Here is a 57,671-nt window from a genome sequence, read left to right as displayed (position 1 = left end):
GATCTCCACGATCACGTCCTTGGCGTCGTGCGGGTCGCGCGGGATCAGCAGCTCCGCCAGCCGTTCCTCCAGCGCCGGCAGGGTCGCCGCGATCGACTCGGCCTCGGTCGCGAACGCCGGGTCCTCGGCGGCCAGCTCGCGGGCGGCGACCAGGTCGGCGCGGGCCTGCTCCAGCTCGCCGGCCGCCTTGTGCAGCGGGACCAGCTCGGCGTAGCGGCGACCCACCCGCCGGGCGGTGCCCTGGTCGGCGTGGATGGCCGGGTCGGCGAGCCGCTTCTCCAGCTCGGCGTACTCGTCGAGGAGGGCGGCCAGGCGCTCACTGCTCATGCTGCGGATGCTCCTTCGACGACAACCGGGCGGGACGGGCGGAAAACCGGTGGAAACGGACGAACGCCCGCGTCCGGCACGGAGCCGGACACGGGCGTCCTCGGTGAAGCTACTTGGCCTTCTTGGCCTGAACCTTGGCGTACTTCTGCTGGAACTTCGCGACCCGGCCGGCGGTGTCGAGAACGCGCTGCTTACCGGTGTAGAACGGGTGGCAGGCGCTGCAGGTCTCGACGTGGATGGCGCCGCCCTTGGCGGTGCTGCGGGTCGTGAAGGTGTTACCGCAGGAGCAGCTGACCTCGGTGGTCACGTACTCCGGGTGGATGTTCTGCTTCATCTCGCCTCGGTCCTTTCGTGGGTGGTCGCCGGGTCGCCGTCGGTGCCCCGTCGTTCACGACGGGCTCGGGCGTGAACCGGAACCGGTGGCCGATTGACCAGTGTGCCACGGGCGTCGGCCGACCCGGCGAGCGGGCCGCACAGCTGGTCCGGCAGGGGTAACGCTCACCTCCCCGTACGCATTCCCGCCCCGCCCGTGGGCATTCGCCAGGTCGTACGGTGAGACCCGGCGCGGACCGGGACCGGACGAACCGGGGGTGGGTGGGATGTTCCGTCTGATCGCGACCCGGGGCCTGCCGGCCTCCGGCAAGACCACCTTCGCCCGCCGGCTCCAGCCCGGCGTGGTCCGGGTCAACCGGGACGACCTGCGCCGGATGATGCACGGCGAGCGGCTCTTCACCCAGTGGGCCGAGGGGCAGGTCACCAGGGCCCAGCGGGCCCAGGTGGAGGCGCTGCTGGCGGCCCGGGTGAGCGTCTGCGTGGACGACACCAACCTGCGCGCCCGGACCCTTCGGGACTGGGCGGAGCTGGCCGAGCGGTTCGACGCCGCGTTCGAGGTGCACGACTTCACCGACGTGCCGCTGGAGGAGTGCCTGCGCCGGGACGCCGCCCGGCCGGAGTCCGACCGGGTCGGCGAGGCGGCGATCCGCCGGCTGCACGAGCGTTACCTGGCCAACCGATCGTTACCGCTGCCGGTGCCGACGGCCCGCACGGGCCCGCCGGCCGCGGTCCACCCACCCCACCCCGAGCCGCCGGCGATCGTGCTGGTGGACATCGACGGCACGGTGGCGCTGAACCTCTCCCGCAGCCCGTACGACATGACCCGGGTGGGCGAGGACGCGCCGAACGAGGCGGTGATCGCGGCGGTGCGGGCGATGCACGCGGCCGGCCACGGAGTGGTCTTCTGCTCCGGCCGGGACGCCTCCGCCCGGGCCGACACAGAGGCCTGGCTGGCCCGACACGTCAAGGTCCCCTACCTGGCGCTGCACCTGCGGGCCGTCGGCGACCACCGCAAGGACGCGATCGTCAAGCGGGAGATCTACGAACGGGAGATCAGGGACCGCTACCGGGTGGTCGGCGTCTTCGACGACCGGATGCAGGTGGTCCGGATGTGGCGGTCGCTCGACCTCACCGTGTTCCAGGTCGCCGAGGGCGACTTCTGACCAGCCGGCTCCGGGGCGCGTGGCGGGTCCGCCGCGCCCCGGAGCCGACGGTCAGGCGGCGGGCGCCTCCCCAGGTGTCGCCGCCGTGAGGGTGACCGTCGCCTCGGCGCGGACGCCGTTGACGGTCACCGCGAGCAGCACCTGCCCCCCGGGCCGCAGCGCGGTCAGCCGCCCGGTGGCCGGGTCGAACCAGGCCACGTGCCAGGGCTTCACCCCGTCGGCCGGGCCGATGTGCAGGTTCGGCGAGCCCGACCAGTCAGCGCTGACCGGGGCGGCCACCGGGACGGTACGACCACCGGGCTGGGTCAGCGTCGCGGTGACGGCCGCCGGGTCGCCGACCGCCACGCTCGCCGGCGCGGCCAGCGCGAGCCGGTCGACGTGGGCGTGGAACTCCGCGTCGACCCAGCGCGGCCCCTCGGCGAGCGGGTCGCGTCGGGCCCGCTCGGCCTCCTGCGGTGTCACCGGGTCGACGCCGAACTCGGTCCACCCGGTGAAGCCGCCCAACTGCGGCGGGGTGGACGGGTTCTTGCCCGAGTTGCCGTTGATGACGTACGGCACCCCGTCCACCCGATCGGCGTGGAAGGTGCCCACGTGCCCGTTGACGACCAGGGCGCCCTTGCCGGTGCGGTGCTGGAAGTCGGCCAGCCACTGCTCCACCAGCGCCGCCTCCTTGCGGTCACCGAGCTGGCTCGCCTTCGCCGGGCTGGGATCGCGCGGCGGGTGGTGGAACAGCACCGCGACCGAGCCGACGGCCGGGTCGGCGGCGGCGGAGTCGAGCGTGTCGCGCAGCAGCCTCACCTGGTCGAACCCGCCGCCGCGCAGCGAGCCGGTGGAGGTGTTCAAGGTGACGAACCGGGTGCCGTCGTGGTCGAAGACCCGCGAGGTGTCGCCGAAGACGTTCCGGAAGTTCGTGATCGGCGCGCCCATGATCTCGTGGTTGCCGGGCACGTAGTACCAGGGCAGTTCGTCGCCCAGCTCCTCGTCGAGGATCCGCTTGGCGAGGGCGAAGTCCGCCGGGTAGGCGGTGTCCACGAAGTCCCCGTCGACGACCAGGAACTCCGGCTTCGCCGCCTTGACCTCGCGGAGCGTACGACGGGCCTGGGCGACCAGGTCGCTGTCCGGGTCGGCGGCGACGAACTGGGCGTCGGACATGACCGCGAAGCGCCAGGGCGCGCCGTCCACCGTCCCGTCGCGGAGCACCACCCGGTCGGTGCGCGGCTCCTCAGGCGGCGCCTGCACCGTCGGGGGCACCTTCGCCACCAGGTCGTCGATGACGACTTCGCTCTTGTACTGCGCGGCCGGGTCGGTCTCCGCCACGTAGAACCGGCGGACCCGGACCGGGTACTGCACGCCGGCCGGCACCGCGAACTCGACGTACTTCCAGCCGGTCCAGGTGACGTACGGGCCACGCAGCACGTGCTGGGTGTCCTGGGCGTCGTGCAGGTGCAGGCTGGGCCACTCCCCCCTGCCGTTGCCGTGGATCCACATGCCGAACGCCTGCGGCTGTCCGGGCACCTCGATCCAGGCCGGCGGGTCGGCATACGCGGCCCGGGTGCCGGTGGACTGGCTGAAGTCGTACGACAGCTTGAGCCCCGGGCCGGTGTGGCCCGGGGCCGGCGCGACGGAGCCGCTGGCCCGGGCCTGGCTGAACTTCCAGGAGGCGGCGTCGTCGAAGCCGGCGACCGGGACTTCGGTCAGCCCGACGGTGACCGGCAGCACGGTGGTGCGGTTGCCGACGTGGACGGTGACCAGGCCGGAGCCGCTGTCGCCGAGCGCCTTGACGGAGAGGTTGCCGTCGCCGGCGGCGGTGACGGCGAGCAGCTTCGGGTCGTACTCCAGCTTCAGGTCGGCCGGCTCGATCGGCGCGGTGTTCCCCTCTGCGTCGTAGCCGACCACCCCGAACAGCCCGGTGTCACCCTGCCGGTTCAGGCCGAGCCGGTCCATGGTGGAGTCGACCCGGTCCAGCGGCCCGAGCACGGTGAGGTCGAGGGTGCCGCTGGCCTCCGCCCGCCAGGCGGTGACGGTGCTGCGGCCGGGCGCGCCGGCCCGGAAGAGGCCCTCGTCGTCCACCTTTCCGTGGGCGGCCGGGTTCGCCCGCCACTCCGGCGTTCCCGCGGCCGGGCCGTATGTCTCGTCGTAGCCGGCGGCGGTGAGCCGGCGGGTCAGGCCGGGGAAGACCCGGTCCGGGCGGCCGCCGCGGATCGGGGTGACCCCGGGCGCGGCGGTCGGGTCGCTGGCGGTCTCCAGCCAGTACCCGGTGAGCCGACCGCTGCCCTTCGGCGCGTAGATGGCCAGGCCGTTGGGGACCGGGCGCTCGCTGCCGTCCGACGGGCTGTTCTCCACCTGCACCGCCGCCGCGCCCGGTTCCCGGGCGAGCAGGGTCGACGAGCCGCCGCCGTCGAGGTTCAGCGCGGTGTACGCGCCCAGCTCGACCATCATCCGGCCCATCTCGGTCTGGGTGACGCCGCGGCTGTCCACCTGCCGACCGTCCACGGTCAACATGATCATTTTGCGTCCGTCGGCGGAGAAGCCGACCGCGGTGCGCGGCGCGAGGGTCGGGTCGGCGATGTTCTGCACCACCCCGTCACGGACCAGCACGTTGCCGCCGCCCACCGCGGCGCGCAGACTGCTGCCGTCGGACGCCTTCGGCCGCCAGGCCACGTCCACCGGGTCGCCGGGGCGCAGCGCGGCGAGGGCGTCGGCACCGGCTTCCCGGCCGAGCAGCAGGGTGGTCCCGGCCGGGATCGACCCCTCGCCGGGCGCGGTGGTCACGGCCGCGACCCGGCCGCCGGTCACCGCGACCTCGACCACCCGGGCCGCGCCGGTCACCGCCCGCTGCCGGGCGTACGACCCCCAGAGCGGGGTGAACACGCCGATGCCGTTCGGCTGGACCATGTTGTTGAACTGGGTCAGCGGGACCGGTCCGGCCGGCAGCGTGGCGCTGCCCTCGAAGCCGACCTGGATGATCCGGCCCAGCCCCTCGGCGCTGATCGCGGCCGCGTTGGGGTGGCCGGCGGCCGGCGACTGGATCAGGTCTCCGGAGCGGATGCCGATGCCCTGGGCCGCGCCCGAGTTGTTGATGTCGAAGAAGTCGCCGTTGACGGCGGCGACCGCGCGGGAGCGGTCCACCGCGGCGCGCAGCGGCTCGTCCCGGGTCACCGCGCCGGAGTTGACGTAGTCGACGGTGACGCCGCCGGACAGGTCGGCGGTGAGCGCGTCGGCGCGCAGCCAGCCCTCGGCGTCGTACCGGTCGAAGGAGGTGAGGTCGAGCCCGGGGGCGACCGGGCGGGTGCTCTTCGCGGTCTCCAGGCCGCTGGCCGGCTCGACGCCGGCCTCGCCGGCCAGCGTCACCGCGGAGGCGGGATAGGAGGAGGCGGCGGGGGCGTCCTCGGCGGCGGTGTGGAGGTCGCCGGCGGGTGCCGCGAGGCCGGCCGGGGCCGGTCCGGGAAGGCTGAGCAGCGGCGTCAGCAGCAGGACGCCGACGAGACGGGCGGATCGTCTGCGGGTACGCATGGACGACAGTCAACCCGACGCTGCATAGAAGTTTCAATACCGGACGACTGAACCGAAGAAAAACTTCACGCCGGCCCCCGGGTACGACGAAGGGCACGGCCCTGGTGGCCGTGCCCTTCGTTCGGTGTCCTACCGGGGCGGTGTCACTCCCCCGGTGTCGACTTCGCGATCTGCATCAGGAACTCGATGTTGGTGCGGGACTGCTTGAGGCGGTCCAGCAGCAGGTCGAGCGCCGCCTGCGAGTCCAGCGAGTGCAGCACCTTGCGGAGCTTGTGGATGATCGCCAGCTCCTCCGGCGCGAGCAGGACCTCCTCCTTGCGGGTGCCGGAGGGGTTGATGTCGATCGCCGGGAAGACCCGCTTGTCGGCGATCTTCCGGTCCAGCTTCAGCTCCGCGTTACCGGTGCCCTTGAACTCCTCGAAGATGACCGTGTCCGCCATGGACCCGGTCTCCACCAGCGCGGTGGCGAGGATGGTCAGCGAGCCGCCGTTCTCGATGTTGCGAGCCGCACCGAGGAACCGCTTCGGCGGGTAGAGCGCGGTGGAGTCGATACCACCCGACATGATCCGGCCGCTGGCCGGCGCCGCCAGGTTGTACGACCGACCGAGCCGGGTCACCGAGTCGAGCAGCACGACGACGTCGTGCCCCAGCTCGACCAGGCGCTTCGCCCGCTCGATCGCCAGCTCCGCCACCGTGGTGTGGTCCTGCGGCGGACGGTCGAACGTGGCCGCGATGACCTCGCCCTTCACCGACCGCTGCATGTCGGTGACCTCTTCCGGCCGCTCGTCGACCAGCACCACCATCAGGTGGCACTCCGGGTTGTTGCGGGTGATCGCGTTCGCGATCGCCTGCAGCACCATCGTCTTACCCGCCTTCGGCGGGGAGACGATCAGCGCCCGCTGGCCCTTGCCGATCGGCATGACCAGGTCGATCACCCGGGTGGTCAGGATGTGCGGCTCGGTCTCCAACCGCAGCCGCTCCTGCGGGTACAGCGGGGTCAGCTTGTAGAACTCCGGCCGCCGCCGCGCCTCCTCCGGCTCCATCCCGTTGATGGTGTCCAGCCGGACCAGCGGGTTGTACTTGTCGCGGCGCTGCTCGCCGTCCCGCGCGGTCCGCACGGCGCCGGTGATGGCGTCACCGCGGCGCAGGCCGTACTTCTTGATCTGGGACATCGAGACGTAGACGTCGTTCGGGCCGGCCAGGTAGCCGGTGGTTCGGACGAAGGCGTAGTTGTCGAGCACGTCGATGATGCCGGCCACCGGGACGAGCACGTCGTCCTCGCTGACCTGCGGCTCGCGGCCGCCACCGTCGCCGCCCTCGGCCCGGTCGCCCCGGCCGCGCCGACGGTCGCGGAACCGGCTGCGCCGGCCACGCCGGCCGCCGCCCTCGCCGTCCTCGTCGGAGTCGTTGTCCCGCTCGGCACGCTGGCCACGGTCGTTGCGGTCGCCCCGCTCGCCCCGGTCGCCGCGCTCGTTGCGGTCGCCCCGATCGCCGCGCTCGCCCCGCTCGGCCCCGCGCTCGGTCCGGTCACCGCCCCGCTCGCCGCGCTCGGCACCGCGCTCGGTCCGCTCGGCACCGCGCTCAGGCCGCTCGGCACCGCGCTCGGCCCGCTCGGCACCGCGCTCAGGCCGCTCGGCACCGCGCTCAGGCCGCTCGGCACCGCGCTCAGGCCGCTCGGCCCGCTCGCGACCGCCTCGGCCTTCGCCGCGCTCGGCCCGCTCGCCGGTCTCGGCCGGAGCCTCCTCGGTGCGCGCCTCGGCGGTGGCAGCGGCCCGGCCACGACGGGTCCGGGTGCGACCCTCGGTCACCTCGGCGGCCGGGGCCGCCGGAGCCTGCTCGGCGGGGCGGCGCTCGGTGTCGGCCCGCTCCTGGAGCACCTCGGCGCGCACCTCTTCCCGGCCGGGAGCGGTCGCGGCCGCGACCTCGGCCCGCGGTCGAGGGGTCCCGGCGGCGGCGCCGCCTTGCCGCTCGGTGATCGCGCTGATCAGCTCGCCCTTACGCATGCGAGCCGTGCCGGAGATACCGAGCGACGCGGCCAGGCTCTGCAGCTCTGGCAGCAGCATCGCCGACAGGCCGGTACCGCTGCGCCGACGGCGTGTGGGGGCGGCGGTGGTGGCATCGCCAGCGACGTTGGAAACATCCGACGTCACGTCGGTGGTGTCGCTCAATGGATTCCTTCCCTCGATAGGCCGGGACTGCCCGGGTTCGAAAACCAGGTGGCCGGGCGGCCTCGGTGCACCCGCCTCGCATTGACGCGTCGCGGGAGTCTGTGACACAGCAGCCGGTCGGTTTCCCGACTCACCAACGTCGGTGAGCAGGTCTCGCCGTCTGCGGCGACCTGTGGAAACTGCGGTGCGGCGTGGGCCTTGGCAGGGGTGACGGGCTGACCGCCGAGAGCTTCGGGGGTGCGCCGACCCGCAGGAGATCGCATGCTTCGCGGCTGTGCTAAGTCTAGAGCGTAATCAACTCTTCCGACCTGCGGCAACAGGGTCCCGCTCGGCGTGTCTCAGTCTACCCCGGGCGACCCGGGCACCGCTGACGTCTATCGGCAACCGCCAGAGCTGCCAGTCTGTTCCCGCGTCGAAGCCCTCCGGCACCTCGGTCAGGGCCAGCACCGTCGGCCCCGCCCCACTCGCCACAGCCGCCACACCAGTCGCACGCAGCGCGCTGACCAGGACCGCCGTCCCCGGCATCCCCTCGGCGCGGTAGTCCTGGTGCAGCCGATCGACCGTCGCCGGCAACAGCAGCCCCGGCGCCACGGTCAGCGCGTGCACCAGCAGCGCCGCCCGGCCGGCGTTCAGCGCCGCGTCGGCGTGCGGCACGGTGGCCGGCAGCGCAGCCCGTGCGGCGGCCGTCAAGCCGCGTTCCGCGGGCACGAAGACGGTGGGCCGGACGCCGTCGGCGACGGCCAGCGACACCGCGCGCGCCCCGGACGGCTCGGTCCAGGCGATGGTGAAGCCGCCGCGCAGGCAGGGCGCCACGTTGTCGGGATGCCCCTCGATCTCGGCGGCCAGCCGCAGCACCGCCTCGTCGTCGAGCCGCTCGTCCCCGTCGGCGACCAGCGCGCGGGCCAACAGCACGCCCGCGACGATGGCCGCCGAGGACGAGCCCAGGCCGCGGGCCTGCGGGATCCGGTTGACGCACTCCAGTGCGAGGCCGGGCGGCTGCCCGCCCAGCACGTCGAAGGCGGCCCGCGCGGCCGTCGCGATCAGGTGCCGCTCGCCCTCGGGCAGCTCGCCGGCGCCCTCGCCCGCCACGGTCACGCGTACGCCGCCCGGGGTCACCTCGGCCGCCACGTCGTCGTACAGCCCGAGGGCCAGGCCGAGCGCGTCGAACCCCGGGCCCAGGTTCGCGCTGGTCGCGGGCACCCGGACCCGGACGGGACCGGAGGTGAAAGTCATCGGCACCGGCTCATGCTAGGCGTCGGGACCGACATCGCGGCGGTCCGCCCGACCCATGGGACTCGGGCGATCGCGTCAGCGGGACCGCGACCGGACGGCGGCGGGCCGGAGCGGTCAGGAGGCGGGGGTGGACGCCGGCTCGGTCGCCGGATCGGTGAGCGAGAGCCGCCGGGTGGCCAGCCGCCAGCCGACCGCGTACACCAGGGTGACCAGGCCGCAACCGGCCAGCACGGTGCGCTCGCTCACGGCGTCCACCACCAGGGCCACCACCAGTTGGCTGAGCGAGATGGCCAGCGTCGCCAGCATCATGTCGGTGGCGAAGACCCGGCCGCGCAGCCGGTCCGGCACCTCGCCCTGAAGGGCGTAGTTGGACAGCACCCAGTTGCTGCCGCCGCCGAAGTGGGCGAGGAAGACGAGCACCAGCACCAGCGGGAACCAGCTGACCGCCGAGGCGCCCAGGTAGGCCAGGCCGTACAGGGACATCGACAGGGCCAGCCCCGGCAGCAGCCAGGCCCGGTTGGTGAGCACCCGTCGCATCAGGATCGGCCCGACCAGGGCACCGGCGCCCCGGGAGGCGAAGAGCAGGCCGGTGCCGACCGCGCCGACCCCGTACACGCCGGCGAGCAGCGGGAACACGGTCAGCACCCCGTTGCCCAGCCCGACCGCCGACTTCACGGTGACCAGCGCCAGCACCCGGGGCCGGTGGCCGATGTAGCGCAATGCCTCGCGGATCGCCGGCCAGGTGCGCTGCACCGGGCCGCCCGGCTCGCGGGCGGACTGCAACGGCCGGCGGATCAGCGTGGCCAGGCCCGCCGCGAGCGCCAGGCCGGCCGCCGCCACCCAGAAGCAGGCGTACGGCCCGGCGGCGGCGCTCAGCATGCCGCCGAGCGAGGCGCCGACGACCGTCATGGTGCCCCAGGCGGAACCGGCGACGGCGTTGCCGGCGGCGAGATCGTCCGGGTCCAGCACGTTGGGCAGGGCGGCCTGGGCGGCGGGCGAGTAGAAGGCCTTCGCCACCGCGACGGCGCCGATCGCCACCATCGCCAGCCACGCCGTCCCGGCGCTGCGGACGCCGAGCAGCAGCAGGACGCCGATCAGGGCGGCGAGGTTGGCCACCATCATGATCTTCCGGCGGTCGAACCGGTCCGCGATGGTGCCGGTGTACGGCAGCATCAGCGCCACCGTGCCGGTGTCCACGGCGAGCACCAGCGCGCCCCACACCCCGCTGCCGGTCAGCTCGGGCAGGAGCACCAGCAGGGGCACCATCACGAACCAGTCCGCCCCGAAGACCACCAGCTCGGCGAGGAAGAGGTTGCGGAAGTCGCGGTTGCGGACGAGGACCGAGAGGGTGGGTGACACGCCGGAACCCTACCGGGCCGGTCAGACGGCCGTGGTGTGCCCGAGCAGCTGGGAGACCGTCACGAAGGTGTAGCCGCGGGCGCGCAGCCCGGTGATCATGTCGGGCAGGCCGCGGAGCGCGACCAACCGCCGCTCCGCACCGACGTCGTGGCCGAGCAGGATGGTGCCGGGCCGCACGTCGGCGACGATCCGCCGGGCGTGGCCGGCCGGGTCGCCCGGGAACTCGCCCTCGACCATCTGCAGCGTCCAGAGCACCAGCCGGTAGTTCAGCCGGGCGGCGGCGTGCAGCACCGCCCCGCCGAGGTGCCCCCACGGCGGGCGGACCAGCCGGGGCGCCACCCCGGCCGCCTCCGCGATCGCGTCGTGGCTGCGCCGCAGGTCGTCGTAGGCGGCGTGCGCGTCGAGCCGGGCCAGGTCGTGGTGGGCCCAGCTGTGGTTGCCCACCTCGTGCCGGCCGAGCCGCCCGCGCAGCAGCGCCGGGTGCTCCCGGGCCCGCGCGCCGACCAGGAAGAACGTGGCCGGTACGGCGTGCCGGTCCAACGTGTCCAGCACCATCGGCGTCCACTGTGGCAGCGGGCCGTCGTCGAAGGTGAGCGCGACCAGCCGGTCGCTGGTGCGTACCCCCCAGGTGACCTCGACGGCGCCGGTGCCGACCTGCTGGTGGCGGCTGCCGATGGCGGCGCTGGCCGGGCCGTCGGCGAGCGGGAGCCGCCGGTCGGCGATCCAGGCGGTCTGCGAGGTGGCGGTGGCGCCCAGCGCCGCGCCGCTGGCCAGCAGGGCGGCCCGGCCCAGCACGGCCCGCCTGCCCCACCGGCCAGCACCGTCCGCCATGGCTCCGCCCCCGCTCCGGGCGGTCGCCCCTCCCGGAGCGATCCGAAACTCATAGTATGCGACAACTCACTCACGGCACAGCGCAGGACATCCGACGCAGGCCGTCCCGCGGGTGGACATCGCCGGCCGCAACGAGCCGAGACGGCAACGCCCCCGGCAGGGCGGCCTGCCGGGGGCGTCTCCAGGTCACCTCACTCGGTGGGCGGCAACGGTGACCGCCGGCTCTTCGGCAGGCGCAGCACCTCGAACTGGTCGGTCCCGTCGATGAGCGCCGCCGACGGCGCCGGCCGGGCCGGTGGGTCCGCGACCGTCCGCTCGGCGGGAGCCACCCCGGCCTCCGCCCGCTGGTCGTCGGCGACGGCGCCGACGGTCGCCGGGACCCCGGGTTTCGCCCGCTGGTCGCCGGCCCGGCCCTTACGATGCGCCCGCCGCTCGCGCAGCGACTCCTTGGTGCGCTCCACCATGGTGTAGAGAGTCGGCACCAGGATCAGGGTCAGCAGCGTTGAGCTGAGCAGGCCACCGATCACCACCACGGCCAGGGGTTGCGAGATGAAGCCGCCCTCGCCGGTGAGCCCGAGGGCCATCGGCAGCAGCGCGAAGATGGTGGCGACCGCGGTCATCAGGATCGGGCGCAGCCGGCGCCGGCCGCCCTCGACCACCGCCTCGGTCACGCTCCTGCCCTGCGCCCGGTACTGGTTGATCAGGTCGAGCAGCACGATCGCGTTGGTGACCACGATGCCGACCAGCATCAGCACGCCGATCAGCGCCGGCACGCCCAACGGCGTCCCGGTGGCCAGCAGCAGCCCGATCGCGCCGGTGGCGGCGAACGGGATGGAGATCAGCAGGATCAGCGCCTGGGTCAGGCTGCGGAACGTGCCCACCATGATCAGGAAGACGATCGCGATCGCGGCCAGCACGGCCAGCCCCAGGTCGGCGAAGGCCTCCTTCTGGTCGGCGCTGACCCCACCCACGGTGAACGTGGCGCCGGGCACGTCCAGCGCGTCCAGCCGCTTCTGCAGCTCCTGAGTGGTCGCGCCCAGGTTGGAGCCGGTGGCCGTACCGGTGACGGAGACGCTGCGCTCACCGTCGATCCGGGTGACCTGCTGCGGCCCCTCGACCTGGTTCACGTCGGCGATGTCATCCAGCTTGACCGGCCCGACCGGCAGCGCCCGCAGCTCGGCCACGCTCACCGGCGGGCGGGCCCCGGTGCTCAGCACCACGTCCTGCTGCGCCCCGTCGAGGCCGACCTGGCCCAGCGGCGCGCCCCGGTACGCCTGGGCGACGAGCTGGCCCACCGCCGCCTCCGTCAGCCCGGCGCGGGCCGCGGCCACCCGGTCGACGGTGACGTCGATCCGGGGCACCCGCTCGGCCAGGCTGGTGGAGACGTCCTCGACCCCCGGCGTACCGGCCATCGCGTCGCGGGCGGCCTCGGCGGCCCGGGTCAGCGTATCGGGGGTGGCGGCCTGCACGACCACCTCCAGCTGGTTGGCGGAGGCGCTCTGCCCGGCGCCGAAGCTCAGCTCCCCGGCTTCGGAGCCGAGAGCGTCGAACTCCTTCCGCAGGGTCTGCTTGACCTCCGCCGCGTCGGTGCCCTCGTCCAGCGCCACGGAGTAGGTGGCGGTGTTGTTGCCACCGCCGCCCGCCCACGGCTGGTCGCTGCCGCCCGCGCTGACCTGGTACGTCTGCACGCCCTCGGTACGCGCCAGCACCGCCTCGACCTTCGCGGCCGCCTGGTCGGTGCCGGCCAGCCCGGTGCCGGCCGGCAGCTCCTGGGTGATGTTCAAGGTGTCCTGGCCGGAGTCGTCCAGGAAGTTGGTCTCCAGCTTCTGGGCGAGCCCGAAGGTGCCGAGGAGCACCAGCAGCCCCAGCCCGACGGTGATCCACCGGGTCCCCCGGGACCGGGTGGCGAACCCGATCGCCGGCAGGTACGCCCGCTGCAGCGGGCTGCGCAGCTCCTTCTCCTCGGCGGCGTGGCGGGCCGCCGCGTCGTCCGCGCCGGCGCGGCGCGGCTTCAGGAACCAGTACGCCAGCACCGGGATCACGGTCAGCGAGACCAGCAGGGAGGCGAGCAGGGCGACCGTCACGGTGATCGCGAACGGCGCGAAGAGCTGCCCGACGAAGCCGCCGACCAGCGCGATCGGCGCGAAGACGGCGACCGTGGTGAGCGTGGAGGCGGTCACCGCGCCGGCCACCTCGCGGACCGCGCCGAGGATGGCGTCCCGCTTCGGCTCGCCGTACTCCAGGTGCCGCTTGATGTTCTCCAGCACCACGATGGAGTCGTCGACCACCCGGCCGACGGCGATGGTCAGCGCGCCGAGGGTGAGCAGGTTGAGCGAGTAGTCGCCGGCCCAGAGCGCGATCAGCGCGACCAGCACCGACAGTGGGATGGAGACCGCGGTGACCAGCGTGGAGCGGAGGGAGAGCAGGAAGACCAGGATCACCACGACCGCCATCAGCAGGCCGAGCAGGCCCTCGGTGGTCAGGCTCTCGATGGACCGCTCGACGAACGGGGCCTGGTCGAAGACGACCGTCAGGTCCGCGCCGGAGGCCGCCTTCAGGCCGTCCAGCCGGTCCCGGATCTCGTGGGAGATCTGCACGGCGTTGCCGTCGGGGGTGGCGGTGACGGCGATGCCCAGGCTGGGCTTGCCGTTGGTCCGGGTGATCGCGGTGGCCGGGGCGAGCTGCTGCTCGACCTGGGCCACGTCGCCGAGCCGGACCGGGGCCGCTGGTGCGGTGGCCAGGACGATGCCGCGCAGGTCGTCGACGGTCCGGACCGGGGTGCCGACCTGAACGGGCAGCGACCGGCTGCCGTCGGCGACCGCGCCGGCCGGCACCGCGACGCCGTTGGTCTTCAGCGCCTGGGCGATCGCGGTGGGCGCGAGCCGGGCCGCGGCCAGCTTCGCCGGGTCGGGGGTGATCAGCACGACCTGGTCGCGGGTGCCGGTCACCGCGACCGTGCGGACCCCGTCCAGAGCTTCCAGCTCCGGTACGACGGTCTGGCGCAGCTTCTCCGCCAGCGCCCGCTCGTCGCCGCCGCCGGTCGCGGCGACCACCACGGCGGGCAGGTCGTCCGTGCTGCCGGCGATGACCTGCGGGTCCACCCCCGCGGGCAGTTGGGCGTCGATCCGGTTCAGCGCGGTCTGCATCTTGTTCACCACGTCGTCCAGGTCGGTGCCGAACTCGTACTGCACCTGGACGGTGGTGGCGCCCTCGCGGGAGGTGGAGGTGACCTTGTCCAGCCCCGGGATGCCCTGGAGGCTGTTCTCGATCGGTTCGGTGACCTGGGACTCGACGATCTCCGGCGCGGCGCCCGGGTACGCCGCCACGATGAACGCGGCGGGGAACTCCAGCGACGGCAGCAGCTGCTGCTTCAGCGACGGCACGGCGTACGCCCCGAACGCCGTGGTCACCAGCGCGATGAGGGCGACCAGCCCCCGGTTGGCGAGGCTGAATCTGGCGAGCAGCGACATCGGCGTGGCTCACTCCTGAGGAAGGGTCTGCGGGGTGGCCAAAGTCTGCCCGACCCGATCCACCCCACCCCCACCGCCCCGTCCACCCCGGTTGATCATGAAGTTGTTGCCACGCCACGCCGAGCCAGGCGACAACAAGCTCATGATCAACCCGGCGAGGCGGGAGGGAGGGGGTTAGGCGAGGTCCAGGGAGCGGGCGGCGGCGAGAGGGTCGTTGGCGATGGTGATGGGGGCCGGTGCCGTGGAGATGGCCCACTCGGGGTCCTTGAGGCCGTGGCCGGTGACCGTGCAGACGACGGTGGAGCCGGGCGGGACCTTGCCCGCGGCGGCCTGCTGGAGCAGGCCGGCCACGCTGGCCGCGCTGCCCAGCTCGACGAAGACACCGACCTCCCGTGCCAGCAGCCGGTACGCCGACAGGATCTCCCGGTCGGTGACCGCGGCGATCAGGCCGTCCGAGGCGTCCCGGGCGTCGATGGCCTTGGTCCAGCTCGCCGGGTTGCCGATCCGGATGGCGGTGGCGATGGTGGACGGCTCGGGGACCACCTGGCCGGTGACGATGGGCGCGGCGCCGGCGGCCTGGAAGCCGTACATCTTCGGGGCCTTCGTGGCGTTGCCGTCGCGCAGCTCCTCCGAGTAGCCCATCCAGTACGCCGAGACGTTGCCGGCGTTGCCCACCGGCAGGCAGTGGATGTCCGGCGCGTCGCCGAGCGCCTCGACGATCTCGAAGGCGGCGGTCTTCTGCCCGTGCAGCCGGTTGATGTTGACCGAGTTGACCAGGGCCACCGGATAGTCCTGGGCGAGCTTGCCGGCCAGCGCCAGGCAGTCGTCGAAGTTGCCCTGGACCTGGAGCAGCTTGGCGCCGTGCACCAGCGCCTGGGCCAGCTTGCCCAGCGCGATCTTGCCCTGCGGCACCAGCACCGCGCAGGTGATCCCGGCGCGGGCCGCGTACGCGGCGGCGGAGGCGCTGGTGTTGCCCGTGGAGGCGCAGATGATCGCCTTGTCACCGGCCTCGACCGCCTTGGAGACCGCGACGGTCATGCCCCGGTCCTTGAACGAGCCGGTGGGGTTTGCCCCCTCGACCTTGAGGTGCACGTCGCAGCCGAGCCGGGCGGCGAGCACCGGTGCCGGCAGCAGCGGGGTGTTCCCCTCGTGCAGGGTGACGACCGGGGTGGCGTCGGTGACCGGCATCCGGTCCCGGTACGTCTCGATCAGGCCCCGCCACATGTCGCTCTCCTCGCCTCTACCGGCCCTGTCGCACCTCAAGCCTGGACCAGCATCCCGGGCCACGGCCCGGCACACCCGCCCTTACCCACCTGGCGGGACACGGTCTACGCCCCGCCTTCGACCCGCAGCACGCTGGTCACCGAGCGGACGATCTCCAGCCCTCGCAGCGCGCGGACGGTGGCCGCGAGCGCGGCGTCCGGCGCGACGTGCGTGACGATGACCAGTTCGGCGTCCTCGCCCCGGCCGGCCGGGCCCCCACCCGCCGGACCCTGCCGCACCGTGGCGATGGAGACCTCGTGCCGGGCGAACACCCCGGCCACCGCCTCCAGCACGCCGGGACGGTCGGCCACGTCGAGGCTGATGTGGTAGCGGGTCAGCGCCTCGCCCATCGGCCGCACCGCCAGGTCGGCGTACGCCGACTCGCTGGCCGCGTGCACCCCGGCGAGCCGGTTACGGGCCACCGCCACCACGTCGCCGAGGACGGCGCTGGCGGTCGGCGCGCCGCCCGCGCCCCGGCCGTAGAACATCAGCTGCCCGGCCGCCTCGGCCTCGACGAAGACCGCGTTGAACGCGTCGCCGACGCTCGCGAGCGGATGGGTCAGCGGGATCATCGCCGGGTGCACCCGGACGCTGACCGACTCCCGGCCCGCCGGGTCGGTGTTGCGGGCGGCGATGCAGAGCAGCTTGATCGTGCAGCCCATCGCCTTGGCGCTGGCCACGTCGGCCGCGGTCACCTCGGTGATGCCCTCACGGTGCACGTCGGCCGCGGTGACCCGGGTGTGGAAGGCGAGCGAGGCGAGGATGGCGGCCTTGGCGGCGGCGTCGAAGCCCTCCACGTCCGCCGTCGGGTCCGCCTCGGCGTACCCCAGCTCGGTGGCCTCCTCCAGCGCCTCGGCGAAGCCGGCGCCGGTGGCGTCCATCGCGGAGAGGATGAAGTTGGTGGTGCCGTTGACGATGCCGGTGACCCGGTTGATCCGGTCGCCGTGCAGCGATTCGCGCAGCGGGCGCAGCAGCGGGATCGCCCCGGCGACGGAGGCCTCGTAGTAGAGGTCGGCGCCGCCCTCGGCGGCGGCGTCGTGCAGCGTCGCACCGTCCTCGGCGAGCAGCGCCTTGTTGGCGGTGACCACGCTCTTTCCGGCGCGCAGCGCCTCGACCAGCCAGCCGCGGGCCGGCTCGATGCCGCCGACGACCTCCACCACGATGTCCACGTCGTCCCGCTTGATCAGCCCGAGCGGGTCGGTGGTGAACAGGGCGGGGTCGACCGGCAGGTCGCCGCGGTCGCGGCCGACCCGGCGGACGGCGATCCCGGCGATCTCCAGCGGGGCGCCGATCCGGGCGGCGAGGTCGGCCGACTGCTCGTGCAGCAGCCGTACCACGTCGCTGCCGACGGTGCCGCAGCCGAGCAGCGCCACGCGGACAGGTGAGGTCATCCGACATCCAATGCGAGCAGGTCTTCTTCGGTCTCCCGCCGGACGATCAGACGCGCCCGACCCTCGCGGACGGCGACGACCGGGGGCCGCGGGACATGGTTGTAGTTGCTGGCCATGCTCCGGCAGTACGCCCCGGTGCCGGGCACCGCGACAAGATCTCCGGCCTGCACGTCGGCGGGCAGGAATTCATCCTTCACCACGATGTCCCCGGACTCACAGTGCTTTCCCACCACGCGGGCGAGCAGCGGCTCCGCCGCCGACGCCCGGTTGGCCAGCGTCGCCGAGTACGACGCGTCGTAAAGCGCGGTGCGGATGTTGTCGCTCATCCCGCCGTCCACGCTCACGTACGTCCGGATCCCGTCGACGTCCTTGACCGTGCCGACCTGGTAGAGGGTGAACACGGCGGGGCCGACGATGGCCCGGCCGGGCTCGATGGAGAGGTGCGGCACGGCCAGCTTCTCGGCCGCGCACTCCCCGTCCACGATCTTGCGGAGCCGCTTGGCCAGGTCGTGCGGCGCGGCCGGGTCGTCCTGCGTGGTGTAGGCGATGCCGAAGCCGCCGCCCAGGTCCAGCTCGGGCAGCTCCACCCCACGGGCGTCGCGGATCTGCGCCTGGAGGCCGAGCACCCGCCGCGCGGACACCTCGAAGCCGCTGGCGTCGAAGATCTGCGAGCCGATGTGTGAGTGCAGCCCGCGCAGGTCCAGCACGTCCTCGTCGATGACCTTGAAGGCCGCGGCGGCGGCCGCCCCGCCGGCGAGGGAGAAGCCGAACTTCTGGTCCTCGTGCGCGGTGGCGATGAACTCGTGGGTGTGCGCCTCCACGCCGACCGTCACCCGGATCAGCACCCCGGGGCGTACGCCGCGCTCGCGGGCCAGCGCGGTGAGCCGGTCGATCTCGATGAACGAGTCGAGGATGATCCGGCCCACCCCGGCGTCCAGGGCCCGGCTCAGCTCGGTCACGGACTTGTTGTTGCCGTGGAAGCCGATCCGCTCCGGCGGCATCCCGGCCGACAGCGCGGTGGCCAGCTCGCCGCCGGTGCAGACGTCGAGGAACATGCCCTCCTCGGCGATCATCCGGACCACCGCGCGACAGAGGAACGCCTTGCCGGCGTAGTAGACGTCCGCGTCCGGGAAGGCGGCCCGGAACTCCCGGCAGCGCGACCGCAGGTCGTCCTCGTCGAGGACGTACACCGGGGTGCCGTACTCGGCCGCGATCTCGCGGACGCCGAGCCCGCCGACGGCGAGCGCGCCGTCGGCGGCCCGGGTCACGTTCCGCGGCCAGAGCTGCGGCACCAGGGCGTTGACGTCGCCCGGCGGGCGCAGCCAGGGCGGCCGGCTGCCGATGTCACCGTGCAGGGCACCGGCTTCATGAGCACGCATCGGCGGACTACATCCTCTCCGGGGCGGAGACGCCGAGCAGGCGCAGGCCGTTGGCGATGACCACCCGGGTGGCGTCGTTCAGCCAGAGCCGGGCCCGGTGCAGGTCGGTGACCTCCTCGTCGCCCCGCGGCAGGATCCGGCAGTTGTCGTAGAACCGGTGGTACGCCCCGGCCAACCGCTCCAGATAGCGGGCGACCAGGTGCGGCCCGCGCAGCTCCGCCGCGGAGGCGACCACCGCGGGAAACTCGGCGAGCGCCTTGAGCAGCTCGTTCTCCTTCTCGTGGGAGAGCAGCTCGGCGTGGAAGTGGGCGGCGTCGCCCCGGGTCAGCCCCACTTCGGCGGCGTTGCGCCCCACGCTGGCGGTCCGGGCCGCGACGTACTGCACGTAGTAGACCGGGTTGTCGCGGGTGGCCCGGGTCCACAGCTCCACGTCGATGTCGATCGGCGAGTCGCTGGAGTAGCGGGCCAGCGCGTACCGGGCGGCGTCCACGCCGATCGCGTCGACCAGGTCCTCCAGGGTGACCACGGTGCCGGCCCGCTTGCTCATCCGCACCGGCGCGCCGTCGCGGACCAGGTTGACCAGCTGGCCGATGAGGATCTCCAGGTTGCGCTCCGGGTCGTCGCCGAAGCAGGCGGCCATCGCCTTCATCCGGCCGAGGTAGCCGTGGTGGTCGGCACCCAGCATGATCACCACGCGCTCGAAACCGCGCTCGCGCTTGTCCAGGTAGTACGCGCAGTCGGCGGCGAAGTACGTCCACTCGCCGTTGGACTTGCGCAGCACCCGGTCCTTGTCGTCGCCGAAGTCGGTGGTGCGCAGCCAGGTCGCGCCCTCGGCCTCGAAGACGTGCCCCTGCTCACGCAGCCGGGCCAGCGCCTGCTCCAGCTCGCCCCGGTCGTGCAGATCCTTCTCGTTGAAGTAGGTGTCGAACTCGACGCCGAAGTCGCGCAGCGAGGACTTGATCTCCTCGAACATCAGCGCGACGCCCTCCACCCGGAACACCTCCTGGGCGGCGGCGTCGTCCAGCTCCAGCACGTCCGGCCGGCGCTTGACCACCTCGACGGCGATCTCCGCGATGTACGCCCCGCCGTAGCCGTCCTCCGGGGCCGGCTCGCCCTTGGCGGCGGCGAGCAGCGACCGGGCGAACCGGTCGATCTGGGAGCCGGCGTCGTTGAAGTAGTACTCGGTGCCGACCTCCGCCCCGGTGGTGCGGAGCAGCCGGCTGAGCGCGTCGCCGACGGCCGCCCAGCGAACCCCGCCGATGTGCACCGGTCCGGTCGGGTTCGCCGAGACGAACTCCAGGTTGATCTTCTGACCGGCGAGGGTGTCGCTGCGGCCGTACTCCGGGCCGGCCTCGACGATCACCTTGGCGAGCTGCCCGGCGGCGGCCGCGTCGAGCCGGATGTTCAGGAAGCCCGGGCCGGCGATCTCCACCGACTTGATGCCGGGCGCCCGGCCGAGCCGCTCGGCCAGGGCGGCGGCCAGCTCCCGCGGGGGTACGCCCACCTTCTTGCTGAGCTGCAGCGCCAGCGTCGAGGCGTAGTCGCCGTGCTCGGGGTTGCGGGGTCGCTCGACGACGGTCTGCGCGGGCAGCGCGGACGGATCCAGCCCCCGGTCGATGAAGACGGCGTGGGCTGCGGAGAGGACGACCTCGGCGAGTTCTGCGGGAGTCACCGAACCATGTTATCGGGGGTAGACTCGGGCACCGCGGCGGCGACCCAGCATGTGAACCGGCCCGCCAACTCCCTGACCGACCGACCTGACGAGGCACGATGAGCATCAGCACCCCGGGCGGCCCGGAACGCCGCCCGACCGTGGTCAGCACCGGCAAGAAGCCGGCCGCCGGCCGGCCGGCCGCTGCCGACAAGCCGTCCGGTGGCAAGGCCGGGGCCGGCAAGGGCAGTCCGCGGCAGACCGCCGGCGGCAAGGGCCGCAAGCCGATCGCGCCGGTCAAGGTGAGCCAGGGCCGCGCGTGGGGTCCGATCGCGCTCTTCGTCGCCGTCGGCGTGCTGGCGGCCGGCATCATCGGGTACGGAGCCTTCGCGGCCTACCGCGGTTCGCAGCCGTGGCAGGAGCGGGCCGACGCCATCAAGGGCGTGGTCGACTACCGCAAGAAGGACAAGGCGCTGGTCGAGGGCGGCAAGCACCAGCAGGGCGCGATCAAGTACGACATCCTCCCGCCGGTCGCCGGTCCGCACAATGCGGTCTGGCAGAACTGCATGGGCGACGTCTACGACGCCCCGATCGCCAACGAGCACGCGGTGCACAGCCTGGAACACGGAGCCGTCTGGATCACCTACCGTCCGGATCTGCCCGCCGACCAGGTGGCCAAGCTCAAGAGCAAGGTGCAGGGCAAGGAAAAGACGATGCTCAGCCCGTTCGACGGACTGGACAAGCCGATCTCGCTGCAGGCCTGGGGCTTCCAGCTCAAGGTGGACAACGCCGACGACAGTCGGATCGACGAGTTCATCAAGACGCTGCGGGTCAACGCCTCCATCGAGGGCCCGGCCATCAGCTGCGCCCAGGGCGTCACCGCGACCGGCACCACGCCGCGTGACCTGGGCAACCAGGCGGACCAGCCGACCCAGTAAGGACTCCGATGACTGCTCCCGTCACGACGGGCACCGCGCCCGACGAGACCCCCGTCACCGCCGACGGCGGCCGGGGGGCCGCGCGCCGGTTCGGCGCGCTGGCGTTGGCCGCCGCCGTCGTGGTCGGGCTCCTGCTCGGGTACGCGGGCGGCCTGCTCACCCCGACGGTCACCCGTCCGGGTGAGAACTCGGTCGAGGCGGGCTTCGCCCGGGACATGACCACCCATCACGCCCAGGCGGTGCAGCTGGGGCTGATGGCCTTCCAGCAGGGCGAGGACGCCGAGGTACGGCAGATCGGCGGCGACATCGCCACCGGCCAGCAGGGCGAGATCGGCACCATGCAGACCTGGCTGCGGCTGTGGAAGCTGGACCCGACCGGCGACCAGCCGGCGATGGCCTGGATGCCGGACGGCGCCGGGCTGGTGAAGGACGGGCTGATGCCCGGCATGGCCACCCCGGCGGAGATCACGAAGCTGAGCGAGTCGCGGGGACACCAGTTCGACGTGCTCTTCCTCCAGCTGATGATCCGGCACCACCTCGGCGGGATCCACATGATCCAGGGCGTCCTCGACGAGGGCCACGACGACGAGGTGCTGAAGGTCGCGCAGACCATGAAGAACACCCAGCAGACGGACCTCACCAACCTCCAGGCGGCGCTCAAGCGCTTGGGCGGCTGATCCGTCGTACCGTCCCGCACCGAGGGGCCCGCGTCGTCCGCGACGCGGGCCCCTCGGCGTCTCCGGCGGCCACCTGTCCGTTATGCCGGTTGATAACGGTTTGGGGTATCCGACCGATTCCGTTGCTTGGAGACTTTTCTCCCCACATATCGTGACCAGTTGCGATTCGGGCTCGTTGCGCAGGACGTGGGGGTTGCACTGAGAGACGCAGGGCGCTCGGTCACCAGCTGGTGCCGACGCCACACCATCGGCGGTGACGGGGCGGTGGCAGCCGTCCGTCGCGGACAGCGGCAGGGCGAGTCGGGAACGCTCAGCCGCGAACAGGAACTCGAACTGATCGACGCGCTGCGGGGCGTCCACCCCGACGAGTTGGGCCTGGACGAGGAGCTCTGGACGCGACAGAGCCTGACCACCCTCATCCAGCGCCGGTTCGACCTGACGATGGACCCCGACACGGTCGGGGCGTACCTGCGGGCCTGGGGGTTGGGTCCGCGGGAGCCCCGGGAGCGCGCCTGCGGGCTCTGCGTCGGCGCGGTCGAGCGGTGGGTACGCGGCGAGTACCCGGCCATCACCCGGGCCGCCCAGGAGCACCTGGCCGAGGTCTACTGGATCGGCCGGGTACGGCTGCGCGGCACCATGCCGGCGGCGGACGTGGTCTCCGCGGTCTCCTCCCGGGGCCGGGTGCGTTTCCTGATCACCACGCCCACGGTCGACCCGCCGCTCCCCCGCGACTTCGTGCTGCGGCTCAGCGGCGCCGAGGAGCGGACGGTGCACCTGATCGTGGACGGCTCCTGGCCGAAGAACGAGTGGCCGCGCCGGCTGCCCCGCCGCATCGTCCTGCACCCGCTGCCCAGCTGCGGCCGCGCCCTGGTCGCCGCCTGACCCGCTCCGCCCGCCGGCGAGCCCAGGATCGGCTCCCGGAGGGCGGCGCGCCCATGATCGGCTCCGCCGCCCGCCGTCGGCGGAGCCCGGGGCGGCCCCGACCACCGGCGGCAGCGACACGTCGCGGGCCGCCCTATACCGATTGGGCGATCCCGGAGGGGGTTTGCTACTCTTCTCGGGTCGCTGAGCCCCCGTAGCTCAGGGGATAGAGCACCGCCCTCCGGAGGCGGGGGCGCAGGTTCGAATCCTGCCGGGGGCACAACAAAACGAACGAGAAACGCCCCGGCACACGCCGGGGCGTTTCTCGTGTGAAAGGGCCTCGCCGGCCCCGCTCGCATCCCGCCGGCAACGCCGTCGTCGGCCGCCGCAGCCGCCCCGAGCTCGACGACGAGGCCGCCCGGGTGCTGGAGTCCCGCCACGCAGGGATGCCCACGTCACAGCCGGCGACCCCGCGCGATCATGCCTTGCGGACGGGGCGTGGGATGCCGTAGTGGCTGCTGAGGGCAGCGTGACGGCATGGTGACGGAGAGCACGCGCATATTGCGGGATTGTTACCCGCACGGGCCTCCCAGCACTTGCGAATGGCCTTCAGATCGGAATACGTTGCCGACGGCAACAAAAACAGTGAAGGCCATCCCCCCGGAGGCATCCATGACGTTGGCGAGGTGGTACGAGCGATGAGCGACGTGCCCATCCTCCTGGAGATGCGTTCCATCACCAAGGAGTTCCCCGGAGTCAAGGCCCTCTCCGACGTCAACCTGGTGGTGCGCGCCGGCGAGATCCACGCCATCTGCGGTGAGAACGGTGCCGGCAAGTCCACGCTGATGAAGGTCCTCAGCGGGGTCTACCCGTACGGCACGTACGACGGTCAGATCATCTACCAGGGTGCGGAGACCCGCTTCTCCGACATCCGCTCCAGCGAGCACGCCGGGATCGTGATCATCCACCAGGAGCTCGCGCTCATCCCGGACATGTCGATCGCCGAGAACATCTTCCTCGGCAACGAACCCCGCAAGCGGGGGGCGATCGACTGGAAGGCCGCCAACCGGATGGCGCTGGACCTGATGGCCCGGGTCGGCCTGCAGGAGGACCCGGACACCCTGATCAAGGACATCGGGGTCGGCAAGCAGCAGCTGGTGGAGATCGCCAAGGCGTTCGCCAAGGACGTCAAGCTGCTCATCCTGGACGAGCCGACCGCGGCGCTGAACGAGGCCGACTCCCGGCACCTGCTGGACCTGCTGCGGGGCTTCCGGTCCCGCGGCATCACCTCGATCATGATCTCGCACAAGCTGAACGAGATCGAGGCGATCGCCGACCAGATCACCATCCTGCGGGACGGCCGGACGGTGGAGACGCTGGACGTCAAGGCCGACGGCGCCGACGAGGACCGGATCGTGCGGGGCATGGTCGGTCGCGAGCTGAGCAGCCGGTTCCCGGACCACACCCCGAAGATCGGCGAGGTCTTCTTCGAGGTCCGCGACTGGAACGTCCGGCACCCGATCTCCGCCGAGCGGCAGGTCTGCAAGAACGAGAGCTTCGTCGTCCGCCGCGGCGAGATCGTGGGCTTCGCCGGGCTGATGGGCGCGGGCCGCACCGAGCTGGCGATGAGCGTCTTCGGCCGCTCCTACGGCGTCTACGAGTCGGGCACGATCATCAAGGACGGCAAGGAGATCGTCCTGAAGTCGGTGGCCGACGCGATCGCCCACGGGCTCGCGTACGTCAGCGAGGACCGCAAGGCGATCGGCCTGAACCTGCTCGACGACATCAAGGCGTCCACGGTGGCCGCCAAGCTGTCAAAGATCTCGCATCACGGCGTCCTCGACGAGGTCGCGGAGTACAAGGCGGCCGAGGCCTACCGCAAGGAACTGCGGACCAAGACCCCGACGGTCGACGAGAGCGTCTCCAAGCTCTCGGGCGGCAACCAGCAGAAGGTCGTCCTGGCCAAGTGGATGTTCACGGACCCGGACCTGCTGATCCTCGACGAGCCGACCCGCGGCATCGACGTGGGCGCAAAGTACGAGATCTACGGCATCATCCAGCGGCTCGCCGACCAGGGGAAGGGCGTCGTCGTCATCTCCTCGGAGCTGCCTGAGCTGATCGGGCTCTGCGACCGCATCTACACCGTGTTCGAAGGCACCATCACCGGCGAGATCGACCGGCAGGACGCGGACCCGGAAACCCTCATGAAGCAGATGACCTCGACGAAGAAGATGCAGACACGATGAGCCGACTTAAGGACCTGCAGAAGAACCTCTTCGGAGGCACCACGTCCAACGCCCGCCAGTTCGGGATGATCTTCACCCTGGTGGCGATCGTCGTCCTGTTCCAGGTGCTGACGGACGGGCTGACCCTGCGATCGGACAACCTGATCGCGCTGTTCAACCAGAACTCGTACATCCTGATCCTGGCCATCGGCATGCTGATGGTGATCGTCGCCGGGCACATCGACCTCTCGGTCGGCTCGATCGCCGCCTTAACCGGCATCCTGGTGGCCAAGTCGATGGCGGAATGGTCGCTGCCCTGGCCCGTCGCCATCCTGTTCGGCCTGGCGATCGGCGCGATCATCGGCGCCTGGCAGGGCTTCTGGGTGGCCTACATCGGGGTGCCGGCGTTCATCGTCACCCTGGCGGGCATGCTGCTCTTCCGGGGCGGCAACCAGTTCATCGGCAACGCGAACACCATCCCGGTGCCCGAGGGCTTCCGGGTGATCGGCTCCGGGTTCCTGCCCGAGGTCGGGCCGGGCACCGGCTACAACAACCTGACCCTGCTGCTCGGCCTCGCCGCCTGCGTGGCCGTGGTGTGGCGGGAGTTCCAGGCGCGCAAGACGCGCCGGGAGATGGACGCCGCCCCCGCCCCGATGTGGATCTCGGTGCTCCGGATGGCCGTCATGGTCGGCGTGATCGTCTTCGCGGCGCTGCGCTTCGCCAGCGGCCGGGTCGGCACCAGCTTCCCGGTCTCCGGCATCATCCTGGTGGCGCTGGTGCTGGCCTACTCCTTCTACACCCGCAACACCGCCGGCGGCCGGCACATCTACGCGGTCGGCGGCAACTCCCGGGCCGCGGAGCTCTCCGGCGTGAAGCTCAAGCGGGTCAACTTCTTCGTCATGATGAACATGTCGGTCCTGGCCGCGCTGGCCGGCATGATCTTCGTGGCCCGTTCGGCGGCCTCCGGCCCGCAGGACGGCAACGGCTGGGAACTGGACGCGATCGCCGCCGTCTTCATCGGTGGCGCGGCCGTCTCCGGCGGTATCGGCACCATCAGCGGCTCGATCGTCGGTGGTCTGGTCATGGCCGTGCTCAACAACGGCCTCCAGCTCCTCGGCGTCGGGACCGACCGGGTCCAGATCATCAAGGGCCTCGTCCTGCTGCTGGCCGTCGCGCTCGACGTCTACAACAAGAGCCAGGGACGCTTCTCGGTCATCGGGAGCCTCACGCGCTCGTTCCGTCGTGACACACCCACCCCACCCACGTCATCGTCCGACGCGGAGCGCGAGCCCGCCCGGACGGCGGTGTCCGGCTGACGGTCACCGGACCACTCCCCCGTATCACCTCTCCAGAAGGGCTCTTCCCAGTCATGCGCAATCTCATTGGCAAGTCGGTGGCCATCGGCGCCATCGCGGCGCTGGCCCTGACCGCCACCGCCTGCGGCTCCGGCCGCGACGGTGACTCCGGCGGCTCGAAGGGTGACACCAAGGGCTTCGCCGCGGACTCCCTGATCGGCGTCGCCCTGCCGTCGAAGACCTCGGAGAACTGGGTCCTCGCCGGTGACCTGTTCACCAACGGCCTGAAGGAGGCCGGCTTCAAGAGCGACGTCCAGTACGCCGGCGCGTCCACCACGGTCGCCGACCAGCAGGCCCAGATCACCGCCATGGTGACCAAGGGCGCCAAGGTCATCGTCATCGGCGCGACCGACGCCGCGCAGCTGTCGACCCAGGTCGCCGCCGCGCACGCGGCCGGCGCGAAGGTCATCGCCTACGACCGCCTGATCACCAACACCCCGGACCTCGACTACTACGTCGCGTTCGACAACTTCAAGGTCGGCCAGCTCCAGGGCCAGGCCCTGCTGGACGGCATGAAGGCCAAGAAGCCGAACGGCCCGTACAACATCGAGCTCTTCTCCGGCTCGCCGGACGACAACAACGCCGGTGTCTTCTTCAACGGCGCCATGGACGTCCTCAAGCCGGAGATCGACAAGGGCAACGTGGTCGTCGCCTCCAAGCAGACCGACGTCAAGCAGACCGCCATCCAGGGCTGGAAGGCCGAGGGTGCGCAGGCCCGCATGGACCAGCTGCTGACCTCGACCTACGGCAACAAGGAGCTGGACGGCGTCCTCTCCCCGAACGACACGCTGGGCCGCGCGATCATCACCTCGATCAAGGGTGCCGGCAAGCAGGTCCCGGTCGTGACCGGCCAGGACTCCGAGGTCGAGTCGGTCAAGTCGATCATGGCTGGCGAGCAGTACATGACGATCAACAAGGACACCCGGAACCTGGTCAAGCAGACCATCGCCATGGTGAAGGCCCTGCAGGCCGGTAACACCCCCGAGGTGAACGACACCAAGTCCTACAACAACGGCAGCAAGGTCGTGGACACCTACCTGCTCCCGCCGGTGGCCGTCACCAAGGCCAACGCCGCCGAGGCGTACGCGAACGACCCGAAGCTCGCGCCGCTCACCAAGTAATAGGCACCACAGGCTAGTCAGCAACGATCGTCGGGTCCCGGAATCCTCCTTCCGGGACCCTTCGTCGTCATGGCGCCCGACAACCAGGAAGGAGGCCCGACCGTGGCGACACCCGTGCGTTCCGGTGTCCCCCGGCCGGGCCGCAACCCGGCGTTCCCCCTGCCGTCGTCGCCCGGCGCCAGCCAGGAGGAGATCCGCCGGCAGAACCTCGGCGCCGTGCTGCGCCACGTCCACGTGCACGGTCCGACCTCCCGGGCCGAGCTGACCACCCGGCTCGGCCTCAACCGCAGCACCATCGGCGCGCTCGCGGCCGACCTCGCCGCCACCGGTCTCGTCACCGAGGAGGCGCCGACCACCGCCCGCCGCGCCGGGCGTCCCTCGCTGGTCGTGAGCCCACGCTCCGACCGCGTCTACGCACACGCGCTGAGCATCGAGGCGGACCGGCTGCGCGCCGCCCGGATCGGCCTCGGCGGTCGCATCCTCGACCTGCGCGAGGCCGGCCGCCCCTGCGGCATGTCGGCCCTCGACGCCGTCGGCCCGCTGGCCGACCTGGTCCGGGACATGGAACGCTCCGTCGCCGCGGACGCGGTGTTCGTGGGCGGCGCGGTCGCCGTCGCCGACACCACCCGCGACCCTGACGGACGGATCCGCATCGGCGGCGCCGACGAGGCGCTCGGCGCCGCGCTCGGGGCCGAGCTCGCCGCCGGCCCGGGCTTCGTCGCCGCCGACATGGCCGACATCGCCGGCCTCGCCGAACACGTACGCGGCGTGGCGGCGGGCGTCGACGATTTCGTCTACCTGCACGGGGACCTCGGCGTCAGCGCCGGCATCATCATCGGCGGGCGGCTGGTCGTCGGCCACCGGGGGCACAGCGGCAAGGTCGGCCACATGGTGGTCAACCGGGACGGCCTGCCCTGCGGCTGCGGCTCGCGCGGCTGCTGGGAGACCGAGATCGGCGAGGCGGCGCTGCTGCGGCACGCCGGCCGGGATCCGGCGGAACGGGCGGCGGTCGCCGAGGTCCTGCGCGCGGCCGCCGACGCCGAGCCCACCGCCCGGGCGGCGGTCCAGCAGGTCGCCGACTGGCTCGGCTTCGGCGTGGCCAACCTGGTGAACGTGGTCAACCCGGACACCGTGGTGTTCGGCGGCTACCTGCGCGAGGTCTTCGCCGCCGGCGCGGACACGGTCCGCCGCCGCCTGGACGAGATGGCGCTGCCCGCCTCCCGCGAGCACGTGCGGTTGCAGGCGGCGGCGCTCGGCCGCGACGCGCCCCTGATCGGCGCCGCCGAACTGGCCTTCGACAAACTGCTGGCCGACCCGCTCAACGCCGGCGTAGCGGGTCAGCCGGGGACCGGTCAGGCCGACGCCCCGGCGTGACCCTCGGTGGCGCCCCGGCCGGCGCCGGCCGGGCTGGACCGGTTCGATCCGCGCGGGTGGGGAGATCGTCAGCCGCCCTCTCGGCGGGCCCGCGCCCGGCGCTTACCCTCGTGCATCGCCTGCACCCGGGCCACCGGGATGGTCCGCCCCTCGGCGACCAGGTCGGCGGGGAGCCGCTGCGGCGCGGGCATCGCCGCGGCCCACGGATCCCGCTCGGCGACCAGCGCCGGGACGGTCCGCACGGTGAAGTCCGCCGGGGTCACCGCCGGCAGGTCGTCCCAGGCCACCGGGAAGGAGACCGGCAGGCCGGGCCGGATCCGGGGACTGTACGTGGCCACCACGGTCGCCCCGCCGGCCCGGGTCGGGTCGATGAAGACCCGGCCGCCCCGGTCCTGGCGGATGAAGGCGGTGGTGGCAAGCGCCGGGTCGAGCCGCTCGGTGTGCATCGCGAGGGCCCGGGTGGCCGCGGCCGCCTCCTCCGCGGTGGTCTCCCCGACCACCGGTACGAAGACGTGCAGACCCTTCGCGCCGCTGGTCTTCACCGCCCCGGTCAGTCCGACCCCGGCGAGCGCCCGCCGGACCAGCTCGGCGGCCCGGACGACCGCGCCGAACGCGTCCCCCTCCGGCGGGTCGAGGTCGAGCACCAGATGGGTGGGACGGTCGGGGTGCGTCGCCGTGCCGAGCGTCGGGTGGTACTCGATCGCCCGCTGGTTGGCGAACCAGAGCAGGGTGCGCCGGTCGTCGCAGAGTGCGTACGACACCTGCCGGTGCGACGCCTCGGCCCACACCGAGGTGCGACGTACCCACTCCGGGGTGTACTTCGGCAGGTTCTTCTGCATGAACGGGTCCTGCCCGCGCAGCAGCCGGATCACCGAGAGCGGCCGGTCCCGCAGGCCGGGCAGGATCCGGTCGCGCACCGCGTCCAGGTAGTCGACCAGGTCCCGCTTGGTGACGTCCCCGCCGGCGAGCAGCGGTTGGTCCAGGTTGGTCAGCGACAGCCCGTCGCGGGTCTCGTCAGCGGCACCCATCCGCTCACCTTCCCGGGCCGGGGCGACCGGGGCAACCCGACACGGCGTCCGCGTGGCCGGCTCAGACCCAGAACGTGTCGTGCCGCAGGAAGAACTCGGTCCGCTCCTCCTCGCTCTTCCCGGCCAGGTCGAGCAGGCCCTCGAAGTACCCCTCCCGGGGCGCGCCGGGCGCGAAGTGCAACAGCATCGAGGCCGGCTCGCCGGACTCGTTGCGGAACGCGTGCACACCACCCTCCGGGACGTGCACGAAGTCGCCGGGCACGGTGTCGATCCACCGCCGGCCGTCGTAGATGCGCACCGTTCCCGCCAGGATGAAGAAGGACTCCGAGATGGACCGGTGGAAGTGCGGCTCCGGGCCGCTCGGCCGCGGCCCCATCTCCCAGCGGTAGAGCCCGAACTGCCCGTTGGTCGACGCGCCGCTGGCCAGGTAGTGCGCCGTACCGCCGGTGGGATGGACCAGCTCCGGTGGCTGGTCTGCCGGCCGGTAGGTGGCGGTCGGCTCACCCCGGTCCCCGAAATAGCGCGGCGGTGGGTAGGTCACCGTGCCTCCTCTCGGAACGCCTCGTCGCCCGCCCGGATCGAGGCGAGCATCTCGACGGTACGGGCGCGGGCCGCCGCGTACAGTCCCGAGCCGAAGCTGACCCGGGCCACCCCGAGCGCAGCCAGCTCGGCCGGGCCCGGCATGCCGGCCCGGGCCAGCACGTTCACCGGAGCGTCCACCTCGGCGACCAGCGCGCGGATCTGTTCGGGGTCGGCCAGCAGGATGGGATAGACGCAGTCCGCGCCGGCCGCACGGTAGCGCCGCGCCCGGCGTACCGCCTCGGCGAGCCGTCCCTCGGGCGGGCCGGCGGCACGCAGGTGGACGTCGACCCGGGCGTTGAGCACCAGGTCGACCCCGGCGTCCCGGGCCGCGGCCCGGATCCCGGCGAGCAGGTCCGCCTGCTCCCCGGCGTCGTACAGCTGGTGGGTACGGGGGTCGGAGTCCTCGATGTTGCAGCCGACCGCCCCGGTGGCCAGCAGCCGCTCGACCAGCTCGGCCGGGCGCAGTCCGTACCCGCGCTCCAGGTCGGCGGTGACCGGGACCGGGACGGACCGGACCACCCGGGCCACCGCGTCGAGCATCTCGGCGACCGGGGTGGCCTCGCCGTCGGCGTGGCCGAGCGACTCGGCGACGGCGGCGCTGCTGGTCGCGACCGCCGGGAAGCCGGCGGCGGCGACCGCCCGGGCCGACCCGGCGTCCCAGGCGTTCGGCAGGATCAGCGGGTCGCCGGGGCGGTGCAGGGCGCGCAGCGCGGCGGCGGGACGGGAGTCGGTCATGGCCCGATTGTCGACCGGCCGGCGGCCCGCCCCTAAGCTCCAATCCCGTGCCGATGGACTGGGCCGATTTCGGCGTCGACCTGCACCTGGAGCTGGACGCGACCGGCGGCCGGCGGGCCGGGCTGGAGCGGGCGTTGCGCGCCGCGATCCGCGACGGCCGGCTGCCGCCGTCGACCCGGCTCCCGGCGACCCGGGCGCTCGCCGCCGAGCTGGGCGTCGCCCGGGGCACGGTCAGCGCCGCCTACGACCAACTGGTCGCCGAGGGCTGGCTGGTGGCCCGGGTCGGCGCGGGCACCGAGGTGAGCCCGCAGCGGCCGGCCGTCCCACCAGGTCCCGCCCCGGCGCCGGCCACCGCCCCACCCCGGTACGACCTGCGGCCGGGCAGCCCCGACGTGGGTGCCTTCCCCGTCGCCGCCTGGTTGCGGTCCACCCGCCGGGCGCTGGCCACCGCCCCGGCGACCGCGTACGGCTACGGCGACCCGCGGGGCCGGCCGGAGCTGCGCGCGGCGCTCGCCGGCTACCTGGGCCGGGCCCGGGGCGTGCTGGCCGACCCGGAGCGGATCGTGGTCACCACCGGGTACGTCCAGGCCCTCGTCCTGCTCACCACCGTGCTTCGGGACGCCGGCCAGCCGGTGCTGGCGATGGAGGACCCGGGGCTGCCGTTCCACCGGGAGGTGGTGCGCCGCCAGGGCGGTCGGGTGGTGCCGCTGCCGGTGGACGACCGGGGCGCCCGCACCGAGCTGCTCGGCGCGGGCGAGCTGGCCGACGTCGCGGCGGCGGTGGTGACCCCGGCCCATCAGTACCCGAGCGGGGTGACCCTGCACCCGGCCCGCCGGCATGCGCTGACCGGCTGGGCCCGGGACGCCGGCGCCCTGGTGGTCGAGGACGACTACGACGGCGAGTTCCGCTACGACCGGCAGCCGGTGGGCGCGGTCCAGGGCACCGCGCCGGAGCAGGTCGCCTACGTGGGCACCGCCGCGAAGACCCTGGGGCCGGCACTGCGGCTGGCCTGGCTGGTGCTGCCCGCCCGGCTGGTGGAGCCGGTGGTGGAGGCCAAGCGCCACCTGGATGTGCAGACCGAGGTGGTCGGGCAGCTCGCGCTCGCCGACCTGATCGACAGCCATGGGTACGACCGGCAGGTGCGTACGGTCCGCCGCCATTACCGGCAGCGCCGGGACCTGCTGCTGGACCGGCTGGGCGGGCGGCTGGCCGGCGGGGTCTCCGCCGGGCTGCACGCCGTGGTCCCGCTGCCGCGGGGCGGGCCGACCGAGGCGGAGGTGCTGGCCCGGGCGGCTGCGCGGGGGCTGGCCCTGGCGGGGCTGGACCCGCACGGCCACCACCCCGGCGGCCACCCGCCGGGCCTGGTCGTCGGGTACGCCACTCCGCCCTCGTACGCCTACCCGGCGGCGCTGGAGGCGCTGACCGAGGTGCTGCGTACCGCCTCGGCTCCGGCCTGACCGCGCCGCCGGGTCCGGGCTGAGTCCCGCGCCGGCCGGGGAGCGCCGGCTCCGGCCGGCGCTCCCGGTCGGTCACCGGGCCCAGGTGGCGGTGCCGCTCAGCGCGCCGGGACGGGCACCGGCGCGGGTGTCCGGCGCAGGGTGGCGACGGCGACCAGCAGCGCGGTCGCGACCAGGGCGGCGGCCACGCCGAACGCGGTCCGGTACCCGCCGGCCAGGGCCTCCACCTCGGACCAGCCGGCGCCGCGCAGCCCGCCGGCTCGGTGGGCGGCGAGGGTGGCCAGCGCGGCCAGCCCGAGCGCGCCGCCGACCTGCTGGGTGGTGTTGGCCAGCCCCGAGGCGAGCCCGGCGTCGGCCGGGTCCGCGCCGGCCATGGCGAGCGTGGTGACCGCCGGCAGGGTCAGGCCACCGGCCACGCCGAAGACCAGCGTCGCGGGGAGCACCTCGGTCGGATAGTGCCCGTCGGCCGGCAGCCGGGCCAGCAGCAGGAAGCCGACGACGGCGAGCCCCAGTCCGGTGACCAGCACCGCCCGCCCGCCGAAGCGGGCGATCAGCCGGCCGGCCAGGCCGAGCGCGACCACCGCGATCAGCACCGGGGTGGGCAGGAAGGCCAGGCCGGTGGCGGCGGGGTCGAGGCCGAGCACCAGTTGCAGGTCGAGGGCGAGCAGGAACTGGAAGCCGAAGAACGCGGCGACGGTCAGGAGCTGCACCAGGTTGGCGGCGACCAGGTCGGGCGTCCGCAGGATCCGGGGCGGTAGCAGCGGTACGGCGGCGACCGTCTGCCGGAACGCGAACGCCGCGAGCAGGGCGGCGGCCAGTCCGGCGGCGCCGAGGGTCCGGGGCGAGATCCAGCCGTGCTCGCCGGTGCCGACGACGGTGACCACCGCGGCCATCAGGCCGGCGGTGACCAGCACCGTGCCGACCAGGTCCAGCCCCGCCGCCAGCCCGACGCCCCGGTCCGCGGGCACCCGCAGCAGCGCCCCGGCGACGATCAGCAGCCCGATCGGCAGGTTGATCAGGAAGATCGACCGCCAGCCGGCCAGTTCGGTGAGGAACCCGCCGGCCAGCAGGCCGAGCGAGGCGCCGGCCGCACCGGTGAAGCTGAACACCGCGATGGCCCGGGCCCGTTCGGCCGGGGCGGGGAAGAGCGCGACGACCATGCCGAGCCCGACCGCGGTGGCGAGCGCCCCGCCGGCGCCCTGGAGGAAGCGGGCGACGACGAGCGTCGCCGGGCCGGCCGCCAGCGCGCAGGCCAGCGAGGCGAGGGTGAAGAGGGCGACCCCGGCGAGGAAGACCCGGCGCCGGCCGGCCAGGTCGCCGAGCCGCCCACCGAGCAGCAGCAGGCCGCCGAAGGCGACGAGGTAGGCGTTCACCACCCAGGCCAGGCCCGAGGTGGAGAAGCCGAGGTCGCGCTGGATCGCCGGCAGCGCCACCGCGACGATGCTGCCGTCCAGGATGATCATCAGGCTGCCGGCGCAGAGCACCAGCAGCGCCGACCAACGATGGGTCCCCGTCATGGAAGGTCCTCCTTGGTGCACGGTTTGTTACCGAGGCCATCGTCTGTGACCATGAGCCGGAGCGGAAGGAGGCACTTTGGTGTCCCAGGGGAACAGTTGTGTGTCCGTCACGGCGGTGCAGGCCCGGGCCTGCACCGTCCGCGAGGCGCTGGACCGGGTGGGCGGGAAGTGGAGCATCGGCATCCTGGTCGCCGCCAGCGAGGGGCCGGTCCGCTTCACCGAGCTGGAGCGACAGGTCGAGGGGATCAGCCGGCGGATGCTCACGCTGACCCTGCGCAACCTGGAACGCGACGGCCTGCTGCACCGGAAGGTCTACCCGACCGTGCCGCCGAAGGTGGAGTACACCGCCACCCCGATGGCGCTGGAGCTCTACGAGTCGCTGGTCGCGCTGACCGGCTGGGCGGAACGGCACCGCACGGCGATCAGCGAGGCCCGGGCCGCGTACGACCAGGAGCACGGCGCGCCGACCGGCTGAGTCACTCCTTCACCGGCGCGTCCCAGTCGATGTGGTGGTCGTAGAGCCAGGCCAGTGACCTGCCGTCGTCCCGGGCCACCTGCCAGGCGATGAGCGGCAGCGCGAGGTCGCGCACCACCCGGCCGACCGGCCCGGCCACCTTGGTCGTGCTGGTCCGCTTCCCCTGCGCGACCACCCGCTCCACCCGGCGCCGGCGCAGCCGCTCGTACGCCTCGAACGCCGCCGGGACGTCCGGCCGGTCGCGCAGGCAGCGGGCGAGCTGGACGGCGTCCTCGAACGCCATCGCCGCGCCCTGCCCCGAGGAGGGCGCCGCGGTGTGCGCCGCATCGCCGATGATGATCATCCGGTCCCGGCGCCAGACCGGCACCGACGGCAGGTCGTACGTGGGCCAGCCGTACTCGATCCGCTCGGTCCGGTCGATGACCGCCAGGGCCGGGCCGGTGTCGCCGGCGAGCAGCTCGCGCAACCGGGACCGGGCCTGCTCCGGGCGGATCGCGGCGAGCTGTTCGCGGGTCAGCTCGGTGGGCTGCGGCGGGTTGGCGAACCACCACACCTCGTCCTCGCCCACCGCCATCCAGCAGAAGAAGCACCGCCGGCCGAAGACCATGTGCATCACCCCGCGCTCGCCGGGCAGCCGCAGCCCCCGGGCGAACCCGCCGGCGTTCAGCAGCGGCACGTAGCGGGGGGCGGGCGCCGCCGGGTCGATGATCGTCCGGGTCCGCGAGCGCAGCCCGTCCGCGCCGATCAGCAGGTCCCCCTCGGCGACCCGGCCGTCGGCGAAGCGGGCCCGCACTCCCGAGCCGGTCGGCTCGGCGTCCACCAGCCGGGCGCCGTGCACGATCTCGACGCCTCGGCGCAGCGCCTCGTCCCGCAGCGCGCGGTAGAGGTCGGAGCGGCCGATGGTGCTGCTGCCGAAGCCGCGGGTCCGGGTGCCGCTGGTGCCGAACTCGCCGAGCCGCCGTCCACGGTGGTTGTGGAGCGCCATCCGGGGCGTCGGGTGGCCCAGTCCGGCCACCAGGCCGTCGAGTCCGATCGCGCGCAGCGCGTCGACCCCGTTGACCGAGAGGGTGAGGAACGCGCCGACGCCGACCGCGTCCCGCCCGTACGCCTCGTGCACCACCGCGTCGATCCCGGCGCGGCGCAGGGCCATGGCGGCGACCGGGCCGGCCAGGCCGGCGCCGATGATGAGAGCCTTAGTCATAAGATGACTATACATAGAATGACCATTGATCGGTACCCCGTCACCTAAGGTGATGACATGGCCGCCCGCGCGCACCGTCGCTCCCCACTGGCGATGATGGTGCTGGCGCTCCTGGTCGAGGAGCCGATGCACGCGTACCGGATGCAGCAGCTGATCCGGGAGCGCGACAAGCAGGACGTGGTCAACGTCGCGCAGCGCAACAGCATCTACCAGACCATCGACCGGCTACGCCGGGACGAGCTGATCCGGGTGGCCCACACCGCCCGCGACGAGCGCCGGCCGGAGCGCACGGTCTACGAGCTCACCGACACCGGGCGGCGCACCCTCGACGAGTGGCTCGCCGACGCGCTCGCCACCCCCGCGCGGGAGTTCCCGGAGTTCCCCGCGGCGTTGTCGTTCCTGCCGATCCTGCCGCCGGCCGAGGCGACCCGGCAGCTCGAACGGCGGGCCGAGACGCTCGCCGCCCGGCTGCGCGAGCGGGAGGCGGTGCTGGCCACGGTGGAGCTGCCCCGCCTGTTCCTGATCGAGGACGAGTACCGGCTGGCGCTGCTGCGTACCGAGCTGGACTGGGTCCGGCGGCTGGCGGCCGAACTGCGCGCCGGCACGCTGACCTGGTCGGGCGAGTGGCTGGCCGACTGGACCGGCGCCCCGGGCGACTGAGCCCTGTGGCGCACGCCACGCAATCCTTCTGACCAATCGGTCAGGTGCTGACCGATCGGTCAGGCATGCTGGTGGACATGGCACGCGCGACACCCGAGACCCATGGCGAGATCCTCGCCGCGGCGGCGCGGCGGTTCGCCGTCACCGGCTACAAGGGCACCTCGTTGCAGGACATCGCCCGCGAGGTGGGCTGTTCCAAGGCCGCGGTGCTCTACCACTTCGCCAACAAGGAAGCCCTGCTCCGTGAGCTGACGGCCCCGGCCATCGCGGTGCTCGAGGCGCTCGACACGCGGATCGCCGGGCACACCGGCGCCGACGCCCAGCGGGTCGCCGCCGAGGGCTTCGTCGACCTCGCCGTCCGCTTCCGACGAGAGATCGCGCTGCTCCGCGGCGAATTCCCCGACCTGCTCCAGCAGCCCGCCTTCGCCCACGTCCAGCAGATCTCCGAGCGGCTGATCGACGCTCTTGCCGGCCACTCCGACCGGCCCGCCGCACGGATCGCGGCGCTGGTGGTCCTCGCCGGGATCGCGGAGGCGTGCGCGGAGTTCGCCGACATCCCCGACGAGGACCTGCGGCCGGCGCTGCTGGCCGTGGCCCACCGCGCTGTCGAACCCACCACCTGATCCAGTTCCACCACGACCGAGGACAAGGAACCCTTCATGGCGACCCTGCTGTACCGGCTCGGCCGGGCCTCGTTGCGCCGCCGGCGGCTCGTCGCCGTCGCCTGGCTCGTCGTACTCGTCGGGTTCGGCGTCGCCGCGGCGACCCTCAATGGCCCGACGGCGAGCAACTTCACCATGCCCGGCACCGAATCGCAGCGCGCGATCGACCTGCTCGCCGACCGGTTCCCGGCGGCCAGCGGGGCCACCGGCACCATCGCGGTCAAGGCGCCGCAGGCCGGCCAACTGCTGAGCCCCGAGGGGCAGGGGATCGTCAAGCAGGTCACCCAGGAGGCGGCCACCCTGCCCGGGGTGGTCGGCGCGGTCGACCCGTACCAGGTCAAGTCGCTCTCCCCGGACGGCCGGTACGCGCTGATCCAGGTGCAGTTCCAAGGTCGCGCGGACGAGGTGACCGACGAGCAGCGCGCCGCGTACGAGAAGGTCGGCGCACAGGCCGAGGCGCAGGGGTGGCAGATCGCCCCCGGCGGCGAGGTGCTGAACGCGGAGCCGGAGGTCGGCTCCACCGAGGCGCTCGGCGTGCTGGTCGCCGCGATCGTCCTGGTCGTCACCTTCGGCTCGCTGGTCGCGGCCGGGATGACCATGCTGAACGCGCTGATCGGCGTGGGCGTCGGCATGGCCGGCCTGTTCGCGCTCAGTGGCGTCGTCGAGCTGACCAGCACCGCGCCGATCCTGGCCCTGATGCTCGGCCTCGCGGTAGGCATCGACTACTCGCTCTTCATCACCTCCCGGCACCGGCAGAACCTGCTCGACGGGCTGTCCCCGGAGGAGGCCGTCGGCCGCGCGGTGGGCACCGCCGGCTCCGCCGTGGTGTTCGCCGGCGCCACCGTGGTCATCGCGCTCGCCGGCCTGGCCGTGGTGGGCATCCCGTTCCTGACCGTGATGGGTCTGGCCGCCGCCGGCACGGTGACCGTCGCCGTGCTGGTCGCGATCACCCTGGCGCCGGCCCTGCTCGGCTTCGCCGGCCGCCGGGTGCTCCCCCGCCGGCTGCGCGTCCGCGAGGCGGTCGGGTCCGCCGCCACCGGCTCGGAGGACCGCTCCGGCCTCGGGTTCCGCTGGGCCCACTGGGTGACCAGGCTGCGGATCCCGGTCATCCTGGTCGGCCTGCTCGGCCTCGGGCTGCTCGCGCTGCCCGCCCAGGACATGCGGCTCGCGCTGCCGGACGCCGGCGCCGCGCCGGAGGGCACCGCCTCCCGGGTCAGCAACGACCTGATCCGGGAGGGCTTCGGCCCCGGCTTCACCGGCCGGCTCGCGGTGGTCGTCACCGCCGACTCCCCGCAGGCCACCCAGGCCGCCGTCCCGCAGGTCACCGCGCTGATCCAGAAGACCGACGGGGTGCTGGCGGTGGCCCCGCCGCAGCTCGATCCGACCGGGCGGACCGCGCTGCTCGGGGTGATCCCGAAGACCGGCCCGACCGACGAGGCCACCGAGACGCTGGTGCACGACGTCCGCCGCCAGGTCTCCGGCATCGACGACGCCGACGTGCTGCTCACCGGCGTCACCGCGATCGGCATCGACGTATCCGAGAAGCTCTCCGACGCGCTCCCGGTCTACCTGCTGCTGGTGGTCGGGCTCTCCATCCTGCTGCTGATGCTGGTGTTCCGCTCGATCCTCGTCCCGGTCAAGGCGGCGCTGGGCTTCCTGCTCACCGTGGCGGCGACGTTCGGCATCACCGTGGCGGTGTTCCAGCAGGGACACCTGGCCGACCTGGTCGGCCTGGACACCCCGGGGCCGCTGATCAGCTTCCTGCCGATCCTGCTCATCGGCATCCTGTTCGGCCTGGCCATGGACTACGAGGTCTTCCTGGTCTCCCGGATGCGGGAGGACTTCGTGCACGGCGACACCGCCCGGCAGGCCACCATCAACGGGATGGGCCACGGCGCCCGGGTGGTCACCGCCGCCGCGCTGATCATGATCTCGGTCTTCGGCGGCTTCGTCTTCCTCGACGACCCGGTGATCAAGTCGATGGGCTTCGCGCTCGCCATCGGCGTCGCCATCGACGCGTTCGTGGTCCGGATGACCATCGTCCCCGCGGTGATGTCGCTGCTGAACAACGCCGCCTGGTGGCTCCCCCGCTGGCTCGGCCGGCTCCTGCCCAACGTCGACGTGGAGGGTGAGGGCCTGCGCGCACACCTCGCCGACAAGGAGCCCGCCGGCGTTTGACGGGCACCCACGACGGCGGTCCCACCGGTCGGTGGGACCGCCGTCGGCGTTCCCGGCCGGCCGCCGGTCAGACGCCGGCCGGGTAGGTCTCCATCTCGCCCGGGGTGGTCAGGGCGGGCAGCGGGTGGAGGGCGGTGGCCTCGTCGCACCAGATGAAGGCGTCGTAGCGCTCGGCCAGCCGGGTCGGCACGTAGTTGCCCCAGGACTCGAAGGTGGGGTCGTACACCACCCCGATGGCCCGGTGGTCGGCCGCACCGGTGACCCACTCGGGCTCGTCGGGGCCGCCGAAGACCAGCACCGCCCGCTCCGGCATCAGCTCGTGCAGCCGCCGCTCGACCGAGCCGTCCCGGGCCGGCGGCACCACCATCACCTCGGCCGGCGAGCCCCAGCGCGGCGCCGCGACCACGTTCCCCCGGTAGCTGCCGAAGCCGACCAGCGCCACCGCGTCCCGGCCCTGCCGTTCCCGGGCGAGCTGACCGATGTTGAGCATTCCGTCCGCGGCCATCTCGGTGGCCCGGGCGTCACCGACATGGGTGTTGTGCGCCCAGACGATGCCCCGGGCGTCCGGGCCGTACCGGTCCAGCAGCCGGTCCAGCGTGTCCGCCATGTGGGTGTCCCGGACGTTCCACGACTCCGGGCCGCCGCCGATCATCGCCCGGTAGTAGCGCTCCGCGCCGGCCACCACCTCCGCGTTCTGCCAGGCCGAGAAGCGGTCCGGGCCGTCCGCGGTGGCCTGTTCCCGGGTACGCGCCAGCAGCCGCACCACCTCCTCCTCGCAGCGCGCGGAGACGAACCGGCTGGCCGTGCCGTACTCCTCGACCCGCTTGCCGTACGGCTCGAAGCAGCGGTACGCCTCCTGCGCCGCCTCCAGCGAGGCCGGGTCCTCCTCGCCCAGATAGTCGAAGATCGCCTGCATCGACTCCCAGAGGCTGTACACGTCCAGCCCGTGGAAGCCGGCCCGTTCGCCCTCCGGCCGCTCCAGGTTCCAGGCCCGCAGCCAGCGGCAGAAGCGGGCCACCTCGGCGTTGGCCCACATCCAGGTGGGCCAGCGTTCGAAGCGCTCCAGGGCGGTCTGCGGGTCGGCCAGCCCGCCCGCGGCGCCGACCACCGAGCAGTTCACCCGGTCGCAGTCCGGCCAGTCCCCCTCCACCGCGACGAAGTCGAAGCCCTGCTCGGCGATGAGCCGCCGGGTCAACTGTTCCCGCAGCCGGTAGTAGTCGTAACTGCCGTGCGTCGCCTCGCCGATCATCACGATCCGGGCGTCCCGGACACGCTCCAGCAACGGGTCGAAGTCGCTCGGCGCGCCGAGCCGCTGTACCAGCATGCCCGCGGCTACCCGGGTCCCGCGCGGGCAAACCGGCACCCCGGTCCCGCGCGGCGGGCACGGCGTCGGCGGCATGGCGGCGGGCGGAGCGGGTAGCCGGCCGGCATGACCGTCACCGGGGTGCAGTTGCAGGAGTACCTGGCCGGGCTCGACTACCCGGTCTCCCGCGAGGACCTGGTCCGCTGGGGCCAGGAGAACGGGGCCAGCACCGAGACGTTGCAGATGCTGAGAGCGCTGCCCGCGGAGCAGTTCGACTCCGCCGCCGAGCTCGGCGAAGCGCTGAACACCCTCCCCTGAGCCGGCCGGCCAGCCCCCGGACCTCACAGACCAGGGTGTCGGTGGTGAGCCGGAGCTCAGGTCACGCCGGCCCCGGCCTGCCGGGGTCGCACGCGAACGGCCAGCGCCGGGGGCGGCACGAGGCGATCGGCGCGGCGGGTCAGAGTTCGACCGTGCGCCCCTCGGCGCGGGCCGTCTCGGCGGCCTCCAGCACCGCGACCACCTCGCGGCCGAAGCGGACGTCGCAGCGGTGGTCCCGGGTGCCCGCGTCGATCTCCTCCAGCAACTGGTCGATCGCCGTGCCGAACGCGGAAAGCACGCTGCCGTCGCCGGGCGGCACGGTCTCCGTGCCGTTCTCGCCGAAGAAGACGAAGTCGCGGGTCACCGCCTCCGGCGGGGCGTCCAGGGTCAGCGACAGCGTGCTGGTCGCCCCACCGTCGTGGGTGAGCAGCAGGTGCACCAGCCCGCTCGGGCCGTCCATCGCGGCCACCCGGCTGACCCGGCCGAGCACCGGCAGGATGAGGGAGAGCGCGTGCGGGCCGATGTCCCAGAGCGCGCCCCGGTCCAGCCGCCACTGCGAGTTCCCGTACGGATTCCCGGGCTGGTAGATGGAGGCGAACATGGTGGCCCGGGCGTGCTGCCAGCCGCCCGCCGCGGCGGTGGAGGCGAGGAAGCCGGTGACGTTCGGGTGGTACCGCTGGGTGAAGAAGACCACCGAGGCCACCCCGGACGCCTCGGCCGCGGCGACCACCCGGTCCGCGTCGGCGAGGCTGAGCGCCAGCGGCTTGTCCAGCAGCAGGTGCCGGCCGGCGGAGGCGGCCCGGACGGCGATGTCGGCCTGCACGTCCGGCGGCAGCGCCACGGCGATCGCGTCGCACGCCTCGAGCAGCGCGTCGACGTCCTCGAAGACCGGTACGCCGTGCCGGCCGGCCAGCGTGGCGGCCTTGTCCCGGTCCCGACCCCAGACTCCGGCGAGCTCGGCGCGGGGGTGCGCGTCGATGGCCGCGGCGTGCGTCTCCGCCGCCCAGTGACCGGTGCCGAACAAGCCGAACCGCAGCACGAGGTACTCCCGCTTCCGTCGTCCACCACGGCGACTCCGTGGCCGTGATCCACGCTAGTCGGTCCGGTGTGCGGCACGCATGCGACCCGACGGAGAGCCGGTCGGTGGGCAGTACTACGCGGGTTAGTAGGCTGTGCCGGTGAACGGGACTCCGACGGGATGCCGTCGATGACCAGCGCGGCCACGGCCGGCTCGCCGGTGGACGGGCTCCTCGCGACGGCGACGATCGTGCTGTCGCTCGTACTAGCGGTCTGGGCGCTGGTGGCCGCGGTGCGCCACCGGCCGCCGGACCGGGTGCAGTTCGTGGGCCTGGCCGTGCTGGAGGTCGCGCTGCTGGCGCTGGCCGTGGTGGCGCTGGTCGCGCTCGGCGGCGGGGAACGGCCGGGCGAGCCCGGCGCGTTCTTCGGCTACCTGGTGACGGTGGTCTGCCTGCCCCCGCTGGCCTGGGTGCTGGCGCGGATGGAGCCGACCCGCTGGGGCTCGGCGATCGTCTGCGCGATCTGCCTGGTGACGCCGGTCGTGGTGGTCCGGCTCGGACAGACGTGGGAGGTGCTCGGTGGTTGAGCCGGTCGAGGTGCGCCCGGACGGGGCCGGCGGCCAGACACCGGCGCCGGAACGAGCCACCAACAAGGGACCGGGACGGCTGCTGATCGCCGTCTACATCCTGTTCGCCATCGCCGCGACCTCCCGCGCCGGGCTGCAGATCGCCACCAAGTTCGACGAGGCGCCGGTGGCGTACCTGCTCTCCGCGGTGGCCGCGCTGATCTACATCGTGGCCGCGGTCGGGCTGGCCCGGGCCGGGCACGCCGGCCGCCGGGTCGCGCTGGCCTGCTGCTCGGTGGAGCTGGTCGGGGTCGTCGCGGTGGGCATCCTCAGCCTGGCCGACCGGGCGCTCTTCCCCGACGAGACGGTCTGGTCCGGGTTCGGCAGCGGCTACGGCTACATCCCGCTGGTCCTGCCGATCCTCGGCCTCTTCTGGCTCTGGCGCACCCGCAACGACCTCCGCTGAACCCCGGCGGGTCACCACCCGCCGGGGTCCCGCCCAGGTCAGTCCTTGGGGCCGCCGGCCACGTAGATGATCTGGCCGGAGACGAAGGACGCGCCTTCGCTGGTCAGGAACGAGATGGTGTGCGCGACGTCCTCCGGCCGGCCGGGCCGGCGGACCGGGATCTCGGCGGCCGCATGCTGCTGCAGCGCCTCGAAGTCGACCTTCATCCGGGCGGCGGTGGCGGCGGTCATGTCGGTGACGATGAAGCCCGGCGCGACCGCGTTCACGGTGACCCCGAACGGGCCCAGCTCGACGGCGAGGGTCTTGGTGAAGCCCTGCAGGCCGGCCTTGGCGGCCGAGTAGTTCGCCTGGCCCCGGTTGCCCAGCGCCGAGGTGCTGGAGAGGTTGACGATCCGGCCCCACTTCCGCTCGACCATGTGCTTCTGAGCGGCCTGGCTGAACAGGAACGCGCCGCGCAGGTGCACGCCCATGACCGTGTCCCAGTCCGCGTCGCTCATCTTGAACAGCAGGTTGTCGCGGAGCACGCCGGCGTTGTTGACCAGCACGGTCGGCGCGCCCAGCTCCGCGGCGACCCGCTCGACGGCCGCCTCCACCTGGGCCCGGTCCGACACGTCGGCGCCCACGCCGAGCGCCCGGCCGCCCGCAGCGACGATCGCGTCGACCGTCTCCTTAATGGTCGACTCCTCGATGTCGACGACGGCGACGGCCATGCCGTCGGCGGCCAGCCGGCGGGCGGTGGCCGCGCCGATGCCGCGCGCGGCTCCCGTCACGATGGCGACTCGGGGCTCCTCCGACATGATTACCTCCCGGTAACTTGTGGCTCGATCGAAGGAGCTTAACCCGCTTCGCGTCCGACCTCAGACGGCCTGCCCCCGGCAGAGCCGGATCCAGCGGTAGCCGTAGCCGGACACCTTCAGCCGCTCCAGCTTGCCCACCTCGCCGTAGCCGCGGTCGGAGAGCACGTCGATCGGCTGGTCCGCCTCGGGCGCGAGGCTGCTCAGGTCCACCTCGGCGTCCTCGGTCCCCAGGTTGTGCAGGAAGACCATCGTCCCGGTCGGGCCGTCGGCGCGGTGCGCGAGCACCCCGGGCGGCATCGGCACGTCGATGTGGGTGGTCGAGCCGGAGCCGACCTCCGGGGCCTCCCGCAGCGTACGGATCATCCGCTCGAACCAGGCCAGCAGCGAGCGCGGGTCGCTGCGCTGCGCGGTCACGTTGACCTGCTGGTAGCCGAAGTCGCCCTTGTCGACCACCGGGCGGACCAGCTTCTCCGGCTCCGCCGTGGAGAAGCCGGCATTCTCCTTGTACGACCACTGCATCGGGGTACGGATCGCCTCCCGGCCGGGCAGCGACAGGTCCTCGCCCATGCCGATCTCCTCGCCGTAGCGCAGCACCGGCGTGCCGCGCAGCGAGAACTGCAGCGCGTACGCCAGCTCGAGGCGCCGCCGGTCGTTGCCGAGCATCGGGGCGAGCCGGCGACGGATGCCCCGGCCGTAGAGGCGCATGTCCTCGTCCGGGCCGAACTGCTCGTACACCTGGTTGCGCTGCTCGGTGGTCAACCGGGACAGGTCGATCTCGTCGTGGTTGCGCAGGAAGGTGGCCCACTGCCCGCCCTCGGGCAGCTTCGGGGTGTCCCGCAGCGCCTCGATCACCGACTCCGGGTCCTGCCGGGCCAGGGCGAGCATCAGCCGCCCGTTGAGCATGAAGTCGAAGAGCATGTGCAGCCGGTTGGCCGAGCCGCCGCTGTCGCCGAAGTAGACCGGAAGCTGGTCGGGCTCGACGTTGGCCTCGGCGAGCAGGATGGCGTCGCTCCGGCGCCACTGGACGTGCTGGCGCAGCTCGGTGAGGAACTCCATGTCCTTCGGGGAGTCCGCGTTGCCCGGCTCGGTCAGCTCGATGATGAACGGCACCGCGTCCATCCGGAAGCCGGCGACGCCGAGCTGGAGCCAGAACGCCATGATCTTCTTGACCTCGGCGCGGACCTTCGGGTTGGCCATGTTGAGGTCGGGCTGGAACTTGTAGAACCGGTGGTAGTACCAGGCCTTGGCGGTCCGGTCGTAGCTCCACGTCTCGTTCTGCTCGCCGGGGAAGACCATGCCCTGGTGCCGGTCCGGCGGTGCCTCCTCCGACCAGACGTACCAGTCCCGGTACGGCGAGTCCGGGGAGGAGCGGGCCGACTGGTACCACGGGTGCTCGTCCGAGGTGTGGTTGACCACCAGGTCGATGATCACGCGGATGCCCCGGTTCTGGGCCTCGTGCAGCAGCTCGGCGAAGTCGCCGAGGGTGCCGAACCGCGGGTCGACGTTGTAGAAGTCGGTGGTGTCGTACCCGTCGTCCTTGTTCGGGGACGGGTGGATCGGGTGCAGCCAGAGGCAGGTCACGCCGAGGCGGGCGAGGTAGTCCAGCCGGCCGATGAGGCCGCGGATGTCACCCACCCCGTCGCCGTCGGAGTCCGCGTACGTGTCGATGTCGAGGCAGTAGACGACCGCCTCCTGGTACCACCTGTCACCCATGCCCGGTTAACTTCTCCGATCGGCCGTCCCGGCAAACCCGGGCCGGTCTCCCCGGACCGCACCCGGAGGACAGATCGGGTGATCAGTGGAGTGGGTCACCGGCAGGTGTGACCGGTGACGGTCGGGGTACCACTGTTCGATCCCCGGCCGGAAGGACGCCCATGGCTCTCGCCCAGAACGTCGACCCGAACCAGTTCAGCGGGCTGACCGGGTGGGTTGCGACCGTCATCGACTCGCTCGGCGCGCTGGGCGTGGCCTTCCTGGTGGCGCTGGAGAGCATCATCCCGCCGATCCCGAGCGAGATCGTGCTGGCGATGGCCGGCTACCTCTCGGCCGAGGGCCGGTTCAACGTGGTGCTGATCGTGCTTGCCGCCACGGCCGGCTCGCTGCTCGGCGCGCTGGTGCTCTACTGGCTCGGCGCCGCGCTCGGCGAGGAGCGGCTGAAGCGCTGGCTGGACCACATCCCCCTGGTCGACCGGGAGGACCTGGAGCGGGCCGACCGCTGGTTCGAGCGGCACGGGAAGTGGGCGGTGCTGATCGGCCGGGTGGTGCCGGTGGTCCGCAGCCTGGTCTCGGTGCCGGCCGGGGCCAACCGGATGCCGCTGGGCCAGTTCGTCCTGCTCACCACGCTCGGCAGCGGGGTGTGGAACGCGCTGCTCGTCGGGCTCGGCTTCGCCCTCGGCTCCCGCTGGCAGCAGGTGGACCGCTACAGCAGCTGGTTCAACTACGCCATCTTCGCGGTCTTCGGCGTCATGATCGTCAGCTGGTCGACGAAGAAGCTCCGGAAGCGCCGCGCGCGGCGCGACCGGCAGTCGGTGACCGCCGGCCGCTGACCGCGACGACGCGTTCAGTACTGAGCGGTGACCGCGCTGATCAGTACTGCGCGGTGACCGCGCTGATCAGTACTGCGCGGTGATCGAGGTGAACTCCCAGGTGTTCTGGGCGATGCCGGAGCAGTTGGAGACCACGCCCCCGCCCGGGCAGGGCCGGTCGCGGTTGACCGACCAGAAGGTGAACCGGGACAGTCCCCGGGCCCTGGCCCAGTCGCGGATCTGCGTCCAGGTGGCCGGGGAGGTCAGCTCCTGCTGGTCGGAGAGGCCGTTCATGCCGGAGATGCCCATGTGCGCGTACGCGGTGGCGTCGGACCAGCCGAACGCCGTCTTCAGCGCGTTCTTCAGCCCCTCGGCGGCGTTCACCGTGTTCTGGTACATGTTCGCCCCGCCGCCGAAGTCGAACGGCATGATGGTGAAGGTGTCGATGTTGGCACCGAGCGCGGCGGCCTGGTTGATCAGCCGGGTGCCCCACCAGGACGGGCCGGTGGTCGACGTGCCGAAGGTGACGATCGTCTTGATCCCCGGGTTGTTCTGCTTGACGATCTTCAACGCGCCGAGGATCCGGTCCTGCACCACCTCGTTCTCGAACTCGTCGCTGTTCTCGATGTCGATGTCGATGGCCTTCAGCCCGTACGCGTTGATCACCTGCTGGTACGCCCCCGCGAGGGCGCTCGCGGAGGAGCAGTTCGGGCCCAGCTTGTTGCCGCTCCACCCGCCGAAGGACGGGATCACGTCGCCGCCGGCCGCCCGGATCGCGGCGATGGTGCTGGCGTGCGCGCCGCCGGTGAGCGGGCCGCTGCCGTCCCAGGCCGGGGCGCAGCCGCCGCCGGAGAGGACGAACGCGATGGTGAACCACTTGATCCCGGTCGCGCTCATCACGGTCGACGGCGCGGGCGGGTCGCCCCAGCCCGGGTAGAGGTAGGGCGCGGCGGCCATCGGGCCGCTTCCGCCGCCGGTGCAGCCGGTGGTGCTGGCCGACACCGCCGCCGACTTCGCCGACTCGCCGCTGGCGTTGTACGCGGCCACCGTGTAGCTGTGCGCCGTGCAGGCGGCCAGGCCGGACGCGGTGGCCGACGTGCCGGTGACGGTGGCCCGCACGGTGCTGCCCTCGTACACCCGGTAGCCGGAGACCGTGCCGGAGACCGCGTTCCAGGCCAGCGAGACCGAGGAGTTGGTGGTGCCGGTGACCCGCAGGCCGCCCGGGGTGGCCGGCGCGGACGGGTTGCCCCCTCCCCCACCGGTGCAGGAGCCGCCGTTGACCGTGCAGTTCGTCGGGTCGCCGGTGCCGCTGACGATGAAGCCGAAGGTGGTGCTGGCGCCCGGGGCGAGGGCGCCGTTCCAGGACTGGTTGACCGCGGTGACGTGCTGGCCGGAGGTGGTGAGCAGGGCGTCCCAGAACGAGCCGACGGCGCTGCCGGCGGGCAGGTCGAACTGGACGTTCCACGAGGAGATGCTCGCCGAACTGTTGTTGGTGACGGTGAACTTGGCCTCGTACCCGCTGCCCCAGCTGGAGGTGCGGACGAAGGCGGCGGTGGCGGCGGAGGCCGGTGGCGCGGCCACGACGGTGGCCGCGACCAGGGCGGCGGCGACCGCGGCGGCGAACGTCGCCACGCGGGTGGGGTGGAGTTTCACGGTGTCCTCCCGGGACCTGATGTGGTGGGGGGTGCCGGTTCGGCCGGTGGGGTGGGCCGACGGTGCAGGGGCGGCCCGCCGGGTCGCGGCGGGCCGACGCCGTCAGGGCACGAAGCTGGCGGTCGGGCCGGCGGCGTACGCGGGCAGCGCCACCGCCGCCGCGCCGAGGGTCGCCGTCAGCACGGCCATCAGCGACACGACAAGGGATCTGGACCGTTTCATGCGACCCTCCACACCCGAACGGGAATCCATGGACGTCAACGTCAGCGCTATTATTAAGACTGTTAACTGTTTCTGTCCAGAGGGTGTGGGAAAGGGGCCCCCTCCCGGACCCGGAAGCGGGAGGGGACCCCGGCCGACGCCTCAGCGGCGGAAGGTGAACCAGTTGACGTTGACGAAGTCGGCCGGCTGGCCGCTGGTGAAGGTGAGGTAGACGCTGTGCCGCCCGGTCACCGCCGAGACGTTGCCCGGCACCGAGGTCCAGCTCTGCCAGCCGCCGGTGTTGCCGACGGCGAAGCTGCCGATCGGCGCGGCGGTCGGGCTGTCCAGCCGGACCTCCACCAGGCCGCTCACCCCGCCCGGCGCGCCGGAGGCCACCCGGGCCAGGAAGTCACGCGGCGGGCTGGCCCCGAAGTCCACGTTGTCGTACCGGGCCCAGTCGCCGTTGCGCAGGTAGCCGAGGTTCTGCCCGCCCTCGGCACACGCCTCGACGACCACCCCGTTCTGGCCGCTGAACGTCTCCGCCTGGATGGTGGCGTACGGGTTCACCGTCCCGCCGGGCGGCGGCGTGGTCGGGCTCGGCGACGGGCCGGTGCCGCCCCGGCGGTAGACCGCCACGTAGTCGACCAGCATCGGCCGGCCGGGAACCGTCGCGGCGGTCGGCGTACCCGTGCCGGCGACGCCGTTCGGGAAGGAACCGCCCACGGCGACGTTGAGCAGCAGGAAATAGCCGGCGTGGTTGGTCATCTGCCCCCAGTACGGCTCGCCGACCTGGGTCTGGCTCACCGTGTGGAAGAGCTGGCCGTCGACGTACCAGCGGAGCTGCTGGGGGCTGACCGAGGCGTCCCACTCGAAGCGGTAGGTGTGGAACGCGGACTGGCAGCTGCTGCCCGGGCAGGCCCGGATGTTGCCCAGGCCGTTGAACTCGTTGCACGGGCCGCCCGGGGCGACACCGCAGTGCAACGTGCCCCAGACCTGGTTCAACCCGTTGACGTTCTCCATCACGTCCAGCTCGCCGATGCCGGGCCAGTTCTGATAGTTGCCCCGGTACGGCGAGCCGAGCGCCCAGAAGGCGGGCCAGTAGCCGGCCGCCTGGGCACCGGTGACGTTCGGCATCTGGATCCGCCCCTCCAAGGCGAGCACGCCCCCGGCCGGCGGCTTGAAGTCGGTGCGGACCGTCTCGATCCGGGCCGACGTCCACCGGCCGGCGGCGTCCCGCAGCGGAGTGATCCGCAGGTTGCCGCCGCCGTCCTGGCTGAGGTTGGCGGTGCTGGTGGTGTAGGTCTGGATCTCGCCGGTGCCCCAGTTGGCCGGGCCGCCCGGGTAGCTGGTGCCGGTGTCGATGATCCAGTTGGCGGAGGACGGCAGGGCGCCGGCCGCGCCGGTGAAGTCGTCGCTCCAGACCAGACTCCAGCCGGCCGCGGGCGGCGGTACGGCGGCGTGGGCGGTCATCGAGACGGCGGCCAGTGCGGTGGCGGTGGCGAGCACGGCCGCGGCCAGCGACAGTCGGCGGCGTGATCGGCGCAGGGTGGACGGGGCGGCGGACGCCGCCGGGACAGGACTCATCGGGGTGCCTCTCTGCGGGGACGGGATTCAGAGAGCGCTCTCTGACGCGTTTTCTACGCGCCCGCCGGGCAGTTGTCAACGTCCGTCGATGTCTGCCCGCTGCGGCCGGCGCAGCACCACCTGCTCCAGCGCGGTCCACCCGGTCGTGACGACCAGGTAGAGCACCGCCGCCAGCGGCACCACCAACGCCACCAGCACCGTGGTGTACGGAAGCAGCGGCAGCAGCCGGCCCAGCGTCGCCGCGCCCGGACCCTCGGTGGGCGTACCGGCGACGGTGCCGGTGGCCGCGGCCGCCCGACGGGCTCGCCGCGAGGAGTACCAGGCCAGCACGAGCAGCGCCACCAGCAGCACCCCGAAGACCGCGACCACCGGTCCGGTGAGCCCGTCGCCGAGGTGCCAGCCCAGCGGCACCCCGGCCAGCCGCTCGTCCAGCAGGCCGGGGCTGGCGTCGCCGGTGGCGAAGAGGCGGTACATGACCAGGAAGAACGGCGCCTGGAGCAGCGCCGGGAGGCAGCCGGCGACCGGGCTGGCGCCGGCCCGCCGGTACAGCGCGAACAACTCGCTCTGCAGCCTGGCGGGATCGTCGGCGTACCGGCGCTGGAGGTCGCGGACCTCGGGGGCGAGCGCCGCACGGCGCCGCTCCCCGCGGACCTGCGCCAGGGTGAGCGGCGAGATAAGCAGGCGGACCCCGATGGTGAACAGGACGATCGCGGCGGCCGTGGCCGCGCCGCCGGTCAGCGGTTCGAGCGTGCCGGCGAGCCAGGTGACGACGGTAGCGGCGGCGGACGCCGCGGCGTGCAGTGGTGCGAAGGCGAGCAATTGAACCCCTCGGTCCGATTCCGGAGGTCCCGGCGGGGCCGACACGTCCCGGCGGGACGGATGACGACGGAACCGGCCGCGCGGCGGCGCAGCGCTACGCGGCCGAGGGGCGCAGGCCGGGGGCGCGCGGCCGCGGCCGACCGGCCGCGGCCGGGTCGACCTGCCGGGGGACCCGACGACCGCGGGCCCGGGCCCGCAGCGCGGTGGCGAGCCGGCCGGACCGGGGCGCGCCCGGCAGGGCCCGCGACCGGAGGGCAAGCAGCGTGGCCAGCAGCAACGCGGCGGCGACCGCCGCCCCGGCGAGCAGCCCGACCGGCCGGTCCGCCAGCACGGTGAGCTGGGCGAGGGCTTACGCCCACGTCCCCGCCACCGCCATCAGCAACCCTGGCACGCCGACCAGCCTAGGACCCGGTGTCACGCCCGACGCCGGATCCACTCAGGGTCGGCGGTATGGGGGCGTCCGGGGACGGGACCCGCCCGGTCGGCGACCCGGCGTCGACCATTCAGCTCGCCCGGCCGGGACGCGCGTCACGGGTCGGGGCGGGTCGCGACGACTCCCGCGTAGACCAGCCAGCCGGACAGGCCGAGCAGTTGGACCCGCTGCCAGGCGCCCAGCGCCAGGTCCGGATGGGCCACTTCGACCAGGGTCGCCGCCGTGCCGACCAGCAGCACCGCCGCCACCGCGAGCCCCCAGCGGAGCGACGCGCCGCGGCCGCGCCGGGCCATCAGCAGCGCGAGCAGCGAGGCGATCCCGCCGGCGATCGCCACCGACGAGCTGACCGAGTGCCCCTGGTGCCGCCAGGACAGCTCACCCAGCTCCGCCAGCCGGGCGCAGCGCCCGTCCGCGGTCGGGGCGCAGTCCATCGAACTCACCGTGCCGTCCAGGGCGGTGGCCACGCCGAAGGCGACCAGCCCCCACCAGGCCCACCGCGGCCAGCCCCGGGCCTGCCGGGCCAGCGCCACCCCGGTCGCCGACGCCAGCGCGCCGACGACCAGGTCACCCAGGCCGAACACCAGGTGGTACGGCTGGTCGCGGGCGGCCAGCTCGCTGGCGTACCCGTCGAGGAGGCCGAACGCCGGGTTCAGCAGCGGCCCGATCAGCCACGAGGCGTAGATGACCCCGGCCAGCCCGAGCGCCAGCCCCGGCAGCGCCCGGGCCGGGCCGACCCGGCTCACGAGGACTCGCGGACCAGCGGGAAGGGCAGCGTCTCCCGGATCGACCGGCCGGTCAGCAGCATCACCAGCCGGTCGACGCCCAGGCCCAGACCCCCGGTGGGCGGCATGGCGTACTCCAGCGCGGTGAGGAAGTCCTCGTCCAGCTCCATCGCCTCCGGATCGCCGCCGGCCGCCTTCAGCGACTGCTCGGTGAGCCGGCGCCGCTGCTCGGTCGGGTCGACCAGCTCCGAGTACGCGGTGCCCAGCTCTATCCCGAACGCCACCAGGTCCCACCGCTCCGCCAGCCGCGGGTCGTCCCGGTGCTGCCGGGTCAGCGGCGAGACGTCGGTCGGGAAGTCCAGGTAGAACGTCGGCGCCCCGGTCCGCGCCTCGACCAGCCGCTCGTACAGCTCCAGCAGCACCGCGCCGCGCTCCCAGCGCGGGTCGTACGGGACCCCGGCGGCGTCGCAGAACTTGCGCAGCGCGGCCACGTCGGTGTCGGCGGTGACCTCCTCGCCGAGCGCCGTGGAGACCGCCTCGTTGACCGTACGCACCGGCCACTCGCCGCCGATGTCCACGGTCTCGCCCGGGCCGGGGCGGCGCACCACCGGTGACCCGTTGACCGCGACCGCCGCGGCCACGATCAGCTGCCGGGCCAGCCCGCGCATCACGTGGTAGTCGGCGTACGCCTGGTACGCCTCCAGCACCGTGAACTCCGGGTTGTGGCTGTGGTCGACGCCCTCGTTGCGGAACGCCCGGCCCAGCTCGTACACCCGCTCCACCCCGCCCACGGCCAGCCGCTTCAGGTACAGCTCGGGGGCGATCCGCAGGCTCAGCCGCAGGTCGTACGCGTTGCTGTGGGTGAGGAACGGGCGGGCGTTCGCGCCGCCGTGCACCCGCTGCAGGATCGGCGTCTCCACCTCGAGGAAGTCCCGGTCGGCCAGCGACTGCCGGAGGCTGTGCAGGGCGGCGCCGCGGGCCCGCAGCAGGTCCCGCGCCGCCGGGTTGATGGCGAGGTCGAGGTAGCGCTGCCGGACCCGGGCCTCCGGGTCGGCCAGCCCGTGGTGCTTGTCCGGCAGCGGGCGCAGGCACTTGGCGGTCAACGTCCAGTCGGCCACCCGCACCGACACCTCGCCGTGCCGGGTCGCGTACACCTCGCCGGTGGCGCCCACGTGGTCGCCGATGTCGACGGTGGCCCGCCAGCGGTCCAGGTCCTGCTCCAGCATCAGTTGCAGATCGCCGCTGCCGTCCCGGATCGTCGCGAAGCAGAGGTGCCCGTGGTCCCGGACCAGCATCACCCGGCCCGCCACCGCGACGGTCTCCCCGGCGCCGGTGTCCGGCGCCAGCCCGGCGTGCCGCGCCCGCACCGCCGCGCAGCCGTCGGTACGCGGGAAGCCCACCGGGTACGGGTCGACGCCCTCGGCGCGCAGCCGGTCCAGCTTCGCCAGGCGTACCCGGATCTGCTCCGGAAGGTGCACCGCGGCCGGCTCCGACGGCACGGCCCGGACCGTCGCGGCGGCCGGCGGCACGTAGCCCACCCCGCCGCCGGTCGGCGGCACCCCGCGCAGCGGGGTGGGCCGCCCGCCCGGCAGGGCGACGAAGCCCTCGGCGACTGCCGCCGCGAGACCCACCCGGGCCAACTCCCGGCGCTCGGCGAAGCAGAGGTAGCGCGGCGTCCAGTGCGGCTGGTATTTGGCGTTGGAGAGGTACAGCGACTCCAGCTGCCACCAGCGCGAGAAGAAGAGCAGGGTGTGCCGCCAGAGCCGGATGACCGGGCCGGCGCCGATCCGGGCGCCCTGCTCGAAGACCGACCGGAACACCGCGAAGTTCAGCGACACCCGCTCGACGCCGAGCCGGGGCGCCGCGCCCATCAGCGCCGCGACCAGGAACTCCGTGACTCCGTTCTCGGCGGACCGGTCCCGGCGCATCAGGTCCAGCGAGAGCCCGTCGGTGCCCCACGGGCTCAGCGACAGCAGCGCCCGCACCCGGCCGGCCGCATCCCGCGCCTCGACCAGCACGCAGTCGCCGTCGGCCGGGTCGCCGAGCCGGCCCAGCGCCATCGAGAAGCCTCGCTCGTGTTCGGTGTCCCGCCAGGCGGTGGCCAGCCTGGCCAGCCCGGACAGCTCCGCCGGCGGGATCTCCGCGTGCCGGCGCACCCGGGCCGTGTAGCCGGCCCGCTCCACCCGGTGCACGGCCTGGCGGACCGGGCGCATGTCCCGCCCGTCCAGGTCGAACTCGCGGGCCAGCAGGATCGCCTCGTCCCCCAGGTGCAGCACCTTCAGCCCGTGCCGGTGGTACGCCTTGGCGCCCGCCTCGCTGGTGCCCATCACCGCCGGGGTCCAGGCGTACGCGCGGGCCTGGTCGAGCCACGCCTCGATGGCCGGCCCCCACGCCTCCGGATCCCCCACCGGGTCCCCGCTGGCCAGGCTGACCCCGTTGACCACCCGGTAGGTGATCGCCGCCTTGCCGCTGGCCGAGAAGATCGCCGCCTTGTCCCGGCGGGTGGCGAAGTAGCCGAGCGAGTCCCGCCCGCCGTGCCGGGCGAGCAGTTCCCGGATCCGCTCCTCCTCGTCGGCGTGCAGCACGGCGGCGGCCCGCTGCGACCGGAGCAGGGTGAACAGGCCGGCGACGAAGGCGAGCGCGCCGAAGCCACCGAGCAGCAGGTTCACCCAGCCGGGCGCGTGCCCCTGCCGGGTGACGTCCAGGGTGATCGCGCCGCCGAACACCTTCTCGATGGCGTAGCCGAGCCGGTCCACCCAGGTCCGCAGGCTGCCCGGCTCGACGAGGAGCAGCAGGTAGCCGAGCCCGACCGAGACCGCCGCCAGCCCGAGGAAGACCCCCAGGGCCCGCCGGGTGCTGCCGCTGCGCACCCGGGCGTAGAACTCGCGGCGGGCGGCCAGCAGCAGGGCCAACGCCCCGCCGGCGAAGGCGATGCCGACCCACACCCCGACCGTCTCCAGCGAGTTGAACAGCCGGTCCCCGGCGTCGTCGGTGAGCTCGTTGCTGCCGACCACCAGCAGCAGCACGCCGGCCAGCACACCGACGGCCAGGCTGAGGGTGAAGTAGACGACCAGCACCCAGTACGCCAGCCGCTTGCGGCGCAGCACCGCCGAGGCGAGGGTGCCGAGGAAGACCGCGTACGCCAGGTTCGCCGGCGCGGGCAGCAGCAGGGCGTCGATCGCGGTGCGGACCGGCTGGATGTCGGAGCGGACGGCGCTGCTCAGCGCGGCCAGGGCGCAGACCACCGCGATCACCCAGAGCAGCGTGGCGAAGGCCCGGGGCACCTGGCGGCGCCAGTCCCGGTCGGCGCGCCGGGCGTCGGTCACCGTCCGCGACGCGGTGCTCGGGGTCAACGTGGCCTCCCTCGTGCCGGTGACGCCCGGCGTCGACCGGCCTCATCGTAGCCACGCCTGCCGGTGCGCCCGGTGCGGAAGGACCGCGTCGCGACCGACACGCCGGGCCGCGTTTCCGCGCGCCGACACGGTGGGTAATGGCCCGTCGACGACGCGGCACGGCGTCGCGGCCGGCACGGAACGGACGGTGAGGGCGATGAGCGGGTCAGTGGCGGAGCGGGAACGGAACACCGCCGCGGGCGGCACCGACCTGTTCACCGTCGGCGTCGAGGAGGAGTTCCTGCTCGTCGACCCGCACACCGGCGCCGCCGTACCGGCCGTCGACCTGGTCATGGAACAGGTGCCGGCCGAGCTGCGCGGCCAGGTCGAGCGGGAGTTCCAGACCAGCCAGATCGAGATCGGCAGCCCGCCCGGGCTGGAACTCTCGTCCATCCGGCATTCGCTGGGGGTGCTGCGCGCCGCGCTGGCCGACGCCGCCGAGCGGGCCGGCGTACGGGTGCTCGCCATCGGCACCGGCCCGGTGGACGGCCCGGTGCCGCCGGTCGTCGACAAGCCCCGCTTCGACCAGATGATCGAGCGGTTCCGGCTGCTCGTACCCGGCCCCGGCAACAACGGCATGCACGTGCACGTCGGCATCCCGGATCCGGACACCGGCGTGCAGGTGCTCAACCACGTCCGCGCCTGGCTGCCGATCCTGCACGCGGTGACCGCCAACTCCCCGTTCGCCAAGGGCGAGGACACCGGCTACGCGAGCTGGCGGTCGGTGGAGTGGGAACACTGGCCGTCGGTGTCGCCCACCCCCTTCCTGGAGTCCCACGAGCACTACCAACGGCTGATCCGGCAGCTCATCGCCAGCGGGGTGATGCTCGACGAGGGGATGCTCTACTGGTACGCCCGGCTGTCGGCGAAGTACCCGACGGTGGAGATCCGGATCGGTGACGTCTGCCCGTCGGTGGACGACGCGGTGCTGGTCGCCGCCCTGGTGCGGGCCCTGGTGGCGACCGCGATGACGGACATCGCCGAGGGCCGGCCGGCCGTCCGGACCGACCACCACCTGCTGGTCGCCGCGCACTGGCGGGCCGCCCACGACGGGCTGGAGGGCGAGGGCGTCGACCTCACCGACGGCGAGCTGCGGCCGACCTGGGAGTTGCTGGACAGGCTGGTCGACCGGGTGCGTCCCGAGCTGGACCGGCACGGCGACCTCGACCAGGTGACCGACCTGCTGGGCGGGCTGCGTCGGCACGGCAGCGGAGCCGCCCGGCAGCGCGCCGTCTTCGCCCGTACCGGCCGGCTGGTCGACGTGGTCGAGGACGTGGCCCGGCAGACCCGTGGCTGACCGGCGCGGCCCGGGCCGGACCGCGCGGGGCGGCCCCGCGCGGGAGGTCCGCGTGACAGGATGGTCCTCGTGGCGGAACGGCTGATCGTCGTCGGCGGGGACGCGGCCGGGATGGCCGCCGCGTCCCAGGCCCGGCGTCGCCGCGACCGCGACGACCTGTCGATCGTCGCCTTCGAGCGGGGCCACTTCACCTCCTACTCGGCCTGTGGCATCCCCTACTGGATCAGCGGGCTGGTGCCCGAGCGGGACCAGCTCATCGCCCGCGACCCGGCCACCTTCCGGGAGCAGTTCGACATCCACGTCCGGCTCCGGCACGAGGTGACCGGCATCGACCTGGAACGGCGCGAGGTGGTCGCCCGGGACCTCGACGGCGGCGGCGAGGTCCGCGAGGGCTTCGACACCCTGGTGTACGCGGCCGGCGCGGTGCCGGTGAAGCCGGCCTGGGCGCGCACGGGGACGCAGGGAGTCTTCGGGATGCAGACCCTCGACGACGGCGCGGCGCTGCGCGACTGGCTGGAGAGCGAGCCCCGGCCCCGCCGGGCGGTGGTGATCGGCGGCGGCTACATCGGCGTCGAGATGGCCGAGTCGCTGATCCAGCGGGGACTCACCGTCGACCTGGTCGAGCAGGCCGACCAGCCGATGTCCACCGTGGACGGCGACATGGCCGAGCTGGTCGCCGACGCCATGAAGGGAATCGGCATCCAGATCCGCACCGGCCTGGCGGTGACCGGGCTGGAGGAGCGGGACGGCCGGGTCGCCGCCGTGGTCACCGCCGAGGGGCCGATGCCGGCCGACGTCGTGGTGCTCGGCCTCGGCGTACGCCCCAACACCGCGCTCGCGGAGGCCGCCGGCCTGCCGCTCGGGCCGACCGGCGGGGTCCGGACGGACCGGCGGATGCGGGTGCCCGGGGTGCCGGGCGTCTGGGCGGCCGGGGACTGCGTGGAGACCCTGCACCGGGTCAGCGGGATGCCGGTGCACGTGCCGCTCGGCACCCATGCCAACAAGCAGGGCCGGGTGGCCGGCATCAACATCGGCGGCGGGTACGCCACCTTCCCGGGTGTGATCGGCACGGCGGTGACCAAGGTCTGCGACCTGGAGGTGGGGCGTACCGGCCTGCGGGAGCGGGACGCCGTCGCGGCGGGCTTCGAGTTCGTCTCGGTGGTGGCCGAGTCGACGAACCGCGCCGGCTACTACCCGGGCGCCCGGACGATGACCGTCAAGCTGATCGCCGAGCGGCCCAGCGGCCGGCTCCTCGGGGCGCAGATCGTCGGCTGGTCCGAGGCGGCCAAACGGATCGACACGCTGGCCGTGGCGCTCTGGAACGGCATGACGGTGGACGACATGACGGCGCTGGACCTGGGTTACGCCCCGCCGTACGCGCCGGTCTGGGACCCGGTGTTGATCGCGGCCCGCAAGGCCGTCGACGCCCTCGCCGGCCCCGGCCGCTAGGTC

Annotated in this window: 45 protein-coding genes, 1 tRNA gene and 1 pseudogene (1 of these 47 only partly in view); 20 read left to right on the top strand and 27 right to left on the bottom strand. The window is 73.3% G+C overall.

The window, feature by feature from the left end:
• Both prfA and rpmE read right to left on the bottom strand, forming a co-directional pair.
• On the bottom strand, window positions 1-327 hold the beginning of the coding sequence (gene prfA / locus GA0070613_RS14575; RefSeq protein ID WP_089012802.1) for a peptide chain release factor 1. It extends 762 nt beyond the left edge of the window; the window shows 327 of its 1,089 coding nt (coding positions 1-327); its start codon is at window positions 325-327; its stop codon lies off the left edge, out of view.
• A gap of 109 nt (window positions 328-436) precedes the next feature.
• Complete coding sequence (gene rpmE, locus GA0070613_RS14570) at window positions 437-661, bottom strand: 50S ribosomal protein L31 (RefSeq protein ID WP_089012801.1); 225 nt, start codon at window positions 659-661, stop codon at window positions 437-439.
• A gap of 265 nt (window positions 662-926) precedes the next feature.
• On the opposite strand from rpmE, the gene GA0070613_RS33955 reads away from it, so the two are divergent.
• A complete protein-coding gene (locus GA0070613_RS33955; protein ID WP_089012800.1) occupies window positions 927-1,823 on the top strand; it encodes a phosphatase domain-containing protein in 897 nt (298 codons plus the stop codon).
• A gap of 51 nt (window positions 1,824-1,874) precedes the next feature.
• Here the strand turns inward: GA0070613_RS33955 and GA0070613_RS14560 are convergent, their stop codons facing one another.
• The 10 genes from GA0070613_RS14560 to argS all read right to left on the bottom strand — a co-directional run bounded on the left by GA0070613_RS14560 (window position 1,875) and on the right by argS (window position 20,102).
• Window positions 1,875-5,336: a phosphodiester glycosidase family protein gene (locus tag GA0070613_RS14560; protein ID WP_089012799.1), complete on the bottom strand. Its 3,462-nt coding sequence runs from the start codon at window positions 5,334-5,336 to the stop codon at window positions 1,875-1,877.
• A gap of 143 nt (window positions 5,337-5,479) precedes the next feature.
• Window positions 5,480-7,504: a transcription termination factor Rho gene (gene rho / locus GA0070613_RS14555; RefSeq protein ID WP_089012798.1), complete on the bottom strand. Its 2,025-nt coding sequence runs from the start codon at window positions 7,502-7,504 to the stop codon at window positions 5,480-5,482.
• A 294-nt stretch (window positions 7,505-7,798) separates the two neighbouring features.
• Window positions 7,799-8,737, bottom strand: a complete 939-nt coding sequence (gene thrB, locus GA0070613_RS14550) for a homoserine kinase (protein WP_089012797.1) — start codon at window positions 8,735-8,737, stop codon at window positions 7,799-7,801.
• A 114-nt stretch (window positions 8,738-8,851) separates the two neighbouring features.
• Entirely contained in the window at window positions 8,852-10,096 is a 1,245-nt protein-coding gene (locus GA0070613_RS14545; RefSeq protein ID WP_089012796.1) for an MFS transporter, read from the bottom strand.
• A gap of 21 nt (window positions 10,097-10,117) precedes the next feature.
• On the bottom strand, window positions 10,118-10,927 hold the full coding sequence (locus GA0070613_RS14540) for a polysaccharide deacetylase family protein (RefSeq protein WP_089012795.1): 810 nt from the start codon (window positions 10,925-10,927) through the stop codon (window positions 10,118-10,120).
• A 191-nt stretch (window positions 10,928-11,118) separates the two neighbouring features.
• Complete coding sequence (locus tag GA0070613_RS14535; protein WP_089012794.1) at window positions 11,119-14,397, bottom strand: efflux RND transporter permease subunit; 3,279 nt, start codon at window positions 14,395-14,397, stop codon at window positions 11,119-11,121.
• 174 nt (window positions 14,398-14,571) lie between these two features.
• Window positions 14,572-15,621 (bottom strand): threonine synthase, encoded by a 1,050-nt coding sequence (gene thrC, locus GA0070613_RS14530; RefSeq protein WP_089012793.1) that lies wholly within the window; start codon window positions 15,619-15,621, stop codon window positions 14,572-14,574.
• Window positions 15,622-15,725: 104 nt separating this feature from the next.
• On the bottom strand, window positions 15,726-17,051 hold the full coding sequence (locus tag GA0070613_RS14525) for a homoserine dehydrogenase (protein WP_089012792.1): 1,326 nt from the start codon (window positions 17,049-17,051) through the stop codon (window positions 15,726-15,728).
• Complete coding sequence (gene lysA / locus GA0070613_RS14520; RefSeq protein WP_089012791.1) at window positions 17,048-18,430, bottom strand: diaminopimelate decarboxylase; 1,383 nt, start codon at window positions 18,428-18,430, stop codon at window positions 17,048-17,050. Before lysA ends, GA0070613_RS14525 begins: the two co-directional genes overlap by 4 nt.
• A 7-nt stretch (window positions 18,431-18,437) precedes the next feature.
• Entirely contained in the window at window positions 18,438-20,102 is a 1,665-nt protein-coding gene (gene argS, locus GA0070613_RS14515; RefSeq protein WP_089012790.1) for an arginine--tRNA ligase, read from the bottom strand.
• Between the two features lie 98 nt (window positions 20,103-20,200).
• On the opposite strand from argS, the gene GA0070613_RS14510 reads away from it, so the two are divergent.
• The 8 genes from GA0070613_RS14510 to GA0070613_RS14475 all read left to right on the top strand — a co-directional run bounded on the left by GA0070613_RS14510 (window position 20,201) and on the right by GA0070613_RS14475 (window position 28,632).
• Window positions 20,201-21,019 carry a DUF3105 domain-containing protein gene (locus GA0070613_RS14510; RefSeq protein WP_089012789.1) on the top strand — a complete coding sequence of 273 codons (819 nt, stop codon included), beginning with the start codon at window positions 20,201-20,203 and terminating at the stop codon, window positions 21,017-21,019.
• Window positions 21,020-21,027: 8 nt separating this feature from the next.
• On the top strand, window positions 21,028-21,696 hold the full coding sequence (locus tag GA0070613_RS14505) for a DUF305 domain-containing protein (protein ID WP_089012788.1): 669 nt from the start codon (window positions 21,028-21,030) through the stop codon (window positions 21,694-21,696).
• A gap of 186 nt (window positions 21,697-21,882) precedes the next feature.
• Window positions 21,883-22,578, top strand: a complete 696-nt coding sequence (locus GA0070613_RS14500) for a winged helix-turn-helix domain-containing protein (protein WP_089012787.1) — start codon at window positions 21,883-21,885, stop codon at window positions 22,576-22,578.
• A 187-nt stretch (window positions 22,579-22,765) separates the two neighbouring features.
• A tRNA-Arg gene (locus GA0070613_RS14495) sits at window positions 22,766-22,837 on the top strand.
• 418 nt (window positions 22,838-23,255) lie between these two features.
• Window positions 23,256-24,803, top strand: a complete 1,548-nt coding sequence (gene mmsA / locus GA0070613_RS14490; protein WP_089012786.1) for a multiple monosaccharide ABC transporter ATP-binding protein — start codon at window positions 23,256-23,258, stop codon at window positions 24,801-24,803.
• The gene (gene mmsB / locus GA0070613_RS14485) at window positions 24,800-26,098 is read left to right on the top strand and encodes a multiple monosaccharide ABC transporter permease (protein ID WP_089012785.1); all 1,299 of its coding nucleotides are present in this window, start codon (window positions 24,800-24,802) and stop codon (window positions 26,096-26,098) included. Before mmsA ends, mmsB begins: the two co-directional genes overlap by 4 nt.
• A 53-nt stretch (window positions 26,099-26,151) precedes the next feature.
• Window positions 26,152-27,258 carry a substrate-binding domain-containing protein gene (locus GA0070613_RS14480; protein ID WP_089012784.1) on the top strand — a complete coding sequence of 369 codons (1,107 nt, stop codon included), beginning with the start codon at window positions 26,152-26,154 and terminating at the stop codon, window positions 27,256-27,258.
• A 69-nt stretch (window positions 27,259-27,327) separates the two neighbouring features.
• Complete coding sequence (locus GA0070613_RS14475; RefSeq protein ID WP_089012783.1) at window positions 27,328-28,632, top strand: ROK family transcriptional regulator; 1,305 nt, start codon at window positions 27,328-27,330, stop codon at window positions 28,630-28,632.
• 68 nt (window positions 28,633-28,700) lie between these two features.
• On the opposite strand, the gene ligD is transcribed toward GA0070613_RS14475, so the two are convergent.
• The 3 genes from ligD to GA0070613_RS14460 all read right to left on the bottom strand — a co-directional run bounded on the left by ligD (window position 28,701) and on the right by GA0070613_RS14460 (window position 30,977).
• Complete coding sequence (gene ligD / locus GA0070613_RS14470; RefSeq protein ID WP_089012782.1) at window positions 28,701-29,660, bottom strand: non-homologous end-joining DNA ligase; 960 nt, start codon at window positions 29,658-29,660, stop codon at window positions 28,701-28,703.
• 61 nt (window positions 29,661-29,721) lie between these two features.
• On the bottom strand, window positions 29,722-30,201 hold the full coding sequence (locus GA0070613_RS14465) for a cupin domain-containing protein (RefSeq protein WP_089012781.1): 480 nt from the start codon (window positions 30,199-30,201) through the stop codon (window positions 29,722-29,724).
• The gene (locus tag GA0070613_RS14460) at window positions 30,198-30,977 is read right to left on the bottom strand and encodes an isocitrate lyase/PEP mutase family protein (protein WP_089012780.1); all 780 of its coding nucleotides are present in this window, start codon (window positions 30,975-30,977) and stop codon (window positions 30,198-30,200) included. The genes GA0070613_RS14465 and GA0070613_RS14460 overlap by 4 nt, the downstream gene beginning before the upstream one ends.
• Before the next feature lie 53 nt (window positions 30,978-31,030).
• Between GA0070613_RS14460 and pdxR the strand changes: the two genes are divergently transcribed.
• Complete coding sequence (pdxR, locus tag GA0070613_RS14455; protein ID WP_089015945.1) at window positions 31,031-32,434, top strand: MocR-like pyridoxine biosynthesis transcription factor PdxR; 1,404 nt, start codon at window positions 31,031-31,033, stop codon at window positions 32,432-32,434.
• 98 nt (window positions 32,435-32,532) lie between these two features.
• Here the strand turns inward: pdxR and GA0070613_RS14450 are convergent, their stop codons facing one another.
• Window positions 32,533-33,951, bottom strand: a complete 1,419-nt coding sequence (locus GA0070613_RS14450; RefSeq protein ID WP_089012779.1) for an MFS transporter — start codon at window positions 33,949-33,951, stop codon at window positions 32,533-32,535.
• Window positions 33,952-34,051: 100 nt separating this feature from the next.
• Here GA0070613_RS14450 and GA0070613_RS14445 point away from each other — a divergent pair, with 100 nt between their 5' ends.
• A complete protein-coding gene (locus GA0070613_RS14445; protein WP_172875822.1) occupies window positions 34,052-34,426 on the top strand; it encodes a winged helix-turn-helix transcriptional regulator in 375 nt (124 codons plus the stop codon).
• Between the two features lies 1 nt (window position 34,427).
• On the opposite strand, the gene GA0070613_RS14440 is transcribed toward GA0070613_RS14445, so the two are convergent.
• The gene (locus GA0070613_RS14440) at window positions 34,428-35,627 is read right to left on the bottom strand and encodes an FAD-dependent oxidoreductase (protein ID WP_089012777.1); all 1,200 of its coding nucleotides are present in this window, start codon (window positions 35,625-35,627) and stop codon (window positions 34,428-34,430) included.
• Between the two features lie 57 nt (window positions 35,628-35,684).
• Between GA0070613_RS14440 and GA0070613_RS14435 the strand changes: the two genes are divergently transcribed.
• From GA0070613_RS14435 to GA0070613_RS14425, 3 genes are all read left to right on the top strand, one after another.
• The gene (locus GA0070613_RS14435; RefSeq protein WP_089012776.1) at window positions 35,685-36,287 is read left to right on the top strand and encodes a PadR family transcriptional regulator; all 603 of its coding nucleotides are present in this window, start codon (window positions 35,685-35,687) and stop codon (window positions 36,285-36,287) included.
• A 77-nt stretch (window positions 36,288-36,364) separates the two neighbouring features.
• Window positions 36,365-36,910: a TetR/AcrR family transcriptional regulator gene (locus GA0070613_RS14430; protein WP_089015944.1), complete on the top strand. Its 546-nt coding sequence runs from the start codon at window positions 36,365-36,367 to the stop codon at window positions 36,908-36,910.
• A 36-nt stretch (window positions 36,911-36,946) separates the two neighbouring features.
• On the top strand, window positions 36,947-39,127 hold the full coding sequence (locus GA0070613_RS14425) for an MMPL family transporter (protein WP_089012775.1): 2,181 nt from the start codon (window positions 36,947-36,949) through the stop codon (window positions 39,125-39,127).
• Window positions 39,128-39,194: 67 nt separating this feature from the next.
• Here GA0070613_RS14425 and GA0070613_RS14420 read toward each other — a convergent pair whose 3' ends face one another.
• Window positions 39,195-40,451 (bottom strand): erythromycin esterase family protein, encoded by a 1,257-nt coding sequence (locus GA0070613_RS14420; RefSeq protein ID WP_089012774.1) that lies wholly within the window; start codon window positions 40,449-40,451, stop codon window positions 39,195-39,197.
• Between the two features lie 105 nt (window positions 40,452-40,556).
• Here GA0070613_RS14420 and GA0070613_RS14415 point away from each other — a divergent pair, with 105 nt between their 5' ends.
• Entirely contained in the window at window positions 40,557-40,748 is a 192-nt protein-coding gene (locus GA0070613_RS14415) for a DUF2795 domain-containing protein (protein WP_089012773.1), read from the top strand.
• Window positions 40,749-40,887: 139 nt separating this feature from the next.
• Here GA0070613_RS14415 and GA0070613_RS14410 read toward each other — a convergent pair whose 3' ends face one another.
• Window positions 40,888-41,787, bottom strand: coding sequence for a Gfo/Idh/MocA family protein (locus GA0070613_RS14410; protein ID WP_172875821.1), 900 nt, complete (start codon window positions 41,785-41,787; stop codon window positions 40,888-40,890).
• A 168-nt stretch (window positions 41,788-41,955) separates the two neighbouring features.
• Between GA0070613_RS14410 and GA0070613_RS14405 the strand changes: the two genes are divergently transcribed.
• A complete protein-coding gene (locus GA0070613_RS14405) occupies window positions 41,956-42,351 on the top strand; it encodes a hypothetical protein (RefSeq protein WP_408630985.1) in 396 nt (131 codons plus the stop codon).
• 10 nt (window positions 42,352-42,361) lie between these two features.
• Window positions 42,362-42,862: pseudogene (locus GA0070613_RS14400) on the top strand (hypothetical protein).
• Here the strand turns inward: GA0070613_RS14400 and fabG are convergent.
• Both fabG and GA0070613_RS14390 read right to left on the bottom strand, forming a co-directional pair.
• A complete protein-coding gene (fabG, locus tag GA0070613_RS14395; protein ID WP_089012771.1) occupies window positions 42,835-43,593 on the bottom strand; it encodes a 3-oxoacyl-ACP reductase FabG in 759 nt (252 codons plus the stop codon). The pseudogene GA0070613_RS14400 and the gene fabG sit on opposite strands and share 28 nt — an antisense overlap.
• Window positions 43,594-43,653: 60 nt before the next feature.
• Window positions 43,654-45,306, bottom strand: coding sequence for an alpha-amylase family protein (locus tag GA0070613_RS14390; RefSeq protein ID WP_089012770.1), 1,653 nt, complete (start codon window positions 45,304-45,306; stop codon window positions 43,654-43,656).
• A gap of 161 nt (window positions 45,307-45,467) precedes the next feature.
• Between GA0070613_RS14390 and GA0070613_RS14385 the strand changes: the two genes are divergently transcribed.
• Window positions 45,468-46,139 carry a DedA family protein gene (locus tag GA0070613_RS14385; protein WP_089012769.1) on the top strand — a complete coding sequence of 224 codons (672 nt, stop codon included), beginning with the start codon at window positions 45,468-45,470 and terminating at the stop codon, window positions 46,137-46,139.
• A 66-nt stretch (window positions 46,140-46,205) separates the two neighbouring features.
• Here GA0070613_RS14385 and GA0070613_RS14380 read toward each other — a convergent pair whose 3' ends face one another.
• The 6 genes from GA0070613_RS14380 to lysX form a co-directional block, all read right to left on the bottom strand.
• A complete protein-coding gene (locus GA0070613_RS14380; protein ID WP_089012768.1) occupies window positions 46,206-47,771 on the bottom strand; it encodes a cellulose binding domain-containing protein in 1,566 nt (521 codons plus the stop codon).
• A 363-nt stretch (window positions 47,772-48,134) separates the two neighbouring features.
• Window positions 48,135-49,556, bottom strand: a complete 1,422-nt coding sequence (locus GA0070613_RS14375) for a carbohydrate-binding protein (RefSeq protein WP_089012767.1) — start codon at window positions 49,554-49,556, stop codon at window positions 48,135-48,137.
• A 75-nt stretch (window positions 49,557-49,631) separates the two neighbouring features.
• A complete protein-coding gene (locus GA0070613_RS14370) occupies window positions 49,632-50,375 on the bottom strand; it encodes a YidC/Oxa1 family membrane protein insertase (protein WP_089012766.1) in 744 nt (247 codons plus the stop codon).
• Between the two features lie 94 nt (window positions 50,376-50,469).
• A complete protein-coding gene (locus GA0070613_RS14365) occupies window positions 50,470-50,706 on the bottom strand; it encodes a DUF6412 domain-containing protein (RefSeq protein ID WP_231929778.1) in 237 nt (78 codons plus the stop codon).
• A 197-nt stretch (window positions 50,707-50,903) separates the two neighbouring features.
• On the bottom strand, window positions 50,904-51,551 hold the full coding sequence (locus GA0070613_RS14360; protein WP_089012765.1) for a DUF998 domain-containing protein: 648 nt from the start codon (window positions 51,549-51,551) through the stop codon (window positions 50,904-50,906).
• Window positions 51,548-54,883, bottom strand: a complete 3,336-nt coding sequence (gene lysX, locus GA0070613_RS14355; RefSeq protein ID WP_231929777.1) for a bifunctional lysylphosphatidylglycerol synthetase/lysine--tRNA ligase LysX — start codon at window positions 54,881-54,883, stop codon at window positions 51,548-51,550. The genes GA0070613_RS14360 and lysX overlap by 4 nt, the downstream gene beginning before the upstream one ends.
• A gap of 187 nt (window positions 54,884-55,070) precedes the next feature.
• Here lysX and GA0070613_RS14350 point away from each other — a divergent pair, with 187 nt between their 5' ends.
• Together GA0070613_RS14350 and GA0070613_RS14345 are read left to right on the top strand one after the other, a co-directional pair.
• Window positions 55,071-56,219: a carboxylate-amine ligase gene (locus tag GA0070613_RS14350; RefSeq protein ID WP_089015941.1), complete on the top strand. Its 1,149-nt coding sequence runs from the start codon at window positions 55,071-55,073 to the stop codon at window positions 56,217-56,219.
• A 69-nt stretch (window positions 56,220-56,288) separates the two neighbouring features.
• On the top strand, window positions 56,289-57,668 hold the full coding sequence (locus tag GA0070613_RS14345; protein ID WP_089015940.1) for an FAD-dependent oxidoreductase: 1,380 nt from the start codon (window positions 56,289-56,291) through the stop codon (window positions 57,666-57,668).
• Window positions 57,669-57,671 lie beyond the last annotated feature (3 nt).

Source organism: Micromonospora inositola, from assembly GCF_900090285.1.
Taxonomy (GTDB): Bacteria; Actinomycetota; Actinomycetes; order Mycobacteriales; family Micromonosporaceae; genus Micromonospora; species Micromonospora inositola.
This window is presented reverse-complemented; position numbering and strand designations above follow the sequence as displayed.

What these genes read in the sequence shown, in the direction of transcription:
- GA0070613_RS14385 (WP_089012769.1), top strand. Translation starts at nt 45,468, where the DNA reads ATGGCTCTCGCCCAGAACGTCGACCCGAACCAGTTCAGCGGGCTGACC.
- thrB (WP_089012797.1), bottom strand. Translation starts at nt 8,737, where the DNA reads ATGACTTTCACCTCCGGTCCCGTCCGGGTCCGGGTGCCCGCGACCAGC.
- GA0070613_RS14420 (WP_089012774.1), bottom strand. Translation starts at nt 40,451, where the DNA reads ATGCTGGTACAGCGGCTCGGCGCGCCGAGCGACTTCGACCCGTTGCTG.
- rpmE (WP_089012801.1), bottom strand. Translation starts at nt 661, where the DNA reads ATGAAGCAGAACATCCACCCGGAGTACGTGACCACCGAGGTCAGCTGC.
- GA0070613_RS14440 (WP_089012777.1), bottom strand. Translation starts at nt 35,627, where the DNA reads ATGACTAAGGCTCTCATCATCGGCGCCGGCCTGGCCGGCCCGGTCGCC.
- GA0070613_RS14415 (WP_089012773.1), top strand. Translation starts at nt 40,557, where the DNA reads ATGACCGTCACCGGGGTGCAGTTGCAGGAGTACCTGGCCGGGCTCGAC.
- GA0070613_RS14435 (WP_089012776.1), top strand. Translation starts at nt 35,685, where the DNA reads ATGGCCGCCCGCGCGCACCGTCGCTCCCCACTGGCGATGATGGTGCTG.
- lysA (WP_089012791.1), bottom strand. Translation starts at nt 18,430, where the DNA reads ATGCGTGCTCATGAAGCCGGTGCCCTGCACGGTGACATCGGCAGCCGG.
- GA0070613_RS33955 (WP_089012800.1), top strand. Translation starts at nt 927, where the DNA reads ATGTTCCGTCTGATCGCGACCCGGGGCCTGCCGGCCTCCGGCAAGACC.
- mmsB (WP_089012785.1), top strand. Translation starts at nt 24,800, where the DNA reads ATGAGCCGACTTAAGGACCTGCAGAAGAACCTCTTCGGAGGCACCACG.
- GA0070613_RS14460 (WP_089012780.1), bottom strand. Translation starts at nt 30,977, where the DNA reads ATGACCGACTCCCGTCCCGCCGCCGCGCTGCGCGCCCTGCACCGCCCC.
- GA0070613_RS14540 (WP_089012795.1), bottom strand. Translation starts at nt 10,927, where the DNA reads ATGGCGGACGGTGCTGGCCGGTGGGGCAGGCGGGCCGTGCTGGGCCGG.
- GA0070613_RS14450 (WP_089012779.1), bottom strand. Translation starts at nt 33,951, where the DNA reads ATGACGGGGACCCATCGTTGGTCGGCGCTGCTGGTGCTCTGCGCCGGC.
- GA0070613_RS14505 (WP_089012788.1), top strand. Translation starts at nt 21,028, where the DNA reads ATGACTGCTCCCGTCACGACGGGCACCGCGCCCGACGAGACCCCCGTC.
- GA0070613_RS14510 (WP_089012789.1), top strand. Translation starts at nt 20,201, where the DNA reads ATGAGCATCAGCACCCCGGGCGGCCCGGAACGCCGCCCGACCGTGGTC.
- GA0070613_RS14475 (WP_089012783.1), top strand. Translation starts at nt 27,328, where the DNA reads ATGGCGCCCGACAACCAGGAAGGAGGCCCGACCGTGGCGACACCCGTG.
- GA0070613_RS14425 (WP_089012775.1), top strand. Translation starts at nt 36,947, where the DNA reads ATGGCGACCCTGCTGTACCGGCTCGGCCGGGCCTCGTTGCGCCGCCGG.
- thrC (WP_089012793.1), bottom strand. Translation starts at nt 15,621, where the DNA reads ATGTGGCGGGGCCTGATCGAGACGTACCGGGACCGGATGCCGGTCACC.
- GA0070613_RS14390 (WP_089012770.1), bottom strand. Translation starts at nt 45,306, where the DNA reads ATGGGTGACAGGTGGTACCAGGAGGCGGTCGTCTACTGCCTCGACATC.
- GA0070613_RS14480 (WP_089012784.1), top strand. Translation starts at nt 26,152, where the DNA reads ATGCGCAATCTCATTGGCAAGTCGGTGGCCATCGGCGCCATCGCGGCG.
- fabG (WP_089012771.1), bottom strand. Translation starts at nt 43,593, where the DNA reads ATGTCGGAGGAGCCCCGAGTCGCCATCGTGACGGGAGCCGCGCGCGGC.
- GA0070613_RS14430 (WP_089015944.1), top strand. Translation starts at nt 36,365, where the DNA reads ATGGCACGCGCGACACCCGAGACCCATGGCGAGATCCTCGCCGCGGCG.
- GA0070613_RS14405 (WP_408630985.1), top strand. Translation starts at nt 41,956, where the DNA reads ATGACCAGCGCGGCCACGGCCGGCTCGCCGGTGGACGGGCTCCTCGCG.
- pdxR (WP_089015945.1), top strand. Translation starts at nt 31,031, where the DNA reads ATGGACTGGGCCGATTTCGGCGTCGACCTGCACCTGGAGCTGGACGCG.
- GA0070613_RS14525 (WP_089012792.1), bottom strand. Translation starts at nt 17,051, where the DNA reads ATGACCTCACCTGTCCGCGTGGCGCTGCTCGGCTGCGGCACCGTCGGC.
- GA0070613_RS14535 (WP_089012794.1), bottom strand. Translation starts at nt 14,397, where the DNA reads ATGTCGCTGCTCGCCAGATTCAGCCTCGCCAACCGGGGGCTGGTCGCC.
- GA0070613_RS14375 (WP_089012767.1), bottom strand. Translation starts at nt 49,556, where the DNA reads ATGAGTCCTGTCCCGGCGGCGTCCGCCGCCCCGTCCACCCTGCGCCGA.
- mmsA (WP_089012786.1), top strand. Translation starts at nt 23,256, where the DNA reads ATGAGCGACGTGCCCATCCTCCTGGAGATGCGTTCCATCACCAAGGAG.
- ligD (WP_089012782.1), bottom strand. Translation starts at nt 29,660, where the DNA reads ATGGGTGCCGCTGACGAGACCCGCGACGGGCTGTCGCTGACCAACCTG.
- GA0070613_RS14560 (WP_089012799.1), bottom strand. Translation starts at nt 5,336, where the DNA reads ATGCGTACCCGCAGACGATCCGCCCGTCTCGTCGGCGTCCTGCTGCTG.